A 56615-nucleotide genomic window follows, 5' to 3' on the forward strand; every position below is an offset into this window, starting at 1 on the left:
TCGGTTACCTCGTCGGCGAGCCGCACAAGGGCCTCGCGTGCATGTTCCACATGATGAACGAGGCGCGCATCGGCGTTGGCATGGGCGCAACGATGCTTGGCTACACGGGTTACCTGCATGCGGTGGACTACGCCCGCAATCGCCCGCAGGGCCGTCCCGTCGGGCCGTCGGGCAAGGATCCAGCGTCTGCGCAAATCCGCATCGTCGATCACGCCGACGTGCGTCGCATGCTGCTCGCACAAAAGGCCTACGTGGAAGGCGCCCTCGGTCTGAACCTGTATTGCGCCAAGCTCGTCGATGAAGAGCGCGGAGAAACCGACGCGGCCAAACGCGCCAAGCTCGGCCTGCTGCTCGACATCCTCACGCCGATTGCCAAGAGCTGGCCGTCGCAGTGGTGCCTGGAGGCCAACAGCCTGGCGATCCAGGTGCACGGCGGTTACGGCTACACGCGCGAATACAACGTCGAACAGTTTTACCGAGACAACCGCCTGAACCCGATTCACGAGGGCACGCACGGCATCCAGGGCCTGGACCTGCTGGGTCGCAAGGTCGTCATGCAGGACGGCGCCGCCTTCGCCGCGCTGGGTGAGCGCGTGCAGGCCACCGTCGGCCGCGCGTTGGAAACCGACGATGAAACGCTGGTCGGTTACGGCCGTGCGCTCGGCATGGCCACGCAGAAATTGGCCAAGGTCACGCAAACGCTGTGGGCCGCTGGCGACCCGCGCGTGACGCTGGCGAATGCCTCCGTCTATCTGGAAGCGTTCGGCCATGTTGTTGTCGCGTGGATCTGGCTGGAACAGGCCCTGTCTGCCGCAAAGGCGCTGCCGAACGCGCAGGGCGAAGACGCCGATTTCTACCGCGGCAAGCTGCAGGCCGCACGCTACTTCTTCCAGTGGGAACTGCCGAAGATCGACCCTCAGATCGTGCTGCTGGGCTCGCTCGACACGACCACGCTGGACATGCAGGACGCCTGGTTCTGACGGCAATCTCACAACGACAACGAGACACAGGAGACACCATGGGTACGCTCAAGCATCTGTTTGATCTTTCCGGTAAGACGGCGCTCATCACGGGCGGCTCACGCGGGCTTGGCCTGCAGATTGCAGAAGCACTGGGCGAGCAGGGCGCGCGCATTGTTCTATCTGCCCGCAAGGCTGATGAACTGAAGGAAGCGCAGGCGCATCTGAAGTCGCTCGGCATCGAAGCGGACTGGATTGCCGCCGACGGCGCTATCGAAGCCGACATCCAGCGCTTGGCCGACGAGGCGCTGGCCAAGCTCGGCCATGTCGACATCCTCGTCAACAACGCGGGCGCAACGTGGGGCTCGCCGGCGGAAGATCACCCGGTCGAAGCCTGGGACAAGGTGATGAACCTGAACATCCGCGGCCTGTTCCTGCTCACGCAGCAGATCGGCAAGCGCTCGATGATCCCGCGCAAGTACGGAAAGATCGTCAACGTGGCGTCGATTGCGGGCCTGAAGGGCAATCCGCCGGGCTCGCTGGACACGATTGCCTATAACACCAGCAAGGGCGCGGTGGTCAACTTCACGCGCGCGCTTGCCGGCGAGTGGGGCGAGCACAACATCACCGTCAACGCGATTGCGCCGGGCTTCTTCCCATCGAAGATGACGCGCGGCTCGCTGGAAAAGCTGGGCGTGGATAAGCTGACCGAAAAATCCCCCCTGCATCGCATTGGCGACGATGAAGACCTCAAGGGCGTGGCTGCGCTGTTTGCGTCGGATGCGTCCAAGCACATCACTGGCCAGATCCTCGCTGTCGACGGCGGCGTGAGCGTGGTCTAATTTCGGCTGCTTCTCACTCTTTCTGACGCAGCATGAACGCAGACAACAACGGTTTTCCGATCGACATTCCTTTCCTGAAGCTCCTCGGCATGCGCTGCCTGAAGGTGGCCGACGGCGAGGGTGTGGTCGAACTCGCACTCGAAGCCCAGCACATGAACAGCTGGGAAATGGCCCACGGCGGCGTGACCATGACGATGCTCGACGTCGCCATGGCCATGGCTGGGCGTTCGGCCGACGTGCATGGCCGCGGCGTGGTGACCATCGAGATGAAAACGGCGTTCATGCAGCCCGGGCGCGGCACGCTCAAGGCGAGCGCCCGTTGCGTGCATCAGTCCACCACCATGGCCTTCTGCGAAGGCGAGGTGCGCGATGCGGATGACAAGCTGGTCGCACGCAGCTCGGGCACGTTCAAGTTCGTCAAGCGCATGCCGCCGCCGCGCACGCCCGAGCCGGGCGCCGACGGCTGACCCGGCGACACCGCAGTTGCAGTACCCAGTTGCACACCGGACAGCGTCCGGCACACAAGAAGAGCAACCACGGAGACAAGCATGCAACAACCTGCGCGGCGCACGGCGTCTGCCCTTGCCATCACTCTGCTTTGCTGCACCGGACTGACCATGACCCTGGAAGGATGCGCCTCGAGTTCCGCGCCTGCTGCCGCAACAGCCGCTGACACGAAAACCACGGTGCAGGCACCCCCCGCACCGGCGCCGCCGATACAGAAGCCTCTCACGGCGGACGAATCCGACCCGAACAAGATGGGCTGGATGCAGGGCTTCCCGCCACCGCCCGATCGCATCATCCGCTTTGACCTGGCGGGCAACATGTTCCCGCGCACGCGCTACGGCTATAGCCACGTGCGCGAGTTTGCGCCGACGCGCGCGGTGTGGCGGGGCGATGGCCCCGTCAGCAAGCTGCCGCGCGCCGAGCGCGATATCAGCGGCGTGCTGTTCACCGATCCGAACGGCACGCGCCGTACGTTTGCCGAAGCTCTCAAGCTGACTTACACCGACGGCATCCTCGTCATGCACAAGGGCAAGGTGATCTACGAGCGCTACTTTGGCGCGCTCGATGCGCATACGCAGCACATCGCCATGTCGGTCACGAAATCGTTTGTCGGCACGCTGGCCGCCATGCTGGTGGCCGACGGCAAGCTTGATCCGGCCGCGCCGGTGACGCAGTACGTGCCGGAGCTGAAGGACACCGCCTACGGCGACGCCACCGTGCGCCAGGTCATGGACATGACCGTGGGCGTGCACTACTCAGAAAACTATGCCGATCCGAACGCCGATGTCTGGGCCTATGCCCGCGCCGGCGGCATGCTCCCACGTCCGGCCGGCTACAAGGGCCCGGACAACTTCTACGACTATCTGACGACGCTGCGCAAGGAAGGCGAGCACGACGCGGAGTTCTCGTACAAGACCGTCAACGCTGAAACGCTGGCGTGGATCGTGCGCCGTGCGTCCAACAAATCGCTAGCAGCGCTGCTGTCCGAGCGCATCTGGCAACCGATGGGCGCACAGGACGATGCGTACTTCTCGGTCGACAGCATCGGTACGGAATCGGGCGGCGGCGGCCTGAACACCACGCTGCGCGATCTGGCGCGCTTTGGCGAGATGATCCGCAACGACGGCCGCTTCAACGGCAAGCAGATCCTGCCCAAGAGCGTGATTGAAGACATCCGCCGCGGTGGCGACCCCGCCAAGTTTGCCAAGGCAGGCTACACGACGCTGCCCGGCTATTCGTATCGCAACATGTGGTGGGTTTCGAGCAACGACCACCAAACGTTCGAAGCGCGCGGCATCCATGGCCAGCGCATCTATATTGATCCGGTGGCCCAGATGACGATCGTGCGCTATGCCTCGCACCCGATCGCTGCCAATGCTGCCAATGATCCGGTCACGCACCGCGCGTATGCGGCGCTGGCCGAGTACTTCATGCAACACAAGTAACAACCCGACCCAACACCGATATCCGATATTCAGGAGCGTTTTTTCATGTCGAAGACCTATCAGCGCATCGTTCTGGCTTCGCGCCCGCAAGGGGCCGTAACGCCCGACAACTTCCGCCTGGAAACGGTGGAGATTCCGGAACTGCAGGACGGCCAGGTGCTGGTGCGCAACCATTTCCTGTCGCTCGATCCGTACATGCGCGGCCGCATGAACGACAGCAAATCCTATGCACAGCCGCAGCCGCTGGATGAAGTGATGATCGGCGGCACCGTGGGCGTGGTGGAAGCGTCCAAGAACCCGTCGTTTGCCGTGGGCGACAACGTCGTCGGTATGTTCGGCTGGCAAGAGGTTGGTGTGTCGGACGGCCGCGGCATCCAGAAGGTCGATACGCGCCACATTCCGCTGTCGGCATACCTGGGTTCGGTGGGCATGCCCGGTGTGACGGCGTGGTATGGCCTGAACAAGATCATGCTGCCCAAGCCGGGCCAGACCGTGGCGGTGAGCGCCGCTTCGGGCGCCGTCGGCAGCGTGGTCGGCCAGCTCGCCAAGCTCAAGGGCTGCCGCGTGGTGGGTTTTGCCGGCGGCAAGGACAAGTGCGACTACGTGGTCAACGAGTTGGGCTTTGACGCCTGCATCGACTACAAGGCCGCCAAGGACCCGAAAGAGCTGTACAAGATGCTCAAGGAAGCGACGCCCAACGGCATCGATTCGTACTTCGAGAACGTCGGTGGCGCGATCCTGGATGCAGTGCTCTCGCGCATGAACGCGTTCGGCCGCATCGCCATGTGCGGCATGATCGCCGGCTACGATGGTCAGCCGCTGCCGCTGCAGAATCCGCAACTGATCCTGGTGTCGCGTCTGACCATTGAGGGCTTCATCGTCTCCGAACACATGGACGTGTGGCCGGAAGCCCTGCGCGAGCTGGGCGGTTTCGTGGCGCAAGGCAAGCTGAAGTTCCGCGAGAGCGTGGCACAGGGCTTGGCGAGCGCACCGGAAGCGTTCATGGGCCTGCTCAAAGGCAAGAACTTCGGCAAGCAGCTCGTCAAGCTGGTTTGAGTTAAGCCGCACGCGGACTGTCAATCGCTTGACAGTCCGCCGGGCGAGGGCCGCCACAGAATGGCCCCACCCACAACGAACGCGTGAAGGAGACACCATGAACGCACCCGAAACCGCCCACGCCAAGCGGCCCGACAGCATGACGGCCAACCTCAGCCCCGAGGCCGCTGCCCGCTATCGCAACCTGCCGCGTCCGCCGCAAATCGCCACCGTTGAAGAAGAGCGCCTGCACCGCAAGCAACGTCTGGCTGCGGCGTTCCGGCTGTTCTCCAAATTCGGTTTCGACGAAGGCGTGGCCGGGCACATCACGGCGCGCGATCCGGAGCATCAGGACAGCTTCTGGGTGAACCCGTTCGGCGTGCATTTCAGCCAGGTGACGGTGTCGAACCTGATCCGCTGCGATCACCACGGCAACGTGGTCGAAGGCGATTACCCCGTCAACGCCGCCGCGTTTGCGATCCACTCGCGCGTGCATCAGGCACGGCCCGATGCGGTGGCCGCGGCGCACTCGCACAGCACGTACGGCCGCGCGTGGTCGACACTCGGCCGCAAGCTCGATCCGCTCACGCAAGACGTGTGCGCCTTTTATGACGACCATGCGTTGTACGACGATTTCGGCGGTGTGGTGGTCGAGCTGGACGAAGGCCAGCGCATTGCAGAAGCGCTGGGCGACAACAAGGCCGCCATCCTGCAGAACCATGGCCTGCTGACGGTCGGCAAGACGGTCGACGAGGCGGCATGGTGGTTCATCACCATGGAGCGCTCCTGCCAGGTGCAGTTGCTGGCCGAAGCCGCCGCTGCGCGCACTGGCGACGCACCGCGCACGATTTCCGATGCCGCTGCCCGTCAGGCGTACTCGATCGTCGGATCGGCACAGGCGGGGTGGTTCCAGTTCCAGCCGCTGTATGCGCGCATCGTCAAAGAACAACCCGATCTGCTCGATTGATCGGCATCGCAAATTTCTGGAGCACGCATGACGGACTTGATCCTGCATCACTACGCCACCTCGCCGTTTTCTGAGAAGGTGCGGTTGATCCTTGGCTACAAGGACCAGCCGTGGAAGTCCGTCACGGTGCCCGTGGTTCTGCCCAAGCCGGATGTGATGCCGCTCACCGGCGGCTACCGGCGCACGCCGTTCCTGCAGATCGGCGCGGACATCTATTGCGATACCGCGCTGATCGCGCAGGTGCTGGAGTCGATTCATCCCGCGCCGACGCTGTATCCGGCAGACCATGCCGCAGCGGTGTTTTCGATGGCGCAGTGGGCCGATACGACGCTGTTCTGGGCTACAGCAACGTTCGTGACGCAGCCGGCGGGCTTCCAGAGCCTGTTCGGTGATGCACCGGAAGCCTTCGTCAAAGCCTTTGTGGAAGACCGCAAGGCGATGCGTGTGGGCGGCACCGGCTTGCGCACGCCGCTGCCGGAAGCGACCTCAACGCTGCAGGTGTTCCTCGCGCAGTTGGAGCGGCAGTTTGCAACAGGCGAACGCATCTTCCTGTTTGGCGAGCAGCCGACCGTGGCCGACTTTTCCGTCTATCACTGCCTGTGGTTCATCCGCCGCGCGACGGCGGTGGCTGGCATTCTCGATGCGCACCCGGAAGTCGTTGCATGGATGCATCGCGTTGCGGCATTCGGTCACTCCCAAGCGCAACCGATGACGCCCGCCGAGGCACTGGACATTGCCAAGGCCGCCACACCGCGTGCGCTGACTGAAACGAACGCCATCTTCGACGATAGCCACGGCTTGCCCAAGGGCACGCGCGTAACGGTGGCCGCGGTTGACTACGGCGTCGATCCCGTCGAAGGAGACCTCGTCGTCTCCACGCGCGATAGCGTCGGCGTGCTGCGCGAAGACCCGCGCGTCGGCCAGGTGGTCGTGCATTTTCCGCGCGTGGGTTATGCCGTGCGCAAGGTCGAGGCGGCCGGCTGATACGGCTCGGCTATCTAGATCGCCTTTCCTATTACAACGACATCAGTGAGACACGTATGAAGCAATTCGCAGGCGGTGTGGCCGTCATCACGGGCGGTGCGTCGGGTTTCGGCAAGGAGTTCGCCAAGAACGCTGCCGGGTTGGGCATGAAGCTGGTGCTGGCCGATATCCAACAGGATGCGCTGGATGCTGCCGTGGCCGAGTTCTCGGCGCAGGGCGTGGAAGTGATTGGCCTGCGTGTCGACGTGTCGAAGGTGGAAGACGTGCAGGCGCTGGCCGATGCGGCCATCAAGGCGTTCGGCAAGGTCAACCTGCTGTTCAACAACGCCGGCGTGGGCGCCGGTGGCCTCATCTGGGAAAACACCGAGCGCGACTGGGATTGGGTGCTTGGCGTGAACCTGCACGGCGTCATTCACGGTGTGCGCATCTTCACGCCGCTGATGCTGGAAGCCGCCAAGAAAGATCCGTCCTACGAGGGCCATATCGTCAATACGGCGTCGATGGCGGGGCTGCTGAATGCGCCGGCCATGGGCATCTATAACGTGTCCAAGCACGCGGTGGTGGCGCTGTCCGAATCGCTGTATCAAGACTTGAGCCTGGTGACCGAGCAGATCCATTGCTCGGTGCTGTGCCCGTATTTTGTGCCGACCGGCATTACGCAGTCTGACCGCAATCGCCCGCAGGATCTGGCGAACACGGCACCGCCTACCAAGTCGCAGCTGGTTTCACGGGCCATGTCGGAAAAGGCGGTCAGCTCGGGCAAAGTCACCGCCGAGCAGGTCGGCCAGATGACCTTTGATGCCATCCGCAACGCGGGCTTTTACATCTACTCGCATCCGCACGCGCTGGCGCCCGTGCAGCATCGCTTTGAAGACATCATCTCGCAGCGCAATCCGTCTGATCCGTTTGAAGGCAAGCCAGACGTGCGTGCGCGTCTGGTCGATGCGCTGCGCGGGTAATTCCACCTCTACGACTGCCATAACGCCGAGATCGCCATGAATACTGCAACAGCTGCCGCCATCACGGAATCGCAATTCGCCGATCTGCCCAACGGCACACGGCTGCACTACGCTAGCGCGGGCAAGCGCGGTGCACCGCTGATGCTGTTCGTGCATGGCTTTCCGGAGTTCTGGTACGAATGGGAAGCGCAACTCGCTGCGTTTGGCGATACGCACTTTGCCGTGGCGCCCGACATGCGCGGCTACAACCTGTCGAGCAAGCCGGCGGCGGTGGATGCGTATCGCCCGAAGTTCCTGGTGCAGGATCTGACGCAGTTCATCACGGCGCTCGGTTATGAGCGCGCCATCGTGGTTGCGCATGACTGGGGTGGCGCGGTTTGCTGGAACCTTGCCATCCAGCATCCGGAGCTGGTCGAGCGGCTGGTGATCGTCAATTCGCCGCACCCGTGGGTGTTTGCGAATGCGCTGCTGAGCGATCCGGCGCAGCAGGCTTCATCGGCGTATATGAACTGGCTGCGCCAGCCGGGTTCGGAAGACGCGCTGGCCGCCAACGATTTTGAAAAGCTCGAAGGTTTCTTCAGCGGCATGGGGCAGCCAGTGGCGGAATGGTTCACGCCCGAGGTGCGAGCGCGCTATCACGCCGCCTGGAGCCAGCCGGGCGAGGGCGGCTCGCACGGCCTGACCGGTGGCGTGAACTACTACCGCGCCTCGCCGCTGCACCCGCCCACGGAGGGCACGGCGCCTCTGCGCATCGACCAGATGCCGCCCGAGGCGTTTGTCGTGAAGGTACCGACGCTCGTGATCTGGGGCGAGATGGACATGGCGCTGCCGAAAAGCCTGCTCAATGGGCTGGAGCGATTCATTCCCGATATGCGCCTGGAGCGCATCCCCGACGGCACGCACTGGGTCGTGCACGAACAACCGGAGCGCATTGCCGCGCTGATCCGGTCGTTCGTTTCCTGAACGCCTGCGTTACATCGATTCCGCTAGCATGCGGCGGTAGTCGTCCGCCGTGGCGATGCGCGGGTTGGTCTTGTGGCAATGGTCGAGCAGGGCGCCTTCCACGACGTGTTCCAGCGCATCTTCGGGCACGCCCATCTGGCGCAGGCCAGTCGGCAGGCCCAGGCGCGCCGTCAGGTCATGCACGGCCTGGGCGAGGTCAGCGCCCGCTGGCAGGTTCATCACGCGGCGCATGCGCGCGTAGCGGTTGTCGCGCACCGCCGTCTCTGCCGTCTCGTTGAAGCGCAGCACCGCCGGTAACACCACCGCATTCAGCGTGCCGTGATGCAGCCCCGTCTTGCCATCGACCTTCACGCCGCCGAGCGGGTGCGACAACGAATGCACGCACCCCAAGCCCTTCTGGAATGCCATCGCGCCCTGCATCGATGCGCTCATCATGTTCAGCCGCGCATCGCGGTCGGCGCCATCGCGCGTGGCGCGTTCGATGTTGGCCCATGCGCGCTCCAAACCATCCAGGGCGATGCCGTCCGCAGGTGGGTTGAACGCCGGCGCCAGGAAGGTCTCGATGCAATGCGCAATCGCGTCCATGCCGGTGGCGGCCGTCAGCGCGGGCGGCAGACCGAGCGTCAGTTCCGCGTCGCAGATGGCCGACTTGGGCAGCAGGTGCCACGAGTGGAAGCCGAGCTTGCGGCCGTCTTCCAGGATGATGATCGCGCCGCGCGCCACCTCGCTGCCGGTACCGGCCGTGGTGGGAATCGCTATCAGCGGCGCCGCCGCTTCGGTGATCTTCGTGCTGCCACCCTCGATGGTCGCGTAGGTGGTCAGCGGCTCCGGGTGCGTGGCCGCAATGGCGATGCCCTTGGCCAGGTCGATGGACGAACCGCCGCCAATGGCGATCAGCCCGTCGCAGCCGGCGTCCTTGTACTGCGCGGTGGCCTTCAGCACCATCGCCTCGGTCGGGTTGGAAGGCGTCTCGTCGAACACGGTGACAGGCAAGCCGCCCGTGGCGTCAATGGCGCGCTGTGCGAGCCCTGCAGCGGCCACGCCCTTGTCCGTCACGATCATCGGCCGGCGGATGCCGACGCGTGCGCATTCGCTTTTCAGCTCATTGACGGTGCCGAAACCGAGGTGAACGTGGGTGAGGTAAAAGATGAGGGCCATGCTGTCTCCGGAGGGTGTTTGTCTGCGTCGCCTGTCTTGTCGTGCGGGCGTGGTTCAATGGATACTGCGATGATAGCCAAATTAGAACGATCGTTCAGTTCCCGCCCCGAATGCAGCACCCCTCTCTCGACCCGCACGTCGCCCAGTTGCTCGATCTGGTGGCGCGTGCCAAGCGTCCGCCGCTGAATGCCCTTGACCCAGCCGACGCCAAGATCGCCTACGAAAAAAGCAGCCCCATCGTCGACATCCCAGCCATCCCACTGGAAGCCGTGCACGACCTGACGGTGACGGCGCGCGATGGCCATGTCATCGCCATTCGCACATACGCGGCGCGTGAGGCCAGTTGGGCCGATCCGTTGCCGTTGCTGGTGTATTTCCACGGCGGCGGTTTTACGGTAGGCAGCATCAAGACGCACGACCAGCTCTGCCGGTCGCTGGCAGCTAAATCGGGGGCGATGGTGTTGTCGGTGGATTACCGGCTTGGGCCCGAGTGGAAATTCCCGACCGCAGCGAACGACGCATTCGACGTGCTGCAATGGGTGTTCGATGAAGCCGCCACCATCGGCGCCGACCCTGCCCGCATCGCATTCGGCGGCGACAGCGCGGGCGGGACGCTGGCCGCAGTGACAGCCATCGAGGCACGCAACCGCGGCCTCGCGCCGGTGCTGCAACTGCTGATCTATCCGGGCACCACCGCGCGCGAATCCACACCGTCGCACCGCGAGTTTGCCGAGGGCTACTTGCTGACGCAGGAGATGATCCACTGGTTTTTCTCGCAATACCTGCGCACCGACGCCGACCGCGACGATTGGCGTTTCGCCCCGCTGGATGCCGGTGGCCACGGCGCAGACGTCACCGGCGTGTGCCCCGCGTGGATTGCCGTGGCGGGCTTCGATCCAATCCGCGATGCGGGCATCTGCTACGCCAACAAGCTGCGCGCGGCGGAGGTGCCGGTCGAGCTGAAACTGTACGAAGGCATGATTCACGACTTCTTCAAGATCGGGCGCTTCGTGCCGGCCGTCGAAGACGCGCACCGCGATGCCGCCAACGCGCTACGCCGCGCCTTCGGCACCGAGACCGAGTCCCCATAACGAGCGCACAAAAGGAGACCGCATGGCGATCGAGGATTTCCGTCACAGCACGCCGCTGCGCGTACGCTGGGCCGAAGTCGATGCGCAGAGCATCGTCTTCAACGGCCACTACCTGCTGTACGCCGATGTCTGCATCACCGAATACTGGCGCAGCATCGGCGTCCGGTATCCGGTTGATGTGGTCGACACCTTTGGCGTGGATTTCTACGTGGTCAAATCCACGCTCGAATACCACGCCTCCGCACGCTTTGACGACGAGCTGGACCTGCGCTGCCGTGTGGCGCGCCTGGGCCGCTCCAGCATGCGATTTATCATCGAGATGTATCGCGCAGACGAGCACCTCGTCACCGGCGAAGTCATCTACGTGTGTGCCGACCCTGCCACGCAGACCTCCGCGCCGATTCCCGACACGTTGCGCGAGCGCATCCTCAATTTCGAAATCCTGAAGCCTGAAGTGTGAGAACTGAGCATGACTGCCCCTGAATCTGTCCGACCGCTTGCCGGTGTTGAAGTCGCCCACTGGGACGCCGTGCGTGAAGAGGCCCGCGCCATCCGCTACGACGTGTTTGTCACCGAACAAGGCGTGCCCGTTGAGCTGGAATGGGACGAGTGGGATGACCAGTGCTGGCACGCGCTGGCACACGACACGGCTGGGCGCGCCGTTGCCACGGGCCGCTTGCTTCCCGACGGCCATATCGGCCGGATGGCGGTGCGCAAGGAAGCGCGGGGCACGGGTGTTGGCGCGCGCGTGCTGGAGGCCTTGATCGACAAGGCGCAGTCACTTGGCTACCCCGAGTTGATCCTGAACGCGCAAACCCACGCCATGCCGTTTTACGTGCGCGCGGGGTTTACGGCCGAGGGTGAGGAGTTTGAAGAGGCCGGTATTCCGCACCGGACCATGCGCCGCGTGCTTACACGTTGATGTCCTGGGCGGCCCGCACAATGGCTGCGATGGCCGCCTGCGCTGCCGGCGACGCGGTTCTGCCGTGCAGCCGCACAATCCCCGTCGTGGATGGCGGTGATAGCCAACCCTTCACCGCCAGCCGCAGCAGGGCGCCGATTTCCAGTTCCTCCCGCACGGCGGCGTCCGTGGCACCCAGCACGGTGTCCGTCGACAGCGCAACCGTTTTCAGTACGCCGTAGTTGTCGCACTCCAGCGCGATGCTGGCCTCCTGACCCGCAGGCAGGCCAAGCAACATCGCCAGCTCCACCTTTGACGGGCTCAGGAGTTTCGGCACGGCAATGCCGTATTCCCAGACTTCACGCAGCGTGTGCGTACGCCCCGCAAGCGGGTGTCCAGCCCGCACATAGAGGTGAGGAGGCTGGCCTCCAATCAATTGGATATCCAGCGCGGCGTCTTTCGGCATGTCGCGCACGTCTGCGGCGAAGAATTCGATGTTCTCGCTGCGCAGGCTCTCCAGCAGTTGCACCCAATTGCCGACCTCCATGCGCAGTGCGACCCGGGGATGCTGCTGCCGCAGTTCCTGCAGCGCGCGCGGCATCAACGTCGCCGTCAGCAGCGGCCCGACGCCGAAGGCTGTATCGCCGAGCTGGCTGTCGCGATACAGATCAACGTCGCGTTGCAGGCAGCGCGCCTCGAACAGCAGGCGCCGCGCGCGTTCGATGACGAATTCGCCTGCGGGCGTGGGGCGCACGTCACCGGTTTCGCGATCGAACAGGCGGATGCCCAGATCGTCTTCAATCGCCTGGATGCTCCGGCTGAATGCGGGCTGGCTCAGATGCACTGCTTGTGCGGCGCGCGCGAAGTGCAGCGTGTCGGCAAGGGCTACAACGTGACTCAGGCGGCGCAAATCCATGGCGTTGCGTCTTGTGCATTAAACGGATGTTCATTATGCATTGGACGCATTGATGGGGCACTCCTAGGCTTGTCTCCACAACAAAATCGAGGAGACACCAATGAGTTCGCACATGGAGCACGCGCTGATCGTCGCCTGCATCTTGGGATTTGCCGCCATGGAGTTCGCCACGCGGCGCTACCAAGCCAACGTGCGTGGCCGCGCAACAGCCAACGATGCCTGGCTCGAGGTGCTGATGTTCATCAGTCTTGTCGCAGTCACCCAGCCGATCGCGCTGCTGGGCAGCAATGCATTGTGCAAGTGGCTCATTCCGGTGCAGCACAACGCGTGGGCGGATCTGCCCTGGTGGGCGATGACCGGGTTGCTGCTCATCGGCGACGACCTCACGCAATACCTCTGGCACCGCGCTTCGCACACGCCGCTGCTGTGGCCGCTGCACCGTGCGCATCACAGCGCGTCCTACATGAGCGTGCGCATTACGTACCGCAACAACTTCTTCTACTACCTGATGATGCCGGGGTTGTGGATTGGTGGTGTGGCGGTGTACCTGGGTTTTGGTCCGGTCTATGCGGCGTACCTGGTCGTCAAGCTGGCCGTCATTGTTGGCGCGCATTGCGCCTGGCCGTGGGATGCACCGCTGTACCGCATCCGTGCGCTGCGTCCATTGATGTGGGTGGTCGAGCGGACGATCTCCACGCCGGCCACGCACTGGGCGCATCACGCGCTCACCAACGCCGACGGCATCGGCTACTACAAGGGCAATTTCGGCAACCTGCTGTTCTTCTGGGATGTGCTGTTCGGCACGGCGCATATCACGCGCAAATATCCCGCAAAGATTGGCTTGCAGGATGACGTGCTGTTCGGCGCCGAACCCTGGACGGCGCAGATGTTCTATCCGCTGGTGCAGTCCAAGCGCGAACATTCGGCATTGCGCCCCGGCGGCGCCGCCGTCACCGAAATGGAAATGGAAAGAGATCAGGCCGCGAGCGCCAAGCAGGAGGCGGCCTGAGCGGGGCGGCGCTTACGTATCGGCGTGCGTGACGGTATCGAGCACGCCGAGGTAGCGCGTCTCGCCAATCTGGCCCTGGGCGTCGAAGCGGCGTTCGGTCACGTCGAAGCAGCCGTCGTGGCGGATGCGCACGATGGTGCTGGCACGCGTGCCATAGCGCGATGAACGGATGAAGGCGGCAGACAGCAGTTTCTCCCACTCCGGCGCCACGCCGGTGGCGGGCAACGAGGCGGCCGGCGCTTCACGCGTTTCCGACAGGAGATCAAGATAGCGCGCCACGTCCAGTGCGTTGCCGTGCCGGCCCGTATCTGCGGCGAGGGCTTCGGCAAAGGCGGCCATGCGATGCCGCACCTTGAACCACGGCGTATCAAGCAATGCGTTGGACAGCCCGTACAGGCCAGGCGCGAGCTTGCGCGGCGCTTCGGCGCGGTTGCTCGTCCACCACAGTTCGTCGCGTGTGGCGGTCAGCAGGTTGTAGCCGTTGTAGGCACGGTCGCGGGCTGTGAGGCTATCGAGATAGGCGGGCACCGACATGTCGTCCGCCGTCAGGAAATTCGAGACAAGTTCTCCGCGCGAGCGCGCATCGGGCCGGCGCTCAGAAGGTGCGCGGTAATTCGTCAGCGCGGCAAAGCGGCCGTCGCGCGTCATGCCCATCCACGTGCCTGCGTGACCGACCACCTGGGCCATGTCACGCCCGGCCAGCACATTGGGCGCGTCGCTCCACCACGCCAGCGGTGCGGCAGGGCGGTCATAGAATTCGTCCCGGTTGGCGGCCACCACCAGCGCGTAGTCGGGGTGGGCGTGCCAGGCCGTGAGAATCAAACACATGAGCACTTCCTTTGAACATGCCGCGCAACGAACGGCCAATGGCCAATGTGACGATCTGTGTCGCGCGGGCTTCGGCCAAGCATAGCAGCCTGCCGGATTTTTGCGATGACGATTGCGGCAGGGCGCCGTCAGCTGTTTTCCAGATCGACAAACAGCTCGGCGTGGCGTTCACCCGCGACGAATTCGCGCGGGCCGCCGGTTTCCCACAGCGCCGCCAGCGTGGCGGCAAAGGCGGGCGGGACGTCGTCGTAGGACTCCATCCACGTGGCCTGGCCGTCGCGTGTTTCCGGGCGGCGCATCAACGCGCCGGCCACGCCGGTCGCCTCTTCCACGGTATCGAGCCAACGCTGCCAGCGCGGTAGCGCAGCGGCAGCGTCATGCTCGGCGATGCGGAAGTAGACGAACAGGTGGTCGGCCATGATGGGGTACGGTGTCAGGCGTTTTCTGAAACGGGAATGGCGTAAGGCAGGTTTTGCAACGTCAGAACCGGCCCGTCTGCTGTGGCCAGGTGGATGACGGTGTCGAGCGCGTCCAGCTTCAGCTCGACCAGCAGATCGGTGCCGCCATCCGGCGCCATGGCGGCGTTGACCACCATGCCACAAGGTTGGTTCGGATCAGTTGCGCTGTAGACCTCGGCACCAGCGGACGTGGGTGCATTCACGTGCGCGCGCTGCATGCGCCGCTTGAGCGTGCCGCGATACTGGCTGCGCGCCACGATTTCCTGGCCGGGGTAACAACCTTTGCGGAAATCGACGCCACCCAGCAGCTCCAGGTTGACCATCTGCGGGACGAACTGTTCCTGAGTGGGCAGGGTGATGTGCGGCACCCCTGCTTGCAGGCTCAGCCAGTCCCACACCTCGGTGCCGACCAGCGACAGGCGCGACGACAGCGTCTTCCAGGCGTCCTGGAAGTGCTCGGCATGGACCATCCATTGATAGCGAGGGCGCCCGCCGGCATCCGGCAGGCGGACGACCGCGCCGAACTGCTGGCCAACCGTGGCGGGCTGCTGCGCCACCGCGTTGACGGTATCGGGTTCAGGCAAGACGGCGCCGGCCTCACGCAGCGCTTCTGCCGCATCGGGCCCGGCGACGCCGATGGCGATGAACTCGTCCATCGGACGCAGCTTGGCCTTGGCGCGCAGCACGAACATCGACAGGCGCTTGGTCAACGCGGGCGCGATCAGCTTGTCTGTCTGCAGCACGATCGTATCGGCCTGACGCCACACCAGCAGCGTGGCGAGCAGCCGGCCCTTGGGCGAGCAATAGCCGGCCAGGCGCGCCTGGTTCAGGCCGAGGCCCGTAACGGCGTTGGTAAGCTGGTTGTGGAGGAACTCGGCAGCATCGGCACCTTCAACGGCGATGCGCGCGAGATCGGTCGGTGCGCACAGCACACTGCCGCGCGTGGCGGCGTCAAATTGCACGTCGAGCGGCGGAAAGCTCAGCGTATCGACAAAATCGTGGAAGACATCGTTCATGGTGTGCGGGGCGGCCTTGGATAGACCGGTATTATATTGGGCTGTCTGAAGGGCAGCTTGTGCCCTGTCTATCCATTTCAAGAGTGCGGAAATCGCCGGTGTCGGCCGGTTCCACACGCAGATTCGCAACACAATGTTCTCTTTTCTCAAACGCTTGATCCTGCTGGCGACCCTGATTGTGCTGGCGGCAGCAGGCGGTGTGGTGTGGTGGGCCCAGCAACCAGTGAGCCTGGCGGCGTCGCCGCTGGAAGTGGTGATCAAACCGAACTCGAGTGTGATCTCGGTCGGCAAGCAGCTTGCCAATGCCGGCGTCGGCGTGCAGCCGCAGTTGTTTTCGCTGCTGGCGCGTGCCACGGGCAACGCCAAGAGCCTCAAAGCCGGCGGTTATGCGCTGGAGACTGGCGCGACGCCCATGTCCATTCTCGACAAGATGGCGCGTGGCGAGGTTACGCACTACGTCGTTACCGTCATCGAGGGCTGGTCGATGCGGCAGATGCGGGCGGTGGTTGACGCGGAACCCGCGCTCAAGCACGACACGGCCGGCATGTCGGATGCGGACCTGATGCGCAAGATCGGTGCGCCCGAAACCAACCCGGAAGGCCTGTTCTTTCCCGATACCTATCTTTTTGCGCGTGGCAGCAGCGATGTGGAGCTGTACCGCCACGCCTATCAGGCGATGCAGAAGCGCCTGAATGACGCCTGGGCGAAACGCTCGCTGGATCTGCCCTACAAGACGCCGTACGAGGCGCTGACCATGGCCTCCATCATCGAGAAGGAGACCGGCCAGAAGCTGGAGCGGCCGATGATTGCCGCCGTATTCGTCAACCGGTTGCGAAAGAACATGCTGCTGCAGACCGACCCGACGGTCATCTACGGCCTTGGCGCCGGCTTTGACGGCAACTTGCGCAAGCGAGACCTGCAGACCGACACCCCGTACAACACCTACACGCGCACGGGCCTGCCGCCCACGCCGATCGCGCTGCCGGGCATGGCATCGCTGCAGGCGGCGCTGAACCCGGCACCGTCGGACGCGCTGTATTTCGTGGCGCGCGGCGACGGCAGCAGCCAGTTTTCGACCAACCTGACGGACCACAACCGGGCCGTCAACAAATATCAGCGCGGCCAACCATGACCGGCAAGTTCATCACATTCGAAGGGATCGACGGCGCGGGCAAGAGCACGCACCTCGCGTGGTTTGCCCAGCAGTTGCAGGCGAAGCTCGCTCCGCAGGGCAAAAAGGTGATCGTCACCCGAGAGCCGGGTGGCACGCCGCTGGGCGAGCGGCTGCGCGAAGTGCTGCTGCACGAGCGCATGCACCTTGAAACTGAGGCGCTGCTGATGTTCGCCGGTCGACGTGAGCACATCGCCGAGGTGATTCAGCCTGCGCTTGACGCCGGCAATTGGGTTATCTCCGATCGCTTCACCGATGCCACGTTCGCCTATCAGGGCGGCGGCAGGGGCTTGGCGATCGACCGGCTAGAGGTGCTGGAGCGCTGGGTGCAGCAGGGCCTGCAGCCGACCAAAACCATCCTGTTTGATCTGGCCCCCGAGATTGCCGCCGCACGCCTGGCCGATGCCCGCACGCCAGACAAGTTCGAAGCCGAGTCCGCGCAGTTCTTCTTGCGCACCCGTGCTGAATACCTGCGCCGTGCGGCAGCCGAGCCGGATCGATTTGTCGTGCTCAACGCCAACCGAGAGCGAGCCGATATCCAGAAAGACTTAGAGAATCTGCTTGCAACACTCTGATTTTGCAGGCAATTTCGGATACGGAAATAATGGTTTCACGACGAGTTTCTGCATCAACAATCTGACGCAACCCATTGATTCATGATGCTTTATCCCTGGCAATCCGCTGACTGGTCCCGCCTGCAAGCCATGCGGGCCAAGTTGCCGCACGCGATTCTGCTCAACGGCCAGGCTGGCACCGGCAAGCGCGATTTCGCCATGCATTTCGCGCAGAGCCTGCTGTGCGATACGCCCGCGGCCGACGGCCAGCCGTGCGGCACATGCGCGGCCTGCAACTGGTTTGCGCAGGGCAACCATCCGGATTTCCACCTCGTGCGCCCGGAAGCCATGGAAGACGCGCCCGAGACGGAGAAAGACGCCGACGGCAAGAAAAAGGCGCCGAGCAAGATCATCCGCATGGAGCAGGTCCGCAACCTGATCGAGGGGGTGGGGGTGGGCACGCACCGGGCCGGGTTGCGGGTGGTGGTGCTGTATCCGCTCGACGCGTTGCAGACTGAGGGCGCCAACGCGCTGCTAAAGACGCTGGAAGAGCCGCCGCAGAACACTGTGTTCCTGCTGGTGACGGACCGGATCGACCGCATCCTGCCGACCATCCTGTCGCGTTGCAGGCAGTTTCCGCTGCAGCCGCCGCAACCCGAGGCGGCGCGCCAGTGGCTAGAGCAGCAAGGCGTGCCGCACGCGCAAAACCTGCTGGCCGAGTTCGGCAATGCGCCGCTGGCCGCGTTGGCCGCCGCCGAGTCCGAAGACCGTCCGCTGTTGCAATTCCTGCTCGAACAGCTGGGTCAGGGCGCCAAGCTTGATGCGCTCGCCACGGCGGATCATTTACAGAAATTGTCGGTGCCTGCCGTTCTCAGTACCATGCACCGGTGGGTCTTTGACCTGATGGCGGCGCGGCTGGCGGGGCGTCCGCGCTACTTTCCGGCGCAGCGCGATGTGTTGCAACGTTGCGCAAACACCATCCCACTGGATCGCCTGGAACGTTTTGCGCGTGCCCTGCCAGCGCGGCGCCGCACCGAGCAACATCCGCTTGCCGCGCGACTTGTCATCGAAAGTCTTTTGCTGGATTACCGGCAGCTGTTTCCGGCTGCCTGAACCCGAACCCGCACCCGCACCTGAACGTTTGCACTCTGTGGACACCCTGTGAGCACTGCACCTCTTCGTACGCCCGGCACCCCCGTCACCCCTGGCACGCCCGCTGCAGCCGGCACGGCGCCGGGCGCTCCGACCCGTCCGGGCATCGTTTCGCTGGCCATCAAGGATGAAGCTGGCCTGCACGCCGCCTACATGCCGTTCCTGAAGAACGGCGGCATCTTCGTGCCCACGCAGCGCCCTTATCGAATTGGCGAGGAAGTCTTCCTCGTGCTGTCGCTGCTGGATCGCCCACAGAAGTATCAGGTGGCCGGCAAGGTGGCCTGGATCACGCCGGTGGGCACTCCTGCCAAGACGCCGGGCATTGGCGTGCATCTTGGCGAAGATGAGCAGTGCCGCGTGTTGCGCCGCGTAATCGAAGAGTTGCTCGGCAAGCAGATCAACTCGCAGCGCCCGACGCAAACCCTCTGATTTTTTCCTTATACGGTGCATGAAGTTTGCGCCGTAACCTTCTGATTATTCGATGTTTGTTGACTCCCACTGTCACATCAATTTTCCCGACCTGCGCGCGCGCCTGCCCGAGTTGCTGACGCGCATGCGCGAAAACCGCGTCACCCACGCGCTGTGCATTTCCGTCACGCTGGAAGACTTTCCGAGCGTGCTGGAGATCGCCGAGCAGGAACCGAACGTGTACGCCACGGTGGGCGTGCACCCTGATGCCGAAGCGGACATTGAGGAAGGCAGAGCCATTGAAGAGCCCACGCTGGAGCGTCTGCTGAGCCTCGCTGATCACCCGCGCGTGGTCGGCATTGGCGAGACCGGTCTCGACTATTACCGCTTGGGCGACCGTACCGTGGCCGACATGGAATGGCAGCGCGACCGCTTTCGCACGCATATTCGCGCGTCGAAGCAGACCGGCAAGCCGTTGGTGATCCACACGCGCTCGTCGGCTGACGACACGCTGGCCATCATGCGCGAAGAGGGCGCCGAGGCTGCACGCGGGGTCATGCATTGCTTTACCGAGACGTGGGACGTGGCCAAGGCCGCGCTGGACCTGGGTTTCTACATCTCGTTCTCGGGCATCGTCACCTTCAAGAACGCGGTGGACCTGCAGGAAACCGCCAGGAAGGTGCCACTGGATCGCATGCTGATCGAGACCGACTCGCCGTACCTTGCGCCGGTGCCGTTCCGCGGCAAGACCAACGAGCCGGCATACGTGCGGCACGTGGGCGAATTCCTGGCCACGCTGCGGGGTGAGCCGCTGGAGCGTATTGCCGGGGTCACCACTGAAAATTTCTTCAATCTATTCAATGCGATACCGCGATAACTTGACGCAAATGATGAACAAGATCGCGCTGGCTGCGGCGCTGACGATGGCGTTGTCAGGCGCAGCATTCGCCGCGCCGCAGGACGATCTTCGCAACGCCGTCGAGTACAACCGCCCGGCGCTGGTGCAGAAGTACATCGCGCAGGGCGTTGACCCGAACTTGAACACGCGCGACGGCACGCCGCTCTTGGTCGACGCGCTCAAGGACAAGAACATCGAGGTGGCCGAGGCGCTCATCCGCGCCAAGAACATCGATTTCGAACGCACCAACGCTGCCGGCGAAAATGCGCTGATGATGGCCGCCTACCAGGGCCTGCTGCCCATGGTGAAGCTGCTGGTGGAAACCTACGACGTGGAGGTCAACAAGACCGGCTGGACCGCGCTGCATTACGCCGCCACCAATGGGTATGACGACATCGTCAAATACCTGCTCGACCACGCGGCCTATATCGATGCGGAAAGCCCCAACGCGACCACGCCGCTGATGATGGCAGCCATGGGCGGGCACATCACGACAGTCAAGCTGCTGCTGGACGAGGGCGCGGACATGAACCTGCGCAACCAGCAGAAGATGGACGTGATCGACTTCGCCAAGCGGTATCACCAGGATGAGATTGCGGCGGGGTTGGAGTCACGCCGGCGCAAGCTGGCGGCGCAGGCTGGCCAGCCAGCTCCGGCGGCTGCCCCTCAGCCTGCCAAGGCAAGCGCGCCCGATACACCAACGCCAACGTCAACGCCAATGCCGGCACCAAAACGAGACGCAGCGGCACCCAGCCCGGCTGGCCAGGAAACGATCGGCACCCCAACCAACATGCTGTTTGACAGCAACCGCTAGACGCGACGCAACTACCGGGCGTGAAGCGTCACGCCCGCTTTGCCAGCCGCACTCCGGTGAACTGCCACCGCTGGTGCGGGTAGAAGAAATTGCGATACGTCGCCCGCAGATGCCCCTCTGGCGACACGCACGACCCGCCACGCAGCACCATCTGGCTGCACATGAACTTGCCGTTGTATTCCCCCACGGCCCCCTCGGCTGGCTCAAAGCCCGGGTAGGGGCCATAAGGGCTGGCGGTCCATTCCCACACATCACCGAACAGTTGACGCAGGCTGCCTGCCTCGGCGATGCCGTGGTCGGGCAACGGGCGTAGTGCGCCCCGTCCGGCAAAGTTGCCTTGCACGGGGAGGCCTTCTGCGGCGTGCTCCCATTCGGCTTCCGTCGGCAGGCGGGCGCCGGCCCAGCGGGCATAGGCATCGGCCTCGTAAAAGCTGACGTGCGTGACCGGCGCGTCCAGATCCACCGGCTGCAGGCCGTGCAGCGACATCTGCTGCCAACCTTCGGCCTCGTCCATGCCGGCGCGCCAGTAGAGCGGGGCGTCAATGCCTTCGCGCTGCACCCATGCCCAGCCGTCGGACAGCCACAGGGTGGGCTGCCGGTAACCGCCGTCCTGCATGAAGGCAAGCCACTCGCGGTTGGTGACCGGGTGCGTGGCCAATGCATAGGGCTCCAGCCAGACCGTGTGGCGCGGACCTTCGCAATCGAACATGAAACCTGCATCGGACTCGGTTTTGCCGATCTGCACTGCGCCGCCCTGGAAGCTCACCCAGCCTGGTTGCGCGGGCGCCGGATGCACGCGTGGCGGCGGCGTTTCTGCATAGGCCGGGCATAGCGGATTCTGTGCAAACAAGTGGAGCAGATCGGTCAACAGCAGTTCCTGATGCTGCTGCTCGTGGTGCAGACCAAGCGTAATCAGGCGCGCCAGGTCATCCGTTACGCCGTCGGCCAGCAAGCCCTGCATGGCCGCATCGACATGGGCCCGATAGGCACGCACTTCGTCGAGCGTGGGGCGGGTAAGCATGCCACGGCGCGGGCGCGGGTGCCGCGCACCCACGGTCTCGTAATACGAATTGAACAGGTAGCGGTAGCGTGCGTCCGGCGAACGGTAGCCCGGCACGTTCGGGCCCAGGATGAATTCTTCAAAAAACCACGTCGTATGGGCCAGATGCCATTTGGCGGGGCTGGCGTCGTCCATGGATTGGACGGTGGCATCGGCGTCGGACAGGGGCGCGGCCAGGGCCAGCGATTGCGCTCGCACGACGCCGTAGTGCTGCATCAGCGCGGGCAGGGCGGTAGTTGACACATCAAAAACGGGCGATACGCGCATGGGGTCTCCAGAGCAGGCAGCGAGAACAGCACAGCAGCAAGTGGGCCATGCCGCTGCGCGCGCGTTGGCGCACGCCGCCTGCCCATTTTCGTAAGAAGCATATGCGAGCTTTGTAACTTTGCCATGCACAACCCTGGCGATGCTGCGTTGCGGCGATGACTGCACTGCAGCATCGATTGTCATGAAACAGTCACTGCGGCCGCCTACGATGTAAACGTTTACACATTCCAAGGGGCACGCAGTGGGCAGCAGCATCAAGGACGTGGCGACGCATGCCGGCATTTCGATTGCCACGGTGTCGCGGGCGGTCAATACGCCGGAGCGGGTGAGCGCGTCGACGCTGGCCCGTGTGCAGGCCGCCATGGATGCGCTTCACTACCGCCCGAACGCGCTGGGCCGCCAGCTGCGCGCCGAGCGCACGGGCTTGCTGGGCGTGGTGCTGCCATCGCTGGCCAACCCCGTGTTTGCCGAATGCATGCAGGGCATCGAGGAGGCTGCGTCCATCACAGGCCAGCGTGTGATGCTCATGACCACCGCCTACGACCGGGAGCGTGAAGCCCGCGCCATCGAGACCATGCTCGAGCAGCGCGTCGACGGCCTGATCCTGACCGTGGCCGATGCCGCCGCCAATCCGCACCTCGACCGCCTCGACGCCGAGCATGTGCCTTATGTGCTGGTCTACAACGACACGGTCGGCCAGGCGCGCATTCCTGCACGCTGCTGTGTGACCGTCGACAACCGGGCGGCCGCCCGCGACGCCATCCGCGCGTTGCTCGCACAGGGCCATCGGCAGATCCGCATGCTCACCGGCACGCTGGCAGCCTCCGACCGTGCAGCACTGCGCCACGACGGCTACCGCGAAGCGCTGGAGGCGGCCGGCATTGCGCCGCAGCCGCCGGTCGAAATTGATTTCAATGCCGACGCCATGCTGCCGGCCGAGCTGGCCCGCCTGCTGGCGCCGCCGCGGCCGACCGCCATTTTCTGCAGCAACGACCGCCTTGCGCTGCTCACCATCCGCTCGCTGCGCGAGATGGGCCTGCGCGTGCCAGAAGACGTGAGCGTCGTCGGCTTCGATGGCCTGGCGATGGGGCAGTGGCTTTCGCCCACGCTGGCGACGGTGGCGCAGCCGCATCGCCGGATCGGCACCGACGCAGCCATGGCGCTGGCCCGCCGCATCACTGGCGAGGCGGTGCCCTCGATTACGTTGCCGCACCGCCTGCTGGCGGGCGGCACGCTGGCCCGTGCGCCGGCTGAAGCGTCTCTCTCCGTTGTTTCTTCCCTCACGTCTGATACGCAAGGAGCGTCTCGATGAAACGTCTCGTTCAATGGCTGCGCGCGTGCGGCCTTGTGGCTGCCGGCGCATTTGCCCTGGCTGCGCCGGTGCAGGCTCAACCTGCTGGCCAGCAAGTCGCCATCTGCTACAACTGCCCGCCCGAATGGGCCGACTGGGCCAGCCAGATCAAGGCCATCAAGGAAAAGACCGGCATCACTGTGCCGTTCGACAACAAGAATTCCGGCCAGGCCATCGCACAGATGCTGGCCGAGAAATCGCACCCCGTGGCTGACGTGGCCTACCTGGGTATCACGTCCGCGTATCAGGCCAAGGAAAAGGGCCTGGTCGCCAACTACAAGCCCAAGCATTGGGAAGACATTCCAGCCGGCATGAAAGACCCGGATGGCGCGTTCTTCTCGATCCACTCCGGCACGCTGGGCTTCTTCGTCAACAAGGACGCGCTGGAAGGCAAGCCCGTGCCGCGCTCGTGGAAGGATCTGCTCAAGCCCGAATACAAGGGCATGGTGGGCTATCTGGACCCGAGCAGCGCCTTTGTCGGCTACGTGGGCGCCGTGGCGGTCAACCAGGCGCTGGGTGGCACGCTCGACAACTTCGGCCCGGCCATCGAGTGGTTCAAGCAGTTGAAGAAGAACGCGCCGATCGTGCCGAAGCAGACGGCCTACGCGCGCGTTGTGGCAGGCGAAATCCCCATCCTGCTGGACTATGACTTCAACGCCTATCGGGCCAAGTACAAGGATCACGCCAACGTGGAGTTTGTGATTCCGCAGGAAGGCACGATTGCCGTGCCATATGTGATGAGCCTGACCGCCGGTGCGCCGCACGCCGAGAATGCCAAGAAGGTGCTCGATTTCGTGCTGTCGGACGAAGGCCAGACGCTGTGGGCCAACGCCTATCTGCGCCCGGTGCGCGCCAGCGCCATGAGCAAGGAAGCCGCCTCGCGCTTCCTGCCGGCCAGCGAATACGCCCGCGCAAAGACGGTCGACTTCAACAAGATGGCAGCCGGCCAGCAGGCGTTTGGCACGCGCTACCTGAACGAGGTCCGCTGAGCATGAGCACCGTCACCCGAACCACCTTGCCCGACGATGCGGTGTTGCCCGCACGGTGGCGGGTGGCGTTGCTGGCACCGGCCGTCGCGCTGTTCTGCGCGTTCTGGCTGCTGCCGATGGCCGCGCTGCTGCGTGTGAGCGGCAGCGAAGGGCTGGTCGCCACCTACACGGCGGCGCTCACCACACCACGCTACCTGGGCAGTCTGTTCTCGACGGTGGTGCTGTCTGCGGCGGTCACGCTGGCGACCCTCATTCTCTCGACCATTGCCGGGTTGTTTCTGGTGCGCCACAACGTGCCGGGCAAGCGGATGATTACCGCCATGCTGACGTTTCCGCTGGCGTTTCCCGGCGTGGTGGTCGGCTTCATGGTGATCCTGCTGGCCGGGCGCCAGGGCCTGCTGGGTGACCTCACGCACAAGCTCGTCGGCGAGAAATGGGTCTTCGCGTATTCCATCGGCGGGCTGTTTCTCGGCTACCTGTATTTCTCGATTCCGCGCGTGGTGCTGACGGTCATGGCAGCGGCGGAAAAACTCGATCGTTCATTGGAAGAGGCGGCACGCTCGCTGGGTGCATCGTCGTGGCAGGTGACGCGCGATGTGCTGGTGCCCGGGCTCGCCCCCGCCCTGATCGCCTCGGGGGCCATCTGCTTTGCCACGTCGATGGGCGCGTTCGGCACCGCCTTTACGCTCGCCACCGATATCGACGTGTTGCCGATGACGATCTATACCGAGTTCACGCTCAACGCGGGTATTGCGATGGCGGCGGCGCTGTCGGTGGTGCTGGGCGTGGTGACGTGGCTGGTGTTGGCAATTGCGCGTACTGCGAGCGGTAGCCCGACGGGGGCGGCAGCATGAAGCGCGCTTTGTCCATTGCCCAGTGGGGTATCACGCTGCTGCTGTGCCTGTTCCTGATCGTCCCGGTCGTGCTGTCGATGGCCGTGGGCCTGACACGTAACTACATCCGCGGATTCAAGAGTGGCTGGACGCTGGATTGGGTAGCCCAGGTATGGGACATGTATCACGCGTCGATCTGGATGTCGCTGCTGGTGGCGCTGTGCACGCTGGTGATCGTGCTCGCGGCCGGCGTGCCTGCGGGCTATGTACTGGCGCGGCGTCAGAGCCGTGCAAGCCGCCTGATCGAAGAATTCCTGACGCTGCCCGTGGCGCTGCCCGGCTTGGCGACGGCGCTGGGGTTGATCGTGGCCTATGGCGGCTTTGGCGGTTTTCGCGAGAGCCTGTGGTTCATCGTCGTCGGGCATGTGGTGTTCACGCTGCCGTTCATGGTGCGCTCGGTTGCAGCCGTGGCGGCAGGCCAGAACCTGAAGACGCTGGAGGAGGGCGCCGCCAGCCTGGGCGCGTCGTTCTGGCAGCGCTTTCGCACCATCGTTCTGCCCAACGTGCAGCCCGGCATCCTGGCCGGGGCATTGACAGTCGTGACGCTCTCGGTGGGGGAGTTCAACCTCACCTGGATGCTGCACACGCCGGAAACCAAAACCCTGCCGGTCGGCCTGGCCGACACCTATGCGTCGATGCGCCTGGAAATCGCCAGCGCCTACACGCTGATTTTCTTCGTCATGATCGTGCCGCTGCTGGTGCTGATGCAGCGCTTTGGCGGCCTGCGGGTGAACAACGGAAAGGCTTCCCGATGAGTACCGAACCCCTACATCTCGCGCCCGTGCCGATCCGGCTGCGTGGCTGCGGAAAACACTTCGGCGGCCAGCGCGTGCTGGAGTCGATGGACCTCGACATCGCGGCGGGCGAAACCGTCGTGCTGCTCGGCCCCTCGGGCTGCGGAAAGACCACCACGCTGCGCATCGTCGCGGGGCTGGAAGCGCCGGACGCCGGCGGCACCGTGCACTTTGGCGACGAAGACGTCACCGCACGCCCGATCGAGCGCCGCCGCGTCGGCATGGTGTTCCAGAGCTACGCGCTATTTCCCAACCTGAGCGTGCGCGGCAATGTGGAATACGGCCTGCGCATCCAGCGCCGGCAGAACGGCTTGTCCGACACGCAGATCAGCGCCCGGGCGAACACGCTGCTGGAGATGATGCACCTCACGCCGTACGCAGACCGCGGTGTGGATCAGCTCTCCGGCGGGCAGCGCCAACGCGTGGCCCTGGCGCGCGCGCTGGCGCCCGAGCCGCGTGTGCTGCTGCTCGACGAACCGCTCACGGCGCTCGACGCCAAGCTGCGCGAATCCGTGCGCGCCGAGATGGACCGCCTGCTGCGCAGCCTCGGCATCACGACCATCTACGTGACACACGACCAGGAAGAGGCAATGGCGCTGGCCGATCGCATCGTCGTCATGGAAGCCGGCCGCATTGCGCAGATCGGCACGCCGCGCGAAATCTACTTCCAGCCGGCCAATCGGCACGTGGCGGATTTCATCGGCGTCATGAACCGGCTTGACGGCGCGCGAGAGGATGGCACATTCGTCTGCGCGGGGGGCCGCGTCCTCGTGCCGGCAGGCGAAGGCAACGCCGTGTTTTTCCGCCCCGAAGATGCCGTGCTGGCGGACCCGGCCCAGGCCGCGCTCAAAGGCACCGTCGAATCGGCGGTGTTTCTCGGTTTCCGCACCCGCGTGCGCGTGGCGGGCGTGTCGGCCATGCCGCTGTTCATTGACGTGCCCGGCCGCCAGCAATTTGCGCCGGGCCATACGGTCGGCTTCGATGTTCCGGAAGACCGCCTTCTGACCCTGCAAGCCTGATGCCGATGCATTTCCTGCAACTCACCGATCTTCATATCAAGCGCCCGGGGCGACTGGCGTATCGGCGCGTGGATTCGGCGGCGTATCTGGCACGCTGCGTGGAGCATATCCTGGCGCAGCCGGAGAAACCGGACGCCATCGTGCTGACCGGCGATCTCGTAGACGCTGGCGCGCCGGAGGAGTACGCGCACCTGCGCGCCGTACTGGCGCCGCTCGATGCGGCTGGCATCCGCATGCTGCCCGTACTGGGCAACCACGACGGCCGCGATGCCGCCCGCGAAGCGTTTGCCGATTGGCTTGCGCCCATTCCGGCCACCGCGCAAGACACGCGCGCTTTCCAATACTGGACCGACATTGGCGACGTGCGCCTGATCGCGCTCGATACGCTGGACGCCGGCCATCCGGGTGGCCGCCTGGGCGTGCGGCGTCTGGATTGGCTGGCCGAAGCGCTGGCATGCGAGACGCAACGCCCGACCGTCATCGCGATGCATCACCCGCCGTTCGCCACCGGCATCGGCCACATGGACGTGCAATCGCTGGCCGAGGAAGACATCCCGGCCTTCGCCCAGATCGTGCGTACGGCCGGCAACGTCGAGCGGATCATCTGCGGGCATCTGCACCGCTCCATTGACGTGCGCTTTGCGGGCACCGTCGCATCGACATGCCCATCACCCGCGCACCAGGTGGCGCTGGATCTCGACCCGGACGCGGCGCCCGGCTTCGTGATGGAGCCGCCCGCCTACAAGGTGCACGCATGGGTGCCGGAGCAGGGCCTGGTGAGCCACCTCGCCTACGTGGGGCAATTCGATGGTCCGCATCCGTTCTTTGAGGCAGACGGGCGGCTGATCGACTAGGCCGCCTCCTCGGCGGCGGCCATCCGCGCGACCAGTGCATCGACGTCGTTTTCCGCCGATGCGATGGACGCACGCAGTCGCTCGTCTGCAAACTCGTCGTATTCGATAGCGACGGAGGCCACATCGGTGATGCCGATGTAGCCGAATGCCGTGGCGACGCCGGCCTCGACGTGGTTCAGGTGCGCAATGCGCTGGCCAGGGCCGTAACCGAAATCGCCGCGCGCGCTGAGGATGACGAGGCGCTTGTTCATGCCGGCCAGCAGCGGCCAATAGGGCTCGCCGGGGCGGCTGCGGTCGAAGCCGAACGTGCGGCCAACGCGCACGATGTTGTCGACGTAGGCCTTGAACTGCGCGGGCATGCCGAAGTTGTACATCGGCACGCCGGCCACGATCACGTCGGCGGCGAGCAGTTCGTCGATCAGCGCATCGCTTTGCGCAAGGCGGTCGTGCATCCACGGTTCGCGCTGCGGGGGCGGCGTGAACGCGGCATGGACCCAGCGGCCATCCACGGGGGCTGGCGGTTCAGCGCCGATGTCGCGATAGACGACGTGCGCGTCGGGCTCATGCTCAAGCCAGCGCTGTACAAAGCGTGCGGAGAGCCGGCGCGTGTGCGAGCCATGGCGCGAAGTCTCGGAGGTGCCCGGCCGGGCGCTGGAATCGAGATGCAGAAGGCGGGTCATGTTGGATCGTTGATGAGTGAAGGTGTGCCCACTCTACGAACCGCGCTGCACTAGGACAAACGACATGTTTTGTGTGCCACGGCTGATATGGATTCATCCATGCCGCCCACGCGGGAAAAGCGCTCATGACACAATCCCGCGCATGCGGAAACTGCCACCCCTGAGCGCGCTGCGGACCTTTGAAGCCACCGCGCGCCACCTCAGCATGAAGCGCGCTGCCGACGAGCTGTCGGTCACGCCCACGGCCGTGAGCCATCAGATTCGCCGCCTGGAAGATGCGCTGGGGGTGGCGCTGTTCGAGCGCCACGTGCGTGCGCTGCGCCTGTCAGCCGCCGGCGAGCAGTTGTATCCGGTGCTCAACACCGGCTTTGATGCGTTTGCGCAGGCCATCGATGCCATTCGCGGCGAGCAGGCGCGACCGGGGCGTCAGCGCGTGACGCTCACGGCGCCGATGGGGCTTGCTGCGCGCTGGCTGGTGCCGCGGCTCGGTGAATTTGCGACGCAGCATCCGGGGGTGGATCTGCGCATTCATGCGTCCGACACCGTGGTCGACCTGCATGGCGGCAGTGCAGACCTTGCCGTGCGCTATGGTGATACGCCGGCCACGGGGAATGGACTCGTCACCGAACGGCTCTTTGGCGATGCTTATGCACCCGTCTGCCACCCGGGCCTGAAGGTGCAGTCGCACGACGATCTGGCGCGCGTGCCGCTCATCCACTCCGAGTGGCAGCGCACGCTGCCGCAGGCCATCGGCTGGCCGATGTGGGCACGCGCCGCTGGTATCGAGCAAACGCTCAAGACCGACACGGGCATCGTGCTGTCCGACGACGGGCACGCCATGTCGGCGGCAATGGCCGGGCAGGGTGTGATCCTGGCGAACCTGCCGCTGGTGCGCGATGCCTTGGAGGCTGGCGCGCTCGTCCAGCCGTTCGCAGCGCCAGTCATACAGCGCTATGCCTTCTGGGCCGTGGCGCCATCTGCGCGGCTTGACGACGTTGCCGTGCGCGCGGTGTGGGATTGGCTCTGCGCGTGCCGCGAAAACACGGCACGTGTGCACCCCTCAGCCCAATAGCGGCGACGCCGCACGCGCTGGCGCAAACGCCTCGTGCCACGCGGCGGCAAGTTGCAGCAAGGCAAACTCCGACCGGGGCGGCGCAATCACCTGCAGGCCCAGCGGCAGGCCTTCGGCGGTCAAGCCCGACGGCAGGCTCGCGGCCGGCACGCCCGCCAGCGTGGCGCCAATCACGACTTCCATCCAGCGGTGATACGTGTCCATTGCGCGGCTGGCGACGGTCTTGGGCCAGTGTTCTTCAGCAGGGAAGGGCGCAACCTGCGTGCAGGGCAGGACGAGAAAATCGTAGTGCGCAAACTGCCGCAGCAGCGCCTGGTACCAGCTCGCACGCGTGGCGATGGCACGGTTGATGTCGATGGCGGTGCGGCTGCGTCCGTGCTCGATTTCCCAGATCGCTTCGGGCTTGAGCAAATCGCGCGTGGCGGCGTTGTCGTACAGCAGGCCGAGGTTGCCGGACACGCTCAGCGCGCGCAGTGTGCACCAGCATTCCCATAGCGCGTCCATGGCGAAGAAAGGCCGCACGGTCTCGACATGGCAGCCCAGCGTATCGAACGTGTCGAGCGCCTGCTCGTTGACGGCCAGCACGTCGGAATCGATGGCAAGGTAGCCCCCGAAATCACGCAACCAGCCAATGCGAGCCTGCCGGAAGTCACGGTGCAGCGGTTGCATGAAGCACGCCGGATCGTCGCTTAGCGACAGCGGCGCACGCGGGTCGTAACCGGCTTGCGTGGCGAGCAGCCAGGCGAGGTCGTGCGGATTGCGCGCCATCGGGCCTTCAGTGCCGAGTTGCTGGAAGAACACGTCGCCGGTGGGGCCGTAAGGTACGCGACCGAGGCTCGGGCGCAGGCCGTAGATGTTGTTCCAGGCGGCGGGGTTGCGCAGCGAACCCATCATGTCGCTGCCGTCGGCCACGGGCAGCATGTTCAGCGCCAGCGCGGCGGCCGTGCCACCGCTGCTGCCGCCCGCCGAGCGCTCGGGGTTCCAGGCGTTGCGTGTGATGCCGTACACGCGGTTGTAGGTGTGCGAACCGAGGCCGAACTCCGGCGTGTTCGTCTTGCCGATCAGTACGGTGCCTTGGCGGCGAATGCGCTCGACGACGATGCTGTCGTGTGTCGGCACATTGCGCGCCATGGCGAGACTGCCCATCGCCGTCACCATGCCCGCCGTGGCGGCAAGATCCTTGGGTGCCTGCGGAAAGCCATGCATCCACCCGCCGGACAAGCCTTGCGACAGCAGCACATCGCGCTCGCGTGCCTGGTCGATGGCGGATTCGGCATCGATGCGGGCGACGACGGCGTTCACCGCCGGGTTATGGCGATCGATCTGCGCAAGGAACGCCTCCATGACTTCGACGCACGACACATCGCGCGCGTGGATGCGCCGCGATAGCTCGATCGCGCTCCATTGCACGATCTCTTCGTTGGTGGCCGCCGGTGTGGCTGCATGGCTCAGATTCGCTTGCATTGCTTGACTCGAAGTTCACTTCACGCGGTCAGGTAGGTCTGTGCCAGTCGCACCCAGGCGGCCGCGCCCAACGGCAGCACCTGGTCGTTGAAGTCGTACCCAGGGTTGTGCACCATGCAGCCGCCGAACTCACCTTCGCCATTGCCGAGGATGAGGTAGCAGCCAGGCACTTCGTTCAGCATCCAGGCAAAGTCTTCGCTACCGTTGAGCCCCTTGGGCGCCTGCGTGACGACGTTGGCCGCGCCCACCAGTTCGGTGCAGACCTGCTGCGCCAGTTGCGTCTCGGCCTCGGTGTTGACCATGGGCGGCGTCAATTGACGATAGTCGATCTGCGCCTCGACGCCATGGGCTTGTGCGGTCAGGCTGACGATCTCGCGAATGCGCATTTCCACCAGCGCGCGCGTCTCGGGCCGCGCCGCGCGCACATTCAGGCCGATCGTCACCGATTCCGGAATCACGTTGTGCGTTGCCCCGCCGCGAATGAAACCGACCGACACCACCGCCGTGTCATCGGGCGCGACGTTGCGTGCGACCACGGTCTGCAAGGCGGTGATGATGGCGGCCGATGCGGCAATCGGATCCCGCGCGCGATGCGGCATCGCGCCGTGTCCGCCCATGCCCTTGATGGTGACGTCGGCCACGTCGGAAGACAGGCTCACCGGCCCCGGCAGCACGCGGAAGCTACCGGCCGGCACGCCCGGCATGTTGTGCAGGGCATAGACGGCATCGCACGGGAAGCGCTCGAAGAGGCCGTCTTCGATCATGGCGCGCGCACCGCACAGGTTTTCCTCATCGGGCTGGAAGATGAGGTTCAGCGTGCCGTCAAAATCGCGGCTCTCGGCCAATGCCTTGGCCGCGGCGAGCAGGATGGCGGTGTGCCCGTCGTGGCCGCACGCGTGCATCTTGCCGTGGTTGCGGCTGGCGTAAGGCAGACCGGTTGCTTCAACGATGGGCAGGGCGTCCATGTCTGCACGAATGCCGAGACGGCGCGTGCCGCTGCCGAGCTTCAGCTGGCCCACCACGCCGCTCTTGCCGATGCCGGTGTGGACCTCGTAGCCCCAGCTTTTGAGCAGATCGGCCACCAACGTGCTGGTGGCGCCCACCTCGAAACCGAGTTCAGGTTGCGCGTGAATCTGGCGGCGGATGTTGACGAACGTTTCCGCATCGATGTGGACGGGCGGCAGCAGATGCGGCAACAGTTGGAACGGCGTGAGCGTGGGGGCTTTGGTCATGTCGGGGCTCCGGGGTGGGCGGTAGGAATCGGGTTCAGTGGGTTTCGCGCGCTTCGCGCAGGCTCAGCACGGTCAGCAGCGTGATGGCGCTGCACACCATCATGTAAAAGGCAGGGGAGAGCGGATTGCCGGTGCGGGCCAGCAGCCACGTCACGACAAACTGGCACGAACCGCCAAACACCGTCACGCCGATCGCGTAGATGACCGACAGGCCGCTGGCGCGCACCTTGATGGGCAGCAGCTCCATCATCATGAGCAGCATGGGCGTGGTGCCCAGGTACAACGTGCCGGTCAGCAGCGCAGACAGCGCCAGCACCAGCGGCACGCTCGGGTAATGCGTCATCAGCCAGAAGGCCGGATAGAGCGCCACCACGGTGACCAGCGTTGCGCCCACCACCAGCGGCTTGCGGCGCGGCAGGCGATCCGCCAGCCAACCGGAAAGGAGCGACGCGCCAAAGCTAGTCAGCCCCGTCACGCAGCCGGCCAGCAGCGACAGCGAAGGCGGCAGATGCAGCTCGCGGATCATGTAGGTCGGCATGAAATAGATCACCAGGTACGTGCCGACCGTCCCGCCGATGATCGTGAGCACGCCCTTGATGACCAGCCCGCCGTGGTCGCGGAACAGGGTGCCGAGCGGGCTCGGGGCATGCGCTTCGGCGGTGTGCGTTTCATCCAGGTGCGAGCGGATATACAGGCCCACCGGCGCGATCAGCAAGCCGAGGAAGAACGGTACGCGCCAGCCCCAGCTCTGCAGCGCTTCCGGCGACAGGCTGCCGTACAGAATGGCCGCAGTGAGCGCGCCGCACAGCGCCGCAATGCCCTGGCTGCCGAGTTGCCAGCTCACGCGAAACCCGCGCCCACGGACGCCGCCTGACTCCATCAGCATCGCGGTCGACGCACCGATTTCTCCACCCAGCGAAAAGCCCTGCAGCAACCGGCCGGCCAGAATGACCAGCGGGCCGAACAGCCCTGCGGTGGCGTAAGTCGGCGCAACCGCCAGGCACAGCGTGCCGACGACCATCAGCCCGATCGTCAGCGTCATCGCGGCCTTGCGTCCGTGGCGGTCTGCATAGTTGCCGATCACGAAGCCGCCCAGCGGGCGCATCACAAAGCCGATGCCGAACGTCGCCACTGCCAGCAGTAGCGAGCCATACGCGCTATCGGACGGAAAGAACAGCTTGCCGATCATCAGTGCGAAGAAGCTGTAGACCGTGAAGTCGTACATCTCCAGCGCATTGCCGATCGAGCATGCGGCGATCAGGCGTGCCTGGCCGACAGGCTTGGGCGCAGCAGCGACCGAGGCGGTCAAGGGCGGCTGCAGGGTGGCGTCATTCATGTGGATCTCCATCCGGGGTATTGGCGAGAGGGCTTCTGCGAACCCTTGGGCGCTTGCAGTATTCCGCCAAGCCGCCGTCCGGAAAAAATCGTAAATATTCATCCCGATAACCAAATAGAATCGCCGTCATAACCGGCCTGCATCCGCTATCGGGGAAAGCCCGCGAATCATTGGGGCGATGTCGGGTGACGTACCGAATGCCGGGCAGTGCGCCCAACGATGGGGAGAGCGACGTGAAGCTGCACCAATTGCGCATCCTGCTGGCCGTGGCACAGCACGGCAGCATCCACGAAGCGTCTCGCGGGCTGCACATCTCGCAGCCGGCGCTGTCGAAGGCGATTGCGGAACTGGAAAGGGAGCTTGGCGTCACGCTGCTGTCGCGTTCGGTGCGCGGCGTGAGCCTGACCTCATATGGCATGGCGCTGGTCAAGCGCGCGAGTGTGGTCGAGCAGGAACTGCGTCACGCGCTGGAAGACATCGAAGCCATTCGTGGCCATGCGGAGGCGGAACTCAACATCGGCTTTACCGCCGTGGCGTCGAGCGGGCCGCTGCCAGACGCGATGGCGGCATTGCGCAAGCGCTTTCCCAACGTCGCGCTGCGCGGCTTCGAACAGCGTCCGCAGCAGATCCTGGAAGGGCTGCGGGAGGGGCGCCTCGATATCGGTTTGATCTCCAGCAACAGCGGCCCCGGCACGGGCAGTTTTCAGTGGGAGCCGCTGTTTTCAGTGCCGATGCGCCTGGCGGTGCGCCCGGGCCATCCGTTGCGCCGCGTGCGCCGGCTACGCCCGCTGCTGGATGCCGACTGGCTGGTGCTCGACCCGCTGGAGGATCCGGGCAGCCCGATGGTGAGTCTGATGCGGTTGCATCGTCTCGACATCCCGCGCCGGATCGTGCAAAGCGCGTCGAATCTGCTGGGGCTGCAATTGGCCACAAAGACGGATGTCGTCAGCATGTGGTCGGAGTTTGTCTTCAGCGGCACCGGCGGGCCGCTGCGCATGGTGCCGGGCTCGCTCGAAACCTTGCCGATGGAAGATGAGCTGCCGGATTTCAATGTCTACATGGTCTATCGGTCGGCGGACCTGATGACGCATGTGTGTGCGGAATTCAGCAAAGAGATCCGGCACGCGGCGCAGCACTATCGCCAGCGCTGACCATCACGCCCCAAGTTCGGCGCCTTCCGTGCGCATCGCCCCCGGCGGTCGCCCAACGACGCGCTTGAATGCACGGCTAAACGCAGCGAGAGACCCGTAGCCGAGCCGGTACGCGACGGCTTCGATTGCCTCGCGGTCGCGCGTGATCCATTGCGCGGCGAGACGCATTCGCAGCTCGGTCAGATAGCGCACGGGCGTCATTCCGGTCGCTGCAAGAAATCGCTCGGCAAACACCGAGCGCGAGACGCCTGCTTGCGCCGCCAGCTCCGCGACGCTCCAGTTGCGACCCGGGTCACGATGCAGCGCGACGATCGCACGACCGAGTTTCGGCTCGCGTAGCGCCTGCACCCAGCCCGTCGCGTCGCCGCAACCGCATTCCACCCAGCCGCGCACAATGAAGGCCGCCACCACGTCCGCCAGCCGCGCGAGGATGCCGGCAAAGCCTGCGCGCTCGGAGCACGATTCGCGCTCCATCGCGTCGAGCATCGGGCGGATTTCCGGGTAGCGCGCGAGCAGGGTGCCGACGTGCATGAACTCCGGCATCGTGCCCACCAAGGGCTGCATGCCGCCAAGATCCAGCTCCATGCACGCGCTGAAAATGAGCGCATCGCCCGGGGCCGCTTCCGTACCGGCACCCACCGACGCCACCGTCTCGCAGATCTTCGCGGCTTCAAAACCGGCGATCTCGCGGCAAGGCGCATCTGGATCGGACAGCAACGCGTGTGGGGTGCCCTGGGGCAGCAACACCGCATCACCAGCCTCAAGTTGCATGGTTGCGCCCGACGCGTCGCGCAGCAACACGGGCCCGCGCCCCACGAAGTGGAACTGCGCACGCCCTGGCGCCTCACCAAAGTTCAGCCCGAAGGGCCGCGCCACGTGGATACGGCGGTACTGGACACCGCTCAGCCGCATGCCCAGCAGCAGCTCGCTGACAAGGTCGTGCACGTCGGGCAGGGGAGTAAGCATGTCGAAAGTCCGGACGATTGATCAACAAGACCGGATTGTATGTCATAGACCGTCCGATTAACGGGCCCTACCATGCGGTCTTATTAGTACTTTCCCTGATCCTTTCCACGGAACGACGCATGAATCCCGGAATCTCCACGGCCGCTTCAATCGCGGCCCCGCGTGAACCCGCCTGGGGCGCTGTCTTTGCGATGGCGCTGGGCGTGTTCGGGCTCGTCACGGCCGAATTCCTGCCCGCAAGCCTGCTGACGCCCATGGCGGAAAGCCTGGGCGTGACCGAAGGCGTAGCAGGGCAGGCCGTCACGGCCACCGCAACGGTTGCGCTCGTCACCAGCTTGCTGACCGCCGCCGTCACGCGCTCCATTGACCGTCGGCGCGTGCTGCTGGCGTTTTCGGTGCTGCTCGTGGCATCCAACCTTGCAGTAGCGTTTGCGACCAACCTGACGACGATCCTGATCGGTCGCGTGGTGCTTGGCATTGCGCTGGGCGGCTTCTGGACCATGGCCACCGCTACCGCAATGCGCCTCGTGCCTGCAGCGCTGGTGCCGCGGGCGCTGTCGATCATCTTCAGCGGCGTGGCCGTCGCCACGATTGCCGCCGCGCCCCTGGGCAGCTACTTCGGCCATCTGATCGGCTGGCGCAACGTGTTCCTGGCCGCGGCCGGGCTTGGCGTGGTTGCGTTCGTCTCGCAGGTGGCGACGCTGCCCTCGATGGCGCCAAGCGGCACGACGCGCCTGCGCACGCTCGTCGACGTGCTGCGTCGCCCATCCGTCGGCATCGGGATGTTCGCCACGATCCTCGTGTTCACCGGGCACTTCGCGTTCTTTACGTACCTGCGGCCGTTCCTGGAGCAGGTGGCGGGCGTTGGCGTGAACGGGCTATCGGCAATCCTGCTGGGCTATGGCATTGCCAACTTTGTAGGCACATCGCTCGCAGGCCGCGTGCTGGAACACCGGCTGCGCCCAATGCTGATTGCAATGCCGGCGCTGATGGTGGTGCTCGGCATCGCACTCGTGGCGCTGGGCCGCGCGCCGGTCATCGACGCCGTGCTGATCGCCCTGTGGGGCATGGCGTTTGGCGGCGTGCCGGTAGCGTGGTCGACATGGGTCACGCGCACCGTGTCTGATGAAGCCGAAAGCGCGGGCGGCCTGATCGTCGCCGCCGTGCAGCTCGCGATTGCTACCGGTGCAGCAGCCGGCGGCGTGGTGTTCGACGCGAACGGCGCGGCCGGTGTGTTCATTGGCGCCGCCGTGGTGCTGGCGATTGCCGTCGCGACCATCGTGACGGGCGTGCCGAAGCGCGTGGAGGCGGTGCCCGCAATAGTGGAGTGACGGAGCGAGATGCGCGTCGCTGGGTCGGTCGGCTATTGTCAGAATCGGTCCAGTGCGCGCCATCTTTATTTCTCATAATTTGCATTATGTTAAATGATGGATCGGCCAGCATCCGCCGGTCTCGATCCAACGCCCTCCATGTCCGACGCAAGCAAACTTGTTCACTCTTGCGAAGCAAACCTATGCATTTCCGCCCCAAAACTGGGCGATGGCGAACAAGTCCTCGAATTTGCTTCGTCCTGGCTAACGGCTGACCAGCATTCCTTCTTTTTTTGAGATAGACGGTGTCGTCCCTTCAAACGCCGAACTGCGCGGGACGTTTGGTCAGAATAGTGACTTGCTGCCAATGGCATTGGGGAAAAGAGTGCAGCCTGGAGTGGGTTCATCACCGCTGACTTTCAATACTCGCGGACGACTTCAATCGCTTGCCCTACCCCGTCGACATACAACATGTGGCGTCCACCCTCACGCTCCACTCGCGCCCGCGGCATGAAGGCGTAGTGATAGTGGTAGAAATAGCGCGCCTGGCGCCATCGACCGCCTCCAAAGAATTCGAACACTGTCCCTTGGTCGCTGAAGCCCGTGAATTCTCCAGCCAGTTGGCCGCGTTCGATCACGCTCATGTGTCCCTCCATCAACTGTCTACGTTTGCCAAAATACACGCAGCTCCAAGCGCGATGTCAGTCGGCTTGTCATCACTGGGAATTACTACTTACCGATGTGCGAGGAAAACATACGCTAAGAACCGCGTGCCGAATGTTCGGGTTTCGCCTGCGGCTCATCGTCGAGGCTCGGCTGTATCCAGCATTTCCAATGTCGCTCTACCGGGTTGCATTGGTGAGCGTGACCTCACCAGCGGAACCCACTCTCTCAAGCCAAAAGAAAAGATCGCGGAGGACGAAGCCGACTGGCCCTACCATGAGTTACCTGATAACTGACACTCATTAGATCAACGAAATAGATTGTTTGGATTGCAGTTCTTCAACCTTGGTGTTGAAAATTTCAATGGTTGGCATGAATGGGGTGCCACTACCAGGGAGGGACTCATAACAAGTAAAGGCCGCGTGATGCCTCGCCTGCAGTTTTTGTCCAATCTTGAAGCACACACTGGCCGGAGCGCCAACGAAGAGGTGAACCCTCTTAACCCGCCACTCGTCTTGCAGACTTCGAATGGCCTGCTCAAGGACAATGGAAACGCCGTCCAAGTCAGCAGGGTGGGAAATAACATCGTGCCGAAGATCTGCCGGGTCTGACACCGTTACCTCTAATGCGCCAACCTTGAAAGCACCATCGCTATGCAACGTTGCCGGTAATCTGCTTGGCTCCACCTTGTAGGTCAGTGACACAACTAAGCATGCCTCCTCACCATCAGCATGAGCTGCGAGTTCCGTCACACAATACTTGCCTGCCGGCGGCGGTAAGGTCCCTTCGTTGAACGCCCACTTTCCGCCGGGAAGGTCAGCGGGCCGGTCGCGACTGAATTGGAATACGGTGATACGGCTGCCCTCGCCAATTACCCGCCCTGCCAACACCAAAATCGATGCGCCATGCAGGGGAAACACGGCAAGTGGCATGAGCGTGCCATCGGCTCGCAAGGTGCCATTCAAGCGCTTACGTAGAAGCGGAATATCGGTGCTCAATGCCTCAAAGAGAGCGCCCCAATAGTGGGGCGCGTGGGGATTGTGGAGATGGCCACCGTTGTGGAAGTACTGTTCTGGCCCGCTCGAAGTCATCCGAAGCTTGCGAGTCCACATCGCCTCCTCGGCATCGCGCTGAACAAACCTTGGAGACTGGGCGGTAATGTTCCCCATCACCACAATGGGCAATACCTCTTCGTACCTTAACGTATCGAGCAGCCGTCTAACCTCGTTGATGCTGTCCTGACGCATTTTGCGAAGGACGTCGATCGTAAAGCGGTCAGGGTCAACACGATCAATGCGGCGATGGCACTCGTCGCACATAAGCATGAGGTTATCTACCGCATCCGCCAATTGACCAGAAAGCAGTTGGTCGCCGCGGGGTCCCTTCGGCGAGGACGCAATGATGTGAGCAAAGTAGGAGAAGTTGCCAGCTGTACCGCTCAGGCTCTCGCGCTGGAGGTCCTTACCGCACCCAGCGAACTGACAGCGCCAGCCCGCAAGGTAGCCTAAGTACTGCTGATCCTTCTTGTTCGGCGGTTCACCACGTCCAGCGGTACCCGTCAAGGCCTCCGCATTCGTTAGCCACTTGTCGATGGAGCTCGATGTGGCCCGCGTCCCAACTACCGTGGAAAGATCATGGGTAGACGGTGAAGATTCCACCTCCCACCAACTAAGTCTGCCCGCAGCTGCGATGTGCTTTGCTGTAGCACCACTCTTGAGCCCAAAGTCACCTCGACCAATCTCAGTCCAGGTATCGCCTGACATCCTTGCGGCAACTCGCGCAGTGAAGCCATTTGCCACAACCAAGACCTCCACGCCCGCCTTAGCCTGATCGCTCAAGAGCTGCGCCACCCCTTCATCGCTCAGGGGAGTGGTACTTTGCATGTCAACTGTTGCCGTCATTGAATTCGTGTACTGCTTAGCCGATGTTCACAACGAAGGCGCCGCTTCGTGCGACAAGGTGCCCCTGTTTTACAATGAGGCATTCGATGGTGTGTGAGCCTGTATAGACTGCCGACTCTTGACGCGTTGCTGAGCCACGCTCAACCGCACCGCGGTCGAATCCACCACGGAGTTGATTCGCACGAGCAGCTTCTGCACCAGAGTTAACGACCTGCCAGTACACGTCGAACGGGGCGGGTACATTGGTGCTTGCCTCGAAACTCAAACTCGCGCCCTTCCTTAGCGGCTCCGAGTCACTATAGAAGCGCGTTGGTCGGGAGAACCCATTGGAGCGCCATGTAGCCTTGGCGATGACAACCTGCCCCTGCCGAACCACTGGCCAAGGCGCCTCCTGCTTGTGGGTAGCCTTGATGAGGGTGCTCCAGTTCCGCAACGCAGACAGCGGGCTCTTAGTCGACGAACTAGCGTTACCCGCCAACACCGCGGTCCGTTGACCGGCAAAGCGTTGCGCCACTCCGACCAGCCCTTGGTTGTTCAATTGCAAAGCCAGTTCGGCAAAGTCTGCTCGGGCCTTCTGCAGCCATGCGTAAAAGTTCTCCCGCCGCTTTGGATGCGTCCGCCAGCGGTCGGCGAAATTCTCCGCAGGGTCCGTTGGGTTGAGGATGACCGGGAAGCCTTGCGCATCCTTCCCAATGAAAGAATCCATCCGCTGCAGAATCGACGTCAGCGCCTGACCAACTGTTGGCTCGTTTGCATACGCCTGCCCGGCAAGCGTAGTCAGGATGACGGAGATCGGCTTGTTCTCTGGATCGTTGGCAAACATCACGTCGCGGTGACGTTTGAGAATCTGAACAGCCTGTTGCAGCGGTGTCTTGACGCGATAGGACGGAATATCTTCCACAGATGCCTTCGCTTCCAGGGCCATTGCTCCCCGGCGAGCATCAAAAGCGACCCGCATGCGGCTACGAAACCATTTGGTGTACCCCCTGGGATTGCTATGTGGCCATTCCTCACAAACCACGTTGTACTGGGGGTGCTCGTTGTCAGTGATCGCGATGGCCGTGTCCGTCCAATCGCTGTTAAGGCGCAGTGCAGCCAGAACACGACGTTGCCCCTCACCGTCGGGAATAGCAGGAAGCGCGTCCAGGTGAAACTGCGCGCCTTCGGCATATTCCAGCGTCCAGCAACGCCGACTTTCGCCGACCTCCTTCATGCCGTGTGCCTTGGCATACAGCTTCATTTCATGCCCGAGGAGTTCCTTCAGCTTGCGCTGGGACCGGTGCTTGTCGGCCGCTCTCAGTTCGCACACCAAGTCGACGTCATAGTGCTCATCGTCATTCACCGGTCGAATAGGAACGCCGAGCCGGAATGACCCCTGCACGTAGACATCCGGATCGAGATCTTTCAGTGTGGATTCTTCTCGACCAAGCCATTCGCCGACCGACTTGTAGCGACGCTTAGCCTCTTCGTAGCGCGACGGCGGAACGTCAAGTTCCGCAGCCAGTCGCTCCAGGTAGTTCGATGCCGCCGCGGTAACGACGTTCGGTGCCGGGATGTTGGTTGTCATAGCAAGCGCTTGGTAAATCGCATACTCGGCCAGTGATGGCCACCATGTGAAGCAGTCACAAGAGCGTGGATCAGTACTGCAGAAGGCGCTGATATGTGCGCCCGGTATGAATCGTCCAAATTCCGGCAGCAACGCTGCACAGCGCGAAACCATAGCCAAGCGCAGACTCTGGTATCCACCAAGTGGGCAAACTAGGTATCACTTCGGCAAGTTCAACTGTCGGTCTCACTCCGCCGCCCAGCCCTTTAACAACGGAAACCGCGGTCGTCGCCGCTGCGCCAAGCAGCCCGACACCTATGAGAACGCAACCGATCCGCAATAGAGCCAGCCCAAGTTGCACCAGTCTGCGTGGCTCGCCCAAGAAAAAATCGACACATCGCTCTAGCACGGTTGCCCTCTACTTTTTCTCACGGCGGACGCCTTTGAAAGGCGTCTTGTCCGAGGTCTTCACATCGACGAAGCGCCCAGTGGCTGTATCGCGCTTCACATAGTGTCCAGACGGCGTAACCGTCTGGCTGCGCTGCTTAACGGCACCAACTCTATGCCCGTCACCGGGCGGACTGTTCTTGGCCATACCCCACCTCCAAAACCGATACGAGTACAGTACATCATCAATTTGATTATGTCACTAATCCAGATGGATTCACCCTTGTGACCAGATTTGCTACCATATCCGGATGAACCAAGAACTAGCCGAACGCCGCCGCCGCGACCTTGACCGACTCCCTCGCGCTCAACGAGAGCGCCTATCCCACATCGATTTCAAGCTGTACTTCCTCGGGGAGTTGAGGCGCGCCGATGTTGTCGAGCGGTTTGAGACGGGCCCTGCAGGGGCAACCCGAGACATCGCTCAGTACAGAGAAATAGCCCCTGAGAATTTGGAGCTTGACCCGACTACGAAGGCCTACCGGCCCACGGTCGAGTTCACTCCGCTCTTCGAGCATCAGCCACAACGTGTCCTCACGGCACTCTCTCAAGGTTTCGGGGAGGGTATTGGCGATCATCTGCAGTCGATGGTGCGATGCGAGTTCCCGACTGCCTTGAGCTTGCCCAAGATGTCAGTCTTGGCGCCCATTACACGCGCAATTCACAGAAGCAAAGCGGTACGTGTGGGCTACACGTCCATTGGCAATGGAAAGTCGGATCGTGAACTGGTGCCGTTAGCACTGGTTGATACTGGCATTCGCTGGCACGTCCGTGCGTTCGATCGCAAAAGCCAACAGTTCAGAGATTTCGTATTCACTCGTATGGAGCACCCGACGTTGCTGGAGGACAGTCCAGTGGCTCGGGAAGAAACGGCGGAACATGACGTCCAATGGAGCCGCCTCATTGAACTCGAGTTAGTGCCACATCCAGAACACCCTAGGCCAGAGGTCGTAATGTTGGATTACGACATGCCCGACGGCCTATTGAGGGTCAAAGTTCGCGCAGCGAACGCTGGCTACATATTAAGACGATGGAGTGTCGACTGTTCGCCCGATCACAGCCTTCGCGGACTTGAATACGCACTGTGGCTTACAGACCCCCTCGCCCTTTATGGCGCCAGCAGTGCATCTTTGGCCCCAGGATATCAAGCCCCGAGTCCGAAAGCGCCCCCCGAGTCGTAAGCGCCCCACCTCGTAAACACACGACCTACAGAGCCAAATCGCAGTGGCTCGACCTTATGGAGTCGGCAACCGTTGAGGACAACACGAGCACATCCCTATTGGGCTCGCTCATCGATTTCCGGCTTCCGACAACTGACTTCTATCGGCCGCAAATGCAGCACCGATCTGTCGCGCCCGCTTTACGTCGTCACCATGCAGATAGATCGATGTCGTCGAGATGGACGCATGGCGTAGGTTATCGCGCACGGTTGTCAGCTCCGAGCCGCGCGCAAGGGCGTGGGTGGCGTGCGTGTGCCGCATCCAATGTGGACTCGCCTTGCGCAACTTCTCCGCTAGCATCGCATGGTCATTCGCAATGGTGTCGGCCGCTGTCTCAAAAAACCTCCTGATAACACTCCACAGCCTCGTCCCCGTAATCCCGCCGCCAGGATCCAGCCCCAGCCCGCCAACCAACAGCGCCTTCGGATTCCAGCGCGTCCGCGTGACGGGCAGCCCGCGCTCCACCAGGTAGCGATCAAGCGCTCCACGCGCCAGCGGCGGCAGTGCCACCTTGCCAGCACGACTGCCCTTCCCTATCAGGTTGAGCCAATGATCGCCCTGTCGATCCGTTTCGATGTCGCCGAGCTTCGCAGAAACGAGTTCGCTGGCCCGCAGGCCGGTCGAATAACCGAAATCCAGTACGAAGCGCAGCCGTTGCGCGGCCGGCGCCTCCCAGCCGTAGGACCACTCCAAACCGTCTGCGATGGTGCGCACGAGCGTCCATTCACCGTCGGTAAAAGCCCGCGACGCGTCGACAGCGGCGGTCCGCCCAGCGCCTCGTACCTTGACGCCCGCGAATGGATTGGCCAGCACGTAGCGTTGCTGAATCAACCAACGGAACATCGCCCCCAACACAGACAACGCGTAGGCGATCGAGCGCGCAGATAACCCGTCCGTGAATGGCCTCCATTCGACAGACGTGCGTGGGCGTGCCGGTCCGACCCAACGGTCCCGTGGTGTCGGCCGGCGCAGGAAGCTGCGGTAAGCGATCGCATCCTCGGTGGTGAGGGACGACAGCGGCCGGCCGCGTTCGACGATTGCCCACAAAATGAGCCGTTCTGCCTCTTTGCGGTATGACCGTTGGGTCGCAGGCGACTCGTGCAGGGAGAGCCAGGCCTGGACCGCTTCGTAGTCGTTGTCGGCGGTGAGCACGCAGGTTTCGCGCGGCGCACGAAATTGCCCCTGCGAGCCGTCGACCTCGTACGGTAGGCGCAACTGCTCCCATGGCACCACCACGCCGCGGACCTGTTCGGCGATCAGCGAGCGGGCACGCTCGGTCAATCGCGGGTGTTCAGCAAAGAACGCCTCGATACGCCGCGCACTGGCTTGCCCTAACCCGGGAATGGCCGCCCACCAGCGGCGCCGGCGCGGCACGCGGACGGTCAGGTCGGCCAGGGTGTCGATGCCGGCAGCCCGCAGCGCGGCGACAGCACGCGCATCCAACCACAGTTTCACGTCATCGCTGATGAGCGGTGCTGGCAGCTGTAGCGTGCGGAGCAACTCGATCGCCTGGTCGGCTGCCCTGCCCTGTTTGGCCCGCTCAAGCGCCTGAATTTCAAACAGCACGGCTAGGTCTTCGCGCTGACGCCGGCGTGCGAAAGCCGCGAGCCGGCGCCGGATGCGGCTGAGCTCTCCACGCGAGGACTGTCCTGACGTAAGGCGCTCGCCCAGATAGCGCTGAATGGCTTCGCGGGTGGACAAGCCGGCATGCCAGGCTCGTAGCGCCGCCAGTTCGGTGGCATCGGGGAAATCAGGCGGGGTACCGCCGGAGGGATCGACGGGAAGCAGACGCGTTTGCATGGGAAGCAGTTTAGCGCCACCATGAAGCTATTGCGATAAGAATAGTTATCGCAATAGCAGAGCAGAAAAACAACGAATAATACCTTGAGGCACATCGCAGGCCTTAGTAGCCGGGCGACGATGGCCGGTCAATCGTATTGATCCGGACAACCGACTAGGCGAACTCGGAGAGGAATAGCACAGCGAGAATAAGCGGCGACGTTGTACGTCGCCGCCTTCCTCTCTCATTGCCCGGACCTACACAGACGATTTTGTCGTAGGCATCCGCTGACCATCCCTATTGTCGAGATTCACGCAACTCTGAACTTTGTTCACGTAACTCTGAACTCCTCCAGGGAGGGGCAGCATACGGAGGAAAAGAAATCCCCTTATGTTTCAGTAACTTACATGAACGCGAGCTACCCAAACGCTGCCCTCGTGGCCGAAGGATGGCCGCAGAACCTCTGGACAATCACCTAGGCTTGCCTATCCAGCTACGCATCTGCCTCGCTCACTTTCGTCTCCGCTGGCGCCGCCCCCCCCCCCGTCAAGAGGTCACCGTCCACGCCGCCTCTTTCTCGAACCAATCTGTGAGAAAGTCGATAAACACACTGACTTTGGCTGATAGGTTGGCGCGCTCCGGATAGACGGCAAACACGTCGGCTGGTGGCAGAGCCCAATCGGCAAGCACGCGCGTCAGGCGTCCTGCGCGCAAGTGTTCGTGGAGATCCCATTCCGATCGCATGAGAATGCCGTAGCCGGCCAACGCCCATAGCACGCCGGTTTCCCCATCGTTCGTGCTGAGGGGACCGCGCACTTTAATCGTTTCCTGCTTGCTGCCGCGGGCAAGGTACCAAGTGCCGTAAGCGACGTCGCTCTCGCGCAGCACGATGCACTGGTGGGCTTGAAGGTCGCGCGGCACCTGCAGTACGCCTGCACGCGCAACGTAGCTGGGCGACGCACATAGTAGCCGGCGGTTGCTCACAATCTTGCGTGCCACCATGCGCGAATCGGGCACGGTTCCAAACCAGATGCCGATATCGAAGGCCTTATCCGCCAGATTGACCGAGCGATCGGTTAGTTCAAGTTGGACTTCCACCTCTGGGTAACGCCGCGCGAATTCGACGATGGCAGGGGCGATGTGCCGGCGCCCGAATCCGAACGTGGCATTCACCCGCAACAGCCCCTTTGGGGTACCGCGGCTGCTGGACACGGCCTGCTCGAGCTCCTGGAGTTCTTCGAGCAAACGCGCGCCGGTCGCCAGATAGATTTCGCCTTCGTGCGTGACGCTCAATCGGCGAGTGGTTCGGTTCAGTAACCGCACGCCCAAGCGCTTCTCGAGCTGTGCCAGCCGCGCCGTGATGGCGGGCGGTGTCACGCCTAATTCGCGAGCCAGCGCGGCCAACGACCCTTGCTTCACCAGCTGGGTGAAAAACTCCAGATCCGATACGCGATCCATTATTCAGATGAAATGAAGAATAGATAAAGTTTAGCGCTAATTATAAAAACGCTTTGCATGGATAGACTCCGTCTCCTCTGTGGTCGGCATGGTCGGCCACCCGAACTGGAGGAAGCATGGCAAAGACGCTGTATCAGAAGCTGGTTAACTCGCATACCGTCGCCCAGCTCGATGCGCAGAATGTGCTGCTGTATGCGGATCTGCACATCATGAACGAGTACACAAGCCCACAAGCGTTCGCGGGGTTGTCGAGCGCGGGTCGGCCGGTCGCGGTGCCGGGGCAGCACATGGCTGTGGTGGACCACATCATTCCCACGCACCCCGTGAAGGTACGGCTCATTCACGACCCTGCATCCGCGCTGCAGGCATCCAACTTGGCAAAGAACTGCGACGAGCACGGCCTCGTCCTGTTTGACGCGAACGACGAATTGCAGGGAATCGAGCATGTGATCGCGCCCGAGCTCGGGATGATTCGCCCGGGAATGGTCGTGCTTTGTGGGGACAGCCACACCACGACCTACGGCGCGTTCGGAGCGCTGGGCTTCGGCATTGGGACGTCGGAAGTCGAACACGTGCTGGCGACCCAGACACTGGTCTACCGAATTGCACGCGACATGCGCATTCGCGTGGACGGCCAGTTGCATTACGGCGCCACCGCAAAAGATCTCATCCTGCACATCATCAGTCGAATCGGTGCGCAAGGTGCCCGCGGTTACGTCGTGGAATTTACCGGCAGCGCCATTGCCGCGCTTTCCGTCGAGGCGCGCATGACCCTGTGCAACATGGCAGTGGAAGCCGGCGCGCGCGGGGCCTTGATTGCACCCGATCGCAAAACAACGGATTACGTCCTCGAACACACCCGAGATCTGGCCCAGCCGGACACCGGCCCTGCGCTCGCCGATTGGGCGCAACTCTTCAGTGATGTTGACGCACGCTTCGATGCGGAGCACTGCTTTGATGCTGGCGACGTTGCTCCGTACGTTACGTGGGGCACCAGCCCGGATCAAGCAATCCCTGTCACAGCTACGATTCCAGAGCCCGAGGCAGCAGAGACCGCTGTGGAGCGGCTGGCATCTGCACAGGCACTGCGTTACACCGGTTTGCAGCCCGGAACGGCTATTGCAGGCACGCCCGTGCAACGCGTGTTCATCGGTTCCTGCACAAACGCCCGGATCGAAGATCTGCGCGCGGTCGCCGCCATTGCGAAGGGGCGGAAAGTGGCACCCGGCGTGTGTGCCATGGTGGTACCGGGTTCCGGTTCCGTGCGCCGGCAAGCCGAGCAGGAAGGCATTGCAGCCATCCTGTTGGCCAGTGGATTCGAGTGGCGGCAACCGGGCTGCTCGATGTGCCTGGCGATGAACGACGATTTCCTCGCACCCGGCGAGCGCTGTGCGTCAACGACGAACCGCAACTTTGAAGGGCGCCAGGGGCGCGGCGGCATCACGCATCTGATGAGCCCGGCCATGGCGGCTGCCGCAGCGCTCACTGGCCGCATCACAGACGTTCGCCAACTCCAACCAGAGGCTTCCCATGTCTGACACGACACGCTTCGAGGGCATCGCCGCACCGTTGCCGACCCCAAATCTCGACACCGATCAAATCATGCCGAAACAGTTCTTGCGCGGCATCGACAAATCCGGTCTCGACAAGGGGCTGCTCTATGACCTGCGATACGACAGCGATCACCGCTTGCGCAGCGATTTCGTGCTCAACCAACCAGCGTATCAGGGCGCGTCCATCCTGGTTTGCGGTAGCAACTTCGGTTGCGGATCCAGTCGCGAGCACGCTGTCTGGGGCCTTCAGCAGTTTGGCATCCGGGCCGTAATCGCACCCAGCTTCGGCGAGATCTTCTATAGCAACGCGATGAACAATCGCTTGCTGCTTGTGATGGTCGATGCCGCAGATGCGGAGCGCATCCTGGCCGATGTTTCGAACCCGGAAACGCACCGAATAGCGATCGACATCGAAACCATGACCGTCCGCAGCCAACACGTCGAGGTGCCATTTCACCTGTCCGAGCGGCATCGCCATATGTTCTTGCACGGGTTGGACGTGATCGGCACCACGCTGGCGCGCTGGGATGAGATCGAGACCTTCCAGCAGGCGCACTGGAAGACCCGCCCATGGCTGCGAGACGTGGCTGCGACGACGCGCGCATGCCATCGGACCATAACGCCGCCCAACCGCGCCTGAGGCGCGTCAGCGTAGCTTTTCAACAAGCCAAAGCGACGCAGGCGCTGTATCACCTCGCTTAAGACGAGGGGGCGCCTTGCGCGCGACAAGGAGACAACCATGGAAGCATCCATCCGTGCGGAAGGCGCACGCCTGAGTCTTTGGCGCACACTTCTGGCCTATAAGATCGGGCCACTTCCCCTTCCCGTATACACTGCCATCGCCGTTATAACGCAACTGGCGGCAGTTCAAAATAAGTTGCCCAACGACATGATCGGCGGGTTAGCGGTGTTGATGTTGCTCGGGTTCTTGCTCGGGGAGATCGGTACGCGCTTGCCGGTGTTCCGGCATATTGGCGGTGCGGCTATCCTTTGCTTGTTCGTGCCATCTGCCCTAGTGGGTTATAAGGTAATCGACCCCGCAATGGTCAAAGCCTTGACCACAGCAATGAAGACCGCCAACTTGCAATATCTGTACATCGCTTGTTTGGTGGCTGGAAGTATTCTGGGCATGAGTCATCGGGTGCTCGTGCAAGGTTTCATGCGCATGTTCGTCCCCCTGCTCGTGGGCACGTTCGCTGCCGTCGTCGCAGGCGTAGTGGTCGGATTGCTGTTTGGCTACAACCCGAAGCACACGTTTTTCTTCATCGTCATTCCGATCGTTGGCGGAGGTATCGGGGAAGGCATCTTGCCCCTATCGATTGGCTACTCCGAGATTCTTGGCCGTCCGCAGGCGGAACTCGTTGCCATGCTGGTGCCCGCCGCTCTGCTGGGTAACGTGGTCGCCATTTTGTCCAGCGGTGTTCTCAAATGGCTAGGTGAGAAACGGTCAGGTTTGAGTGGCAACGGGGAGCTTGTCAAATCAGGAGCCGATGCCGATCTGCTGAAAACCGACCGCGCCGACGAGCCTGTCAGCCTGAGCCTCATGGGTGCCGGACTATTGATCAGTTGCGCATTTTTCATCTTCGGCGCGTTGCTCTCGAAGTTCACGGGCATACCGGGGCCGATTCTGATGATCGTCAGTGCGGCAGTCTTGAAGGTGTCGAAGGTGCTGCCGGAAAAAATGGAGCTAGGTGCCTACCAGATGTACAAGTTTGTATCGACGAGCCTGACATTCGCGATCCTGGTTGGGCTCGGCGCACTGTTCGTGTCGTGGAAGGAGCTCGTTGCGGCCTTCACCCCAGGGTACTTTGCAGTCTGTGCGGCCACCGTGCTCGCGCTTGTGTCCTCAGGCTTTTTTGTCGGTAAGTGGCTGGGGATGTATCCAGTCGAGTCCGGCATTGTGACGGCGTGCCACAGTGGACTGGGTGGCACAGGCGACGTTGCAATCCTTTCCGCCTCGAACCGCATGGGCCTGATGCCATTCGCCCAGATATCGACGCGTATCGGGGGCGCCGCCATGGTGGTCTGCGCCACGCTCTTGCTTAAGTTGCTGCAATAAGTTCCTGTCGCTGGATGGCCGTGGGCATGCTGACCACGGCCCAAAATAGGGCCCGCCCCACGATTTAGGTCGTGGGAGCAATCCCTTGGCGAGATTACGCGGCCTGGTGACCGGTCATGAGCGTCTCCGGGCAGGCGCCTGCGCCTTCGCATCCTGCATGATCTGGAACTTCTCAACGAGGAAATCGATAAACGCGCGTGCCCGCGCAGTCTGATTGCGGCGCTGAGGGTAATAGACGAACAAGTCTGCAGACGGCAGCTTGAACTGAGGAAGCACGACGCGCAGGCGGCCGCTCTCTAGGTACTTCGCCAAGTCCCACTCTGATCGAATTAGGATGCCGTGCCCGTCGAGTGCCCAACCCAGAACTATGTCTCCGTCGTTGCTGGACAGCGCCCCCGCTACTTTCACGCTTTCATGATGGCCTTCGTGCTCGAAACGCCAGAGCGCATGAGTATCCTCGTTCTGCCGATGAATGATGCACCGATGATGGTGCAGATCAGACAGTGATTCGGGCGTTCCGAATCGTTCCAAGTAGACCGGAGAAGCACAGAGGAAACGTCGGTTAGACATGATTCGCCTTGCGCTCAGCCGCTTGTCGGGAAGCGTTCCGAATCGGATCGCGAGATCGATACCGCTGTCCACAAGATCGACGGGCCTATCCGTAACCTCAAGCTGCACCTCCACCTGCGCATAGCGTTTTGCGAACTCGGAGACCAGCGGCGCAATAGTGGTCCGCCCGAATCCGAGGGTTGCATTGACACGCAGCAATCCGCGCGGCTCCGCACCGCTGCTGGCCACCACACTTTCCATCTCCCGCAGGTCGGCGAGGATTCTCTGCGCATACGCGAGGTATGTCTCGCCCTCGTTCGTGAGGCTAATGCTGCGCGTGGTGCGATTGACCAGACGTACCCCGAGGCGGCTTTCCATTTGCGACAACCGCTTTGTGGCGGCGGGCGGCGTCAGATCGAGCTCCCGCGCCGCAGCTGCCAAGCTTCCGTGCCGCGCGATCAGGGTGAAGAACTCCAGTTCGGACGCAATCTCAGTCTTCACTTTGGGGAAATAATGAAATGAACCTCGTTCAATTCTAGTACATCGTTCCACGCCTACTCTACGACTTCCCGCATCCCACGCGGCAGGGTTCCGTCAGTCAGGAGACACATTGTGAGAATCGTAGAAATCCGGGAAAAGACCTTCCCCATCAGCTCGCCCATTCGCAACGCCTACATCGACTTCAGCAAGATGACGCTGAGTCTCGTCGCCGTCGTCACCGATGTCATTCGAGACGGCAAGCCAGTGATTGGCTACGGCTTCAACTCCAACGGTCGCTATGGTCAGGGCACCCTGATGCGTGAGCGTTTCATCCCGCGCATTCTCGAAGCGGATCCGGATTCTCTGGTTGATGCCACCGGTAAGAACCTCGATCCCCACAAAGTGTGGGACACCATGTTCAAGAACGAGAAGCCCGGTGGTCACGGTGAGCGCTCGGTCGCCATCGGCACGATCGACATGGCAATTTGGGACGCCGTCGCCAAGATCGAAGGCAAGCCGCTGTTCCAACTGCTGGCAGACCGCTACGGCGATGGCAAGGCGAACCCGAAGGTGTTCGTGTATGCCGCCGGCGGCTACTACTATCCGGGCCAGGATCACAACAAGCTCAAGGACGAGATGCGCAGCTACATTGATCGCGGTTATACCGTGGTCAAGAAGAAGATCGGCGGCGCATCGCTCGACGAAGATCTGCGCCGTATCGATTCGATTCTGAGCGTGCTGCAGGACGGCCAGAAGCTCGCCGTCGACGCTAACGGTCGCTTTGATCTGGACACTGCGATCCAGTATGCGAAAGCGCTCTCCCAGTACGACCTGTTCTGGTACGAAGAGCCGGGCGACCCGCTGGACTTCGAACTGCAGGCGACGCTGCGCAACTACTACGACAAGCCGATGGCCACGGGGGAAGACCTGTTCTCCATGCAGGACGCGCGCAACCTGATCCGCTACGGCGGCATGCGCCCCGACCGCGACTATCTGCAATTCGACTGCGCTCTCAGCTATGGCCTGGTTGAGTATCTGCGCACGCTGGACATGCTCAAGCAGCACGGCTGGTCAGCAAGCCGCTGTATCCCCCATGGCGGCCACCAGATGTCGCTGAACATTGCGGCCGGCCTGGGCCTGGGCGGCAACGAAAGCTATCCGGACCTGTTCCAGCCGTTCGGAGGCTTCCCGGACAACGTGAAGGTTGAAAAGGGCTACCTGACGATGCCTGAGTTGCCTGGCATCGGCTTCGAAGGCAAGTCCGACCTTTACAGCGTCATGCAGCAACTGGCTTCCTGACGAAGAAAGGCCGACGTCAATTGAAACCCGGACGGCGATCCGGGAGCTGACTGGGCCACTCGGGGCACGCGCTTAACGCCAAGCGGTGCCCCTTCCCGCATTTCAGTCACGGCCCGAATCGCATTGTGTGAGTCGCCAGCGGCAATCGCCCGCATTAGTCGGTGACCGCCCCATAGAACGCCACGCGGAGGAGACAACCATGCGTGCCTCAACCATTAAGACGTACTGCTCGAAGCTGTACGTTCAAGTCCTCATCGGCATCATCGCCGGTATTCTGCTCGGCCATTTCGCACCGGACATCGGCACCCAGCTCAAACCGCTTGGCGATCTCTTTATCAAGCTGATCCGGATGCTACTGGCTCCGATCATCTTTGCCTCAGTCGTTGTCGGCATTGCGAGGATGCACGACATCCACGAGGCAGGCCGTGTTGGTGTCAAGGCCGTCATCTACTTCGAGATCGCCTCCACCCTCGCGCTCGGCATTGGGCTGCTCGTGGTGAATGTGTTCAAGCCGGGGCATGGCATGAACATCGACCCCGCGCACCTGGACAGCGGGGCAATCAAGGCCTATACGTCGGCAGCCCAGCATCACAACGTGATGGATTTCTTCATGAGCATCGTGCCGAACACCATCGTCGGCGCGTTCGCTAATGGGGAGATGTTGCCCATCATCTTCTTCTCGATACTACTCGCTATTGCGCTCGCACGACTGGGTCCCCGCACCGCGCCGTTTGTCGACATGCTCGACATGTTCCTCCACGCGATGTTTGGCGTTGTACGGATCGTCATGCATGTCGCGCCGATTGGCGCGTTTGGCGGCATGGCATTCACCGTTGCCAAGTATGGGATCGGGACGCTCGCATCATATGGCGAACTGATGCTCTGCCTCTACCTGACGTCGATTGCGTTCGTGGTGATCGTCCTCGGCGTCGTCATGCGGATGTGCGGTTTGTCGTTGTGGAAATTTCTTCGCTATATCAAGGACGAGATTTTCGTGACGCTTGGCACGGCCTCCACCGAGGCAGTGCTTCCGCAAATGCTGGTGAAGCTGGAAAAGCTGGGCTGCTCCCGCCCCGTGGTCGGCATGGTGTTGCCGACCGGTTACACGTTCAATGCCGACGGCACGGCGATCTACCTGACGATGGCCACGATCTTTGTGGCCCAAGCGATGAACATCGATTTGTCCATCTGGGATCAATTGATCGTGCTCGGCGTGCTGTTGCTGACCTCCAAGGGTTCAGCCGGTGTTGCTGGTGCTGGCTTTGTTGCACTAGCAGCGACGCTCGCTTCAATGAACAAGATCCCCGTATCCGGCTTGGTCTTGCTTCTTGGTATCGACCGGTTCCTGAACGAGGCCCGCGCCGTCACTAATCTGATTGGCAACGGTGTCGCCACTATCGCAGTGGCTCGGTGGGAACGTGCCATTGACATGCGCACCGCGAGGGCTGTGCTGAATGGCGAGCAAGCCGATTCGCCGGAGCAGGACATCGACCCACTTCCGAGCGTTCCCCTGTCCTCGCACAATCAGTAATCCGGTTTGGATCTCGCTTGCGGCGCCGTCATGACGCGGCGCTGCAGCCTTCTCACGCATCCATCAACATGAAGAACGAATCCGCAGCACGCAGCCTGCGTCAGGCAGCGCTCGACTATCACGAGTTTCCGACCCCGGGAAAGTTCGCGATCTCCCCAACCAAGCAGTTGTTGAATCAGCGAGATCTATCGCTTGCCTACTCGCCCGGTGTCGCATTCCCGTGCGAGGAGATCGTTGCGGATCCTCTGAATGCCGCGCGCTACACGGCACGCAGCAACCTGGTAGGTGTCGTCACGAACGGCACGGCTGTGCTGGGTCTCGGTGCCATCGGACCGCTGGCCGCAAAGCCGGTCATGGAAGGCAAGGCCGTACTATTCAAGAAGTTCGCGGGCATCGACGTTTTCGACATCGAAATCAACGAGACCGACCCCGACAAGCTCGTTGAAGTTATCGCGGCACTTGAGCCGACGTTCGGCGGGATCAATCTCGAAGACATCAAAGCGCCGGAATGTTTCGCGGTCGAGCAAGGTTGCCGCTCGCGCATGAAGATTCCCGTGTTTCACGATGACCAACATGGCACCGCCATCGTCGTCGCGGCTGCCATCACCAACGGTCTGCGGGTGGTGGGAAAGCACATTTCGGAAGTAAAGCTAGTCGCGTCCGGTGCGGGTGCGGCAGCGTTGGCTTGCCTTGACCTACTGGTCGATCTCGGCATGCCGCTCCAAAACATCTACGTGACCGATCTTGCTGGCGTCGTCTACCAAGGTCGTACCGAGTTGATGGACCCACACAAGGCTAGGTTTGCACGCGATACGTCACTGCGCAACCTGGCAGAGGTAATTGTGGGCGCGGACATTTTCCTGGGGCTGTCTGCGGGCGGCGTGCTGAAAGAGGAGATGGTCAAGAGCATGGCCCCACGGCCGCTGATCTTTGCCCTGGCGAACCCAACGCCGGAGATTGCGCCTGATGTGGCATTAGCAGCCCGGCCCGATGCCGTACTGGCCACCGGGAGAGCGGACTATCCGAATCAGGTTAACAATGTGCTCTGCTTTCCGTTCATCTTCCGTGGTGCGCTAGACGTTGGGGCAACGACCATCACGAGGGAAATGGAGATCGCAGCCACCAATGCAATCGCAGAACTGGCCCGCCAAGAGCAGAGCGACATCGTGGCTTCGGCATACGGCTCGAAAGACCTGAGCTTCGGGCCTGAGTACCTGATTCCGAAACCGTTCGATCCACGATTGATCGTCAAGATTGCGCCGGCAGTGGCGCAGGCTGCGATGGATTCCGGTGTCGCGACGCGGCCCATCGAAGACATGGAGGGGTACCGCCAGCACCTTCAGCAGTTCGTATTCCATAGCGGAAACCTGATGAAGCCGGTCTTCCAGACAGCGAAAACTGCAGCGCCAGAGGGCAAGCGCGTGGTATTCGCGGAAGGCGAGCACGAACGTGTTCTGCGCGCGGTACAAATCGTAGTTGATGAACAGCTAGCGCGACCGATCCTGATCGGGCGCCCCGAGGTGATAGCGAAGCGCATTGAGAAACTGGGCTTGCGCATCCGCACGAATGTCGACTTCACCGTTGTGAACACCGACCACGACGTGCGCTATCGCGATTTCTGGCAGACGTACTACCGGTTGATGGCGCGACGCGGCGTCAGCGAGCAAATGGCAAAGCTGGAACTGCGCCGGCGTACGACGCTGATCGGTGCGATGCTCGTTGCAAAGGGCGAGGCAGATGGGTTGATCTGCGGAACGATCAGCACGACGCACCGACACCTCCACTATGTCGATCAGGTCATCGGAAAACGTCCTGGCGCCAGCGTGTTTGCTGCACTGACCGGGTTGGTCTTGCCCGGCCGACAGATCTTCTTGGCCGACACCCATGTCAACACTGATCCGACTGCGGAAGAGTTGGCAGAGATTGCCGTTCTCGCAGCGGAACAGGTGCGTCGATTCGGGATCGAGCCAAGAGTCGCGCTGGTATCACACTCAAACTTTGGCGACAGCAACGCGGTATCGGCCCAGAAGATGAGGCGGACATTGGAGATTCTTCGACGCGAGGTACCGAGCCTGCTGGTCGACGGAGAGATGCATGGCGATGTCGCGATAGATAGCAGCCTGCGGGAGGGATACCTGGACTTTGCTTTCGAAGGCGACGCCAATGTGCTTCTGTTGCCGAACCTCGATGCCGCCAACATCTCCTACAACCTGCTGAAAGCCGCTGCTGGCAACAATGTTGCTATTGGTCCGATCCTGTTGGGGGCAGCCAAACCTGTTCACGTGCTGACGGAATCCGCAACGGTGCGTCGCATCGTCAACATGACCGCGCTCCTAGTTGCCGAAGCTAGTGAGCGAGATTCGACGTCGGAACAGCGCTAAGCCCGGCAGACATAGTCGGGCGATATGGTTTGTGGAGAAAGGAAAAAATGGGGGCAAAAGCGGAGACGCTCCGTAGCCCCAATGACAAGCTTGGGCACACGCCGTAGACGGCAGCGGGAGATCAGCGACTGCACTACCTGCGCTAAGCAGATTTCGACCCGGGGTGGTCAATTGGATGCCACTGCCGGGTCGAAAAGACTTCAGCGAGTTCTAGGCAGCAGAAGCCGACCAGTAGGTCCTGGTATTCGTGAACTCGCGAATACCTGCCGCTGCCA

Annotated in this window: 53 protein-coding genes (2 of these 53 running past the window's edge); 35 read left to right on the top strand and 18 right to left on the bottom strand. The window is 62.9% G+C overall.

From position 1 onward, the window contains the following. The 9 genes from ACTJK4_RS16730 to ACTJK4_RS16770 form a co-directional block, all read left to right on the top strand. On the top strand, window positions 1-980 hold the 3' portion of the coding sequence (locus tag ACTJK4_RS16730) for an acyl-CoA dehydrogenase (protein WP_440818432.1). The gene continues 889 nt to the left of window position 1, outside the view; only the last 980 of its 1869 coding nucleotides appear in the window; its start codon lies beyond the left edge, outside the window; the stop codon is at window positions 978-980. Between the two features lie 38 nt (window positions 981-1018). Beyond that, window positions 1019-1801, top strand: coding sequence for an SDR family oxidoreductase (locus tag ACTJK4_RS16735; protein ID WP_092970315.1), 783 nt, complete (start codon window positions 1019-1021; stop codon window positions 1799-1801). A gap of 32 nt (window positions 1802-1833) precedes the next feature. After that, window positions 1834-2268, top strand: a complete 435-nt coding sequence (locus ACTJK4_RS16740) for a PaaI family thioesterase (protein WP_027681422.1) — start codon at window positions 1834-1836, stop codon at window positions 2266-2268. 81 nt (window positions 2269-2349) lie between these two features. Continuing rightward, window positions 2350-3753, top strand: a complete 1404-nt coding sequence (locus ACTJK4_RS16745; RefSeq protein WP_440818433.1) for a serine hydrolase domain-containing protein — start codon at window positions 2350-2352, stop codon at window positions 3751-3753. A 45-nt stretch (window positions 3754-3798) separates the two neighbouring features. Next, on the top strand, window positions 3799-4809 hold the full coding sequence (locus ACTJK4_RS16750) for an NADP-dependent oxidoreductase (protein WP_440818434.1): 1011 nt from the start codon (window positions 3799-3801) through the stop codon (window positions 4807-4809). Window positions 4810-4906: 97 nt separating this feature from the next. Then, window positions 4907-5755 carry a class II aldolase/adducin family protein gene (locus ACTJK4_RS16755; protein ID WP_440818435.1) on the top strand — a complete coding sequence of 283 codons (849 nt, stop codon included), beginning with the start codon at window positions 4907-4909 and terminating at the stop codon, window positions 5753-5755. 27 nt (window positions 5756-5782) lie between these two features. Continuing rightward, on the top strand, window positions 5783-6739 hold the full coding sequence (locus tag ACTJK4_RS16760; protein ID WP_414560652.1) for a glutathione S-transferase family protein: 957 nt from the start codon (window positions 5783-5785) through the stop codon (window positions 6737-6739). Window positions 6740-6795: 56 nt separating this feature from the next. Continuing rightward, window positions 6796-7698, top strand: a complete 903-nt coding sequence (locus ACTJK4_RS16765) for an SDR family oxidoreductase (protein WP_045206327.1) — start codon at window positions 6796-6798, stop codon at window positions 7696-7698. A gap of 36 nt (window positions 7699-7734) precedes the next feature. Continuing rightward, window positions 7735-8661, top strand: coding sequence for an alpha/beta fold hydrolase (locus ACTJK4_RS16770; protein ID WP_440818436.1), 927 nt, complete (start codon window positions 7735-7737; stop codon window positions 8659-8661). Window positions 8662-8670: 9 nt separating this feature from the next. Here the strand turns inward: ACTJK4_RS16770 and ACTJK4_RS16775 are convergent, their stop codons facing one another. After that, window positions 8671-9819: an iron-containing alcohol dehydrogenase gene (locus ACTJK4_RS16775; protein WP_440818437.1), complete on the bottom strand. Its 1149-nt coding sequence runs from the start codon at window positions 9817-9819 to the stop codon at window positions 8671-8673. A gap of 110 nt (window positions 9820-9929) precedes the next feature. Between ACTJK4_RS16775 and ACTJK4_RS16780 the strand changes: the two genes are divergently transcribed. The 3 genes from ACTJK4_RS16780 to ACTJK4_RS16790 are packed head-to-tail and all read left to right on the top strand — an operon-like array spanning window position 9930 to window position 11832. After that, window positions 9930-10910 carry an alpha/beta hydrolase gene (locus ACTJK4_RS16780; protein WP_440818438.1) on the top strand — a complete coding sequence of 327 codons (981 nt, stop codon included), beginning with the start codon at window positions 9930-9932 and terminating at the stop codon, window positions 10908-10910. Between the two features lie 22 nt (window positions 10911-10932). After that, window positions 10933-11370, top strand: a complete 438-nt coding sequence (locus ACTJK4_RS16785; RefSeq protein ID WP_440818439.1) for an acyl-CoA thioesterase — start codon at window positions 10933-10935, stop codon at window positions 11368-11370. Between the two features lie 9 nt (window positions 11371-11379). Next, complete coding sequence (locus ACTJK4_RS16790; protein WP_260800829.1) at window positions 11380-11832, top strand: GNAT family N-acetyltransferase; 453 nt, start codon at window positions 11380-11382, stop codon at window positions 11830-11832. Here ACTJK4_RS16790 and ACTJK4_RS16795 read toward each other — a convergent pair. Beyond that, window positions 11822-12727 (bottom strand): LysR substrate-binding domain-containing protein, encoded by a 906-nt coding sequence (locus ACTJK4_RS16795; protein ID WP_440818440.1) that lies wholly within the window; start codon window positions 12725-12727, stop codon window positions 11822-11824. The two genes, ACTJK4_RS16790 and ACTJK4_RS16795, sit on opposite strands and share 11 nt — an antisense overlap. 100 nt (window positions 12728-12827) lie before the next feature. Here ACTJK4_RS16795 and ACTJK4_RS16800 point away from each other — a divergent pair, with 100 nt between their 5' ends. Next, on the top strand, window positions 12828-13736 hold the full coding sequence (locus ACTJK4_RS16800; protein WP_440818441.1) for a sterol desaturase family protein: 909 nt from the start codon (window positions 12828-12830) through the stop codon (window positions 13734-13736). 12 nt (window positions 13737-13748) lie between these two features. Here the strand turns inward: ACTJK4_RS16800 and ACTJK4_RS16805 are convergent, their stop codons facing one another. From ACTJK4_RS16805 to ygfZ, 3 genes are all read right to left on the bottom strand, one after another. Beyond that, entirely contained in the window at window positions 13749-14564 is an 816-nt protein-coding gene (locus ACTJK4_RS16805) for an NRDE family protein (protein WP_440818442.1), read from the bottom strand. 128 nt (window positions 14565-14692) lie between these two features. After that, complete coding sequence (locus ACTJK4_RS16810) at window positions 14693-14983, bottom strand: DUF4936 family protein (RefSeq protein WP_260802457.1); 291 nt, start codon at window positions 14981-14983, stop codon at window positions 14693-14695. A 14-nt stretch (window positions 14984-14997) separates the two neighbouring features. Further along, on the bottom strand, window positions 14998-16038 hold the full coding sequence (gene ygfZ / locus ACTJK4_RS16815) for a CAF17-like 4Fe-4S cluster assembly/insertion protein YgfZ (protein ID WP_260802458.1): 1041 nt from the start codon (window positions 16036-16038) through the stop codon (window positions 14998-15000). A gap of 133 nt (window positions 16039-16171) precedes the next feature. Here ygfZ and mltG point away from each other — a divergent pair, with 133 nt between their 5' ends. The 6 genes from mltG to ACTJK4_RS16845 all read left to right on the top strand — a co-directional run bounded on the left by mltG (window position 16172) and on the right by ACTJK4_RS16845 (window position 21035). Continuing rightward, the gene (gene mltG, locus ACTJK4_RS16820) at window positions 16172-17170 is read left to right on the top strand and encodes an endolytic transglycosylase MltG (protein WP_260802459.1); all 999 of its coding nucleotides are present in this window, start codon (window positions 16172-16174) and stop codon (window positions 17168-17170) included. Continuing rightward, window positions 17167-17784 carry a dTMP kinase gene (gene tmk, locus ACTJK4_RS16825; RefSeq protein ID WP_440818443.1) on the top strand — a complete coding sequence of 206 codons (618 nt, stop codon included), beginning with the start codon at window positions 17167-17169 and terminating at the stop codon, window positions 17782-17784. Before mltG ends, tmk begins: the two co-directional genes overlap by 4 nt. Before the next feature lie 81 nt (window positions 17785-17865). Next, window positions 17866-18876 (top strand): DNA polymerase III subunit delta', encoded by a 1011-nt coding sequence (locus tag ACTJK4_RS16830; RefSeq protein ID WP_316881126.1) that lies wholly within the window; start codon window positions 17866-17868, stop codon window positions 18874-18876. Window positions 18877-18924: 48 nt separating this feature from the next. Beyond that, window positions 18925-19344: a PilZ domain-containing protein gene (locus ACTJK4_RS16835; RefSeq protein ID WP_322016706.1), complete on the top strand. Its 420-nt coding sequence runs from the start codon at window positions 18925-18927 to the stop codon at window positions 19342-19344. Between the two features lie 52 nt (window positions 19345-19396). Continuing rightward, on the top strand, window positions 19397-20200 hold the full coding sequence (locus ACTJK4_RS16840; protein ID WP_232042832.1) for a TatD family hydrolase: 804 nt from the start codon (window positions 19397-19399) through the stop codon (window positions 20198-20200). Next, complete coding sequence (locus ACTJK4_RS16845; RefSeq protein WP_440818444.1) at window positions 20184-21035, top strand: ankyrin repeat domain-containing protein; 852 nt, start codon at window positions 20184-20186, stop codon at window positions 21033-21035. Before ACTJK4_RS16840 ends, ACTJK4_RS16845 begins: the two co-directional genes overlap by 17 nt. Before the next feature lie 28 nt (window positions 21036-21063). Here ACTJK4_RS16845 and egtB read toward each other — a convergent pair whose 3' ends face one another. Beyond that, window positions 21064-22362: an ergothioneine biosynthesis protein EgtB gene (gene egtB, locus ACTJK4_RS16850; protein WP_440818445.1), complete on the bottom strand. Its 1299-nt coding sequence runs from the start codon at window positions 22360-22362 to the stop codon at window positions 21064-21066. Window positions 22363-22603: 241 nt separating this feature from the next. Between egtB and ACTJK4_RS16855 the strand changes: the two genes are divergently transcribed. The 6 genes from ACTJK4_RS16855 to ACTJK4_RS16880 are packed head-to-tail and all read left to right on the top strand — an operon-like array spanning window position 22604 to window position 28262. Next, entirely contained in the window at window positions 22604-23674 is a 1071-nt protein-coding gene (locus ACTJK4_RS16855; protein WP_232042829.1) for a LacI family DNA-binding transcriptional regulator, read from the top strand. Beyond that, a complete protein-coding gene (locus ACTJK4_RS16860) occupies window positions 23671-24702 on the top strand; it encodes an ABC transporter substrate-binding protein (RefSeq protein ID WP_024975671.1) in 1032 nt (343 codons plus the stop codon). Before ACTJK4_RS16855 ends, ACTJK4_RS16860 begins: the two co-directional genes overlap by 4 nt. Window positions 24703-24704: 2 nt before the next feature. Next, window positions 24705-25556, top strand: a complete 852-nt coding sequence (locus ACTJK4_RS16865) for an ABC transporter permease (RefSeq protein WP_322016700.1) — start codon at window positions 24705-24707, stop codon at window positions 25554-25556. Next, window positions 25553-26350, top strand: a complete 798-nt coding sequence (locus tag ACTJK4_RS16870) for an ABC transporter permease (protein ID WP_045786827.1) — start codon at window positions 25553-25555, stop codon at window positions 26348-26350. Before ACTJK4_RS16865 ends, ACTJK4_RS16870 begins: the two co-directional genes overlap by 4 nt. Beyond that, on the top strand, window positions 26347-27408 hold the full coding sequence (locus ACTJK4_RS16875; RefSeq protein ID WP_232042825.1) for an ABC transporter ATP-binding protein: 1062 nt from the start codon (window positions 26347-26349) through the stop codon (window positions 27406-27408). Before ACTJK4_RS16870 ends, ACTJK4_RS16875 begins: the two co-directional genes overlap by 4 nt. 5 nt (window positions 27409-27413) lie before the next feature. Beyond that, complete coding sequence (locus tag ACTJK4_RS16880) at window positions 27414-28262, top strand: phosphodiesterase (protein WP_440818570.1); 849 nt, start codon at window positions 27414-27416, stop codon at window positions 28260-28262. Here ACTJK4_RS16880 and ACTJK4_RS16885 read toward each other — a convergent pair. Next, entirely contained in the window at window positions 28259-28942 is a 684-nt protein-coding gene (locus tag ACTJK4_RS16885; protein WP_440818446.1) for an FMN-dependent NADH-azoreductase, read from the bottom strand. The genes ACTJK4_RS16880 and ACTJK4_RS16885 overlap by 4 nt on opposite strands. A 142-nt stretch (window positions 28943-29084) precedes the next feature. Here ACTJK4_RS16885 and ACTJK4_RS16890 point away from each other — a divergent pair, with 142 nt between their 5' ends. Next, a complete protein-coding gene (locus ACTJK4_RS16890; protein WP_440818447.1) occupies window positions 29085-30014 on the top strand; it encodes a LysR substrate-binding domain-containing protein in 930 nt (309 codons plus the stop codon). Here ACTJK4_RS16890 and ACTJK4_RS16895 read toward each other — a convergent pair. Genes ACTJK4_RS16895 through ACTJK4_RS16905 form a run of 3 tightly spaced genes read right to left on the bottom strand, consistent with a single transcriptional unit; the run spans window position 30003 to window position 34046 of the window. Continuing rightward, window positions 30003-31478 carry an amidase gene (locus tag ACTJK4_RS16895; RefSeq protein ID WP_440818448.1) on the bottom strand — a complete coding sequence of 492 codons (1476 nt, stop codon included), beginning with the start codon at window positions 31476-31478 and terminating at the stop codon, window positions 30003-30005. The two genes, ACTJK4_RS16890 and ACTJK4_RS16895, sit on opposite strands and share 12 nt — an antisense overlap. 20 nt (window positions 31479-31498) lie before the next feature. Further along, the gene (locus tag ACTJK4_RS16900) at window positions 31499-32710 is read right to left on the bottom strand and encodes a M20 aminoacylase family protein (protein ID WP_112184854.1); all 1212 of its coding nucleotides are present in this window, start codon (window positions 32708-32710) and stop codon (window positions 31499-31501) included. A 34-nt stretch (window positions 32711-32744) separates the two neighbouring features. Beyond that, window positions 32745-34046: an MFS transporter gene (locus ACTJK4_RS16905; protein ID WP_440818449.1), complete on the bottom strand. Its 1302-nt coding sequence runs from the start codon at window positions 34044-34046 to the stop codon at window positions 32745-32747. Window positions 34047-34279: 233 nt separating this feature from the next. Between ACTJK4_RS16905 and ACTJK4_RS16910 the strand changes: the two genes are divergently transcribed. Further along, complete coding sequence (locus ACTJK4_RS16910; RefSeq protein WP_440476464.1) at window positions 34280-35197, top strand: LysR family transcriptional regulator; 918 nt, start codon at window positions 34280-34282, stop codon at window positions 35195-35197. 3 nt (window positions 35198-35200) lie between these two features. Here the strand turns inward: ACTJK4_RS16910 and ACTJK4_RS16915 are convergent, their stop codons facing one another. Then, the gene (locus tag ACTJK4_RS16915) at window positions 35201-36163 is read right to left on the bottom strand and encodes an AraC family transcriptional regulator (protein WP_440818450.1); all 963 of its coding nucleotides are present in this window, start codon (window positions 36161-36163) and stop codon (window positions 35201-35203) included. Between the two features lie 119 nt (window positions 36164-36282). On the opposite strand from ACTJK4_RS16915, the gene ACTJK4_RS16920 reads away from it, so the two are divergent. Beyond that, the gene (locus tag ACTJK4_RS16920) at window positions 36283-37494 is read left to right on the top strand and encodes an MFS transporter (RefSeq protein ID WP_440818451.1); all 1212 of its coding nucleotides are present in this window, start codon (window positions 36283-36285) and stop codon (window positions 37492-37494) included. A gap of 398 nt (window positions 37495-37892) precedes the next feature. Here the strand turns inward: ACTJK4_RS16920 and ACTJK4_RS16925 are convergent, their stop codons facing one another. The 3 genes from ACTJK4_RS16925 to ACTJK4_RS16935 all read right to left on the bottom strand — a co-directional run bounded on the left by ACTJK4_RS16925 (window position 37893) and on the right by ACTJK4_RS16935 (window position 41604). Next, the gene (locus tag ACTJK4_RS16925) at window positions 37893-38117 is read right to left on the bottom strand and encodes a hypothetical protein (protein WP_440818452.1); all 225 of its coding nucleotides are present in this window, start codon (window positions 38115-38117) and stop codon (window positions 37893-37895) included. A 321-nt stretch (window positions 38118-38438) separates the two neighbouring features. Beyond that, window positions 38439-40019 (bottom strand): SAVED domain-containing protein, encoded by a 1581-nt coding sequence (locus tag ACTJK4_RS16930; RefSeq protein ID WP_440818453.1) that lies wholly within the window; start codon window positions 40017-40019, stop codon window positions 38439-38441. Between the two features lie 34 nt (window positions 40020-40053). Further along, window positions 40054-41604, bottom strand: a complete 1551-nt coding sequence (locus tag ACTJK4_RS16935) for a nucleotidyltransferase (RefSeq protein ID WP_440818454.1) — start codon at window positions 41602-41604, stop codon at window positions 40054-40056. A 677-nt stretch (window positions 41605-42281) separates the two neighbouring features. On the opposite strand from ACTJK4_RS16935, the gene ACTJK4_RS16940 reads away from it, so the two are divergent. Continuing rightward, window positions 42282-43211: a WYL domain-containing protein gene (locus ACTJK4_RS16940; RefSeq protein WP_440818455.1), complete on the top strand. Its 930-nt coding sequence runs from the start codon at window positions 42282-42284 to the stop codon at window positions 43209-43211. A gap of 108 nt (window positions 43212-43319) precedes the next feature. Here ACTJK4_RS16940 and ACTJK4_RS16945 read toward each other — a convergent pair whose 3' ends face one another. Together ACTJK4_RS16945 and ACTJK4_RS16950 are read right to left on the bottom strand one after the other, a co-directional pair. Continuing rightward, window positions 43320-45050, bottom strand: coding sequence for a phage integrase family protein (locus ACTJK4_RS16945; protein WP_440818456.1), 1731 nt, complete (start codon window positions 45048-45050; stop codon window positions 43320-43322). A 526-nt stretch (window positions 45051-45576) separates the two neighbouring features. Further along, a complete protein-coding gene (locus ACTJK4_RS16950; RefSeq protein ID WP_440818457.1) occupies window positions 45577-46488 on the bottom strand; it encodes a LysR family transcriptional regulator in 912 nt (303 codons plus the stop codon). A gap of 116 nt (window positions 46489-46604) precedes the next feature. Between ACTJK4_RS16950 and leuC the strand changes: the two genes are divergently transcribed. The 3 genes from leuC to ACTJK4_RS16965 all read left to right on the top strand — a co-directional run bounded on the left by leuC (window position 46605) and on the right by ACTJK4_RS16965 (window position 50100). After that, window positions 46605-48026 (top strand): 3-isopropylmalate dehydratase large subunit, encoded by a 1422-nt coding sequence (gene leuC, locus ACTJK4_RS16955; protein WP_440818458.1) that lies wholly within the window; start codon window positions 46605-46607, stop codon window positions 48024-48026. Then, entirely contained in the window at window positions 48019-48681 is a 663-nt protein-coding gene (leuD, locus tag ACTJK4_RS16960; RefSeq protein WP_440818459.1) for a 3-isopropylmalate dehydratase small subunit, read from the top strand. The genes leuC and leuD overlap by 8 nt, the downstream gene beginning before the upstream one ends. Window positions 48682-48780: 99 nt before the next feature. Next, window positions 48781-50100, top strand: coding sequence for a 2-hydroxycarboxylate transporter family protein (locus tag ACTJK4_RS16965; protein ID WP_440818460.1), 1320 nt, complete (start codon window positions 48781-48783; stop codon window positions 50098-50100). A 114-nt stretch (window positions 50101-50214) separates the two neighbouring features. Here ACTJK4_RS16965 and ACTJK4_RS16970 read toward each other — a convergent pair whose 3' ends face one another. Then, window positions 50215-51150 carry a LysR family transcriptional regulator gene (locus tag ACTJK4_RS16970; protein ID WP_253578829.1) on the bottom strand — a complete coding sequence of 312 codons (936 nt, stop codon included), beginning with the start codon at window positions 51148-51150 and terminating at the stop codon, window positions 50215-50217. 111 nt (window positions 51151-51261) lie between these two features. Between ACTJK4_RS16970 and ACTJK4_RS16975 the strand changes: the two genes are divergently transcribed. The 3 genes from ACTJK4_RS16975 (at window position 51262) to ACTJK4_RS16985 (ending at window position 56340) form a co-directional block, all read left to right on the top strand. Next, on the top strand, window positions 51262-52428 hold the full coding sequence (locus ACTJK4_RS16975; RefSeq protein WP_253578823.1) for a mandelate racemase/muconate lactonizing enzyme family protein: 1167 nt from the start codon (window positions 51262-51264) through the stop codon (window positions 52426-52428). A gap of 199 nt (window positions 52429-52627) precedes the next feature. Further along, on the top strand, window positions 52628-53959 hold the full coding sequence (gene dctA, locus ACTJK4_RS16980; RefSeq protein ID WP_253578818.1) for a C4-dicarboxylate transporter DctA: 1332 nt from the start codon (window positions 52628-52630) through the stop codon (window positions 53957-53959). Between the two features lie 68 nt (window positions 53960-54027). Next, complete coding sequence (locus ACTJK4_RS16985; protein WP_440818461.1) at window positions 54028-56340, top strand: NADP-dependent malic enzyme; 2313 nt, start codon at window positions 54028-54030, stop codon at window positions 56338-56340. Window positions 56341-56550: 210 nt separating this feature from the next. Here ACTJK4_RS16985 and ACTJK4_RS16990 read toward each other — a convergent pair whose 3' ends face one another. After that, window positions 56551-56615, bottom strand: partial view of an aldehyde dehydrogenase family protein gene (locus ACTJK4_RS16990; protein ID WP_440818462.1) — the end only. It continues 1327 nt past the right edge of the window; 65 of the gene's 1392 nt are visible here — the last part of the coding sequence; its start codon lies off the right edge, out of view; it ends in the stop codon at window positions 56551-56553.

It is taken from the genome of Ralstonia sp. 22111 (assembly GCF_052045895.1).
GTDB classification, from domain to species: Bacteria; Pseudomonadota; Gammaproteobacteria; order Burkholderiales; family Burkholderiaceae; genus Ralstonia; species Ralstonia wenshanensis.

Bases quoted from the DNA above. Each gene is read 5' to 3' on its own strand.
- ACTJK4_RS16875 (WP_232042825.1), top strand. From the start codon at position 26,347: ATGAGTACCGAACCCCTACATCTCGCGCCCGTGCCGATCCGGCTGCGT.
- ACTJK4_RS16925 (WP_440818452.1), bottom strand. From the start codon at position 38,117: ATGAGCGTGATCGAACGCGGCCAACTGGCTGGAGAATTCACGGGCTTC.
- dctA (WP_253578818.1), top strand. From the start codon at position 52,628: ATGCGTGCCTCAACCATTAAGACGTACTGCTCGAAGCTGTACGTTCAA.
- ACTJK4_RS16950 (WP_440818457.1), bottom strand. From the start codon at position 46,488: ATGGATCGCGTATCGGATCTGGAGTTTTTCACCCAGCTGGTGAAGCAA.
- ACTJK4_RS16805 (WP_440818442.1), bottom strand. From the start codon at position 14,564: ATGTGTTTGATTCTCACGGCCTGGCACGCCCACCCCGACTACGCGCTG.
- ACTJK4_RS16740 (WP_027681422.1), top strand. From the start codon at position 1,834: ATGAACGCAGACAACAACGGTTTTCCGATCGACATTCCTTTCCTGAAG.
- ACTJK4_RS16800 (WP_440818441.1), top strand. From the start codon at position 12,828: ATGAGTTCGCACATGGAGCACGCGCTGATCGTCGCCTGCATCTTGGGA.
- ACTJK4_RS16900 (WP_112184854.1), bottom strand. From the start codon at position 32,710: ATGACCAAAGCCCCCACGCTCACGCCGTTCCAACTGTTGCCGCATCTG.
- ACTJK4_RS16795 (WP_440818440.1), bottom strand. From the start codon at position 12,727: ATGGATTTGCGCCGCCTGAGTCACGTTGTAGCCCTTGCCGACACGCTG.
- ACTJK4_RS16905 (WP_440818449.1), bottom strand. From the start codon at position 34,046: ATGAATGACGCCACCCTGCAGCCGCCCTTGACCGCCTCGGTCGCTGCT.
- ACTJK4_RS16930 (WP_440818453.1), bottom strand. From the start codon at position 40,019: ATGCAAAGTACCACTCCCCTGAGCGATGAAGGGGTGGCGCAGCTCTTG.
- ACTJK4_RS16895 (WP_440818448.1), bottom strand. From the start codon at position 31,478: ATGCAAGCGAATCTGAGCCATGCAGCCACACCGGCGGCCACCAACGAA.
- ACTJK4_RS16810 (WP_260802457.1), bottom strand. From the start codon at position 14,983: ATGGCCGACCACCTGTTCGTCTACTTCCGCATCGCCGAGCATGACGCT.
- ACTJK4_RS16770 (WP_440818436.1), top strand. From the start codon at position 7,735: ATGAATACTGCAACAGCTGCCGCCATCACGGAATCGCAATTCGCCGAT.
- ACTJK4_RS16870 (WP_045786827.1), top strand. From the start codon at position 25,553: ATGAAGCGCGCTTTGTCCATTGCCCAGTGGGGTATCACGCTGCTGCTG.
- ACTJK4_RS16785 (WP_440818439.1), top strand. From the start codon at position 10,933: ATGGCGATCGAGGATTTCCGTCACAGCACGCCGCTGCGCGTACGCTGG.
- ACTJK4_RS16865 (WP_322016700.1), top strand. From the start codon at position 24,705: ATGAGCACCGTCACCCGAACCACCTTGCCCGACGATGCGGTGTTGCCC.
- mltG (WP_260802459.1), top strand. From the start codon at position 16,172: ATGTTCTCTTTTCTCAAACGCTTGATCCTGCTGGCGACCCTGATTGTG.
- ACTJK4_RS16790 (WP_260800829.1), top strand. From the start codon at position 11,380: ATGACTGCCCCTGAATCTGTCCGACCGCTTGCCGGTGTTGAAGTCGCC.
- ACTJK4_RS16765 (WP_045206327.1), top strand. From the start codon at position 6,796: ATGAAGCAATTCGCAGGCGGTGTGGCCGTCATCACGGGCGGTGCGTCG.
- tmk (WP_440818443.1), top strand. From the start codon at position 17,167: ATGACCGGCAAGTTCATCACATTCGAAGGGATCGACGGCGCGGGCAAG.
- ACTJK4_RS16735 (WP_092970315.1), top strand. From the start codon at position 1,019: ATGGGTACGCTCAAGCATCTGTTTGATCTTTCCGGTAAGACGGCGCTC.
- leuC (WP_440818458.1), top strand. From the start codon at position 46,605: ATGGCAAAGACGCTGTATCAGAAGCTGGTTAACTCGCATACCGTCGCC.
- egtB (WP_440818445.1), bottom strand. From the start codon at position 22,362: ATGCGCGTATCGCCCGTTTTTGATGTGTCAACTACCGCCCTGCCCGCG.
- ACTJK4_RS16890 (WP_440818447.1), top strand. From the start codon at position 29,085: ATGCGGAAACTGCCACCCCTGAGCGCGCTGCGGACCTTTGAAGCCACC.
- ACTJK4_RS16945 (WP_440818456.1), bottom strand. From the start codon at position 45,050: ATGCAAACGCGTCTGCTTCCCGTCGATCCCTCCGGCGGTACCCCGCCT.
- ACTJK4_RS16985 (WP_440818461.1), top strand. From the start codon at position 54,028: ATGAAGAACGAATCCGCAGCACGCAGCCTGCGTCAGGCAGCGCTCGAC.
- ACTJK4_RS16920 (WP_440818451.1), top strand. From the start codon at position 36,283: ATGAATCCCGGAATCTCCACGGCCGCTTCAATCGCGGCCCCGCGTGAA.
- leuD (WP_440818459.1), top strand. From the start codon at position 48,019: ATGTCTGACACGACACGCTTCGAGGGCATCGCCGCACCGTTGCCGACC.
- ACTJK4_RS16860 (WP_024975671.1), top strand. From the start codon at position 23,671: ATGAAACGTCTCGTTCAATGGCTGCGCGCGTGCGGCCTTGTGGCTGCC.
- ACTJK4_RS16830 (WP_316881126.1), top strand. From the start codon at position 17,866: ATGATGCTTTATCCCTGGCAATCCGCTGACTGGTCCCGCCTGCAAGCC.
- ACTJK4_RS16940 (WP_440818455.1), top strand. From the start codon at position 42,282: ATGAACCAAGAACTAGCCGAACGCCGCCGCCGCGACCTTGACCGACTC.
- ACTJK4_RS16965 (WP_440818460.1), top strand. From the start codon at position 48,781: ATGGAAGCATCCATCCGTGCGGAAGGCGCACGCCTGAGTCTTTGGCGC.
- ACTJK4_RS16760 (WP_414560652.1), top strand. From the start codon at position 5,783: ATGACGGACTTGATCCTGCATCACTACGCCACCTCGCCGTTTTCTGAG.
- ACTJK4_RS16915 (WP_440818450.1), bottom strand. From the start codon at position 36,163: ATGCTTACTCCCCTGCCCGACGTGCACGACCTTGTCAGCGAGCTGCTG.
- ACTJK4_RS16845 (WP_440818444.1), top strand. From the start codon at position 20,184: ATGCGATACCGCGATAACTTGACGCAAATGATGAACAAGATCGCGCTG.
- ACTJK4_RS16885 (WP_440818446.1), bottom strand. From the start codon at position 28,942: ATGACCCGCCTTCTGCATCTCGATTCCAGCGCCCGGCCGGGCACCTCC.
- ACTJK4_RS16745 (WP_440818433.1), top strand. From the start codon at position 2,350: ATGCAACAACCTGCGCGGCGCACGGCGTCTGCCCTTGCCATCACTCTG.
- ACTJK4_RS16755 (WP_440818435.1), top strand. From the start codon at position 4,907: ATGAACGCACCCGAAACCGCCCACGCCAAGCGGCCCGACAGCATGACG.
- ACTJK4_RS16750 (WP_440818434.1), top strand. From the start codon at position 3,799: ATGTCGAAGACCTATCAGCGCATCGTTCTGGCTTCGCGCCCGCAAGGG.
- ACTJK4_RS16780 (WP_440818438.1), top strand. From the start codon at position 9,930: ATGCAGCACCCCTCTCTCGACCCGCACGTCGCCCAGTTGCTCGATCTG.
- ygfZ (WP_260802458.1), bottom strand. From the start codon at position 16,038: ATGAACGATGTCTTCCACGATTTTGTCGATACGCTGAGCTTTCCGCCG.
- ACTJK4_RS16775 (WP_440818437.1), bottom strand. From the start codon at position 9,819: ATGGCCCTCATCTTTTACCTCACCCACGTTCACCTCGGTTTCGGCACC.
- ACTJK4_RS16935 (WP_440818454.1), bottom strand. From the start codon at position 41,604: ATGACAACCAACATCCCGGCACCGAACGTCGTTACCGCGGCGGCATCG.
- ACTJK4_RS16840 (WP_232042832.1), top strand. From the start codon at position 19,397: ATGTTTGTTGACTCCCACTGTCACATCAATTTTCCCGACCTGCGCGCG.
- ACTJK4_RS16880 (WP_440818570.1), top strand. From the start codon at position 27,414: ATGCATTTCCTGCAACTCACCGATCTTCATATCAAGCGCCCGGGGCGA.